Annotated in this window: 57 protein-coding genes (2 of these 57 only partly in view); 22 read left to right on the top strand and 35 right to left on the bottom strand. The window is 70.4% G+C overall.

Translation table 11 applies throughout. From position 1 onward, the window contains the following. Together JUB13_RS12455 and JUB13_RS12450 are read right to left on the bottom strand one after the other, a co-directional pair. Positions 1–967 carry the 5' portion of an aldo/keto reductase gene (locus JUB13_RS12455; RefSeq protein ID WP_207479259.1) on the bottom strand. The gene continues 20 nt to the left of window position 1, outside the view, so only the first 967 of its 987 coding nucleotides appear in the window; the start codon lies at positions 965–967; the stop codon falls past the left edge of the window. Positions 968–1,011: 44 nt separating this feature from the next. Continuing rightward, complete coding sequence (locus JUB13_RS12450; protein ID WP_207479256.1) at positions 1,012–2,535, bottom strand: aldehyde dehydrogenase family protein; 1,524 nt, start codon at positions 2,533–2,535, stop codon at positions 1,012–1,014. Between the two features lie 224 nt (positions 2,536–2,759). Between JUB13_RS12450 and JUB13_RS12445 the strand changes: the two genes are divergently transcribed. Continuing rightward, the gene (locus JUB13_RS12445) at positions 2,760–4,379 is read left to right on the top strand and encodes an acyl-CoA synthetase (protein WP_207479253.1); all 1,620 of its coding nucleotides are present in this window, start codon (positions 2,760–2,762) and stop codon (positions 4,377–4,379) included. Positions 4,380–4,386: 7 nt separating this feature from the next. Here JUB13_RS12445 and JUB13_RS12440 read toward each other — a convergent pair whose 3' ends face one another. After that, positions 4,387–5,022, bottom strand: coding sequence for an SGNH/GDSL hydrolase family protein (locus JUB13_RS12440; RefSeq protein ID WP_207479250.1), 636 nt, complete (start codon positions 5,020–5,022; stop codon positions 4,387–4,389). A 231-nt stretch (positions 5,023–5,253) separates the two neighbouring features. On the opposite strand from JUB13_RS12440, the gene JUB13_RS12435 reads away from it, so the two are divergent. Then, entirely contained in the window at positions 5,254–5,682 is a 429-nt protein-coding gene (locus JUB13_RS12435; RefSeq protein ID WP_407928125.1) for a c-type cytochrome, read from the top strand. On the opposite strand, the gene cobD is transcribed toward JUB13_RS12435, so the two are convergent. Further along, positions 5,663–6,742, bottom strand: coding sequence for a threonine-phosphate decarboxylase CobD (gene cobD / locus JUB13_RS12430; protein WP_236024915.1), 1,080 nt, complete (start codon positions 6,740–6,742; stop codon positions 5,663–5,665). The two genes, JUB13_RS12435 and cobD, sit on opposite strands and share 20 nt — an antisense overlap. 58 nt (positions 6,743–6,800) lie before the next feature. Between cobD and cbiB the strand changes: the two genes are divergently transcribed. From cbiB to JUB13_RS12415, 3 genes are all read left to right on the top strand, one after another. After that, positions 6,801–7,775: an adenosylcobinamide-phosphate synthase CbiB gene (cbiB, locus tag JUB13_RS12425; RefSeq protein WP_207479248.1), complete on the top strand. Its 975-nt coding sequence runs from the start codon at positions 6,801–6,803 to the stop codon at positions 7,773–7,775. 95 nt (positions 7,776–7,870) lie between these two features. Then, positions 7,871–8,065, top strand: a complete 195-nt coding sequence (locus tag JUB13_RS12420; RefSeq protein ID WP_207479245.1) for a hypothetical protein — start codon at positions 7,871–7,873, stop codon at positions 8,063–8,065. Between the two features lie 132 nt (positions 8,066–8,197). Beyond that, on the top strand, positions 8,198–8,374 hold the full coding sequence (locus JUB13_RS12415; protein ID WP_207479243.1) for a hypothetical protein: 177 nt from the start codon (positions 8,198–8,200) through the stop codon (positions 8,372–8,374). A gap of 22 nt (positions 8,375–8,396) precedes the next feature. On the opposite strand, the gene arsC is transcribed toward JUB13_RS12415, so the two are convergent. The 5 genes from arsC to JUB13_RS12390 are packed head-to-tail and all read right to left on the bottom strand — an operon-like array spanning position 8,397 to position 13,503. Continuing rightward, positions 8,397–8,744: an arsenate reductase (glutaredoxin) gene (arsC, locus tag JUB13_RS12410; RefSeq protein WP_207479242.1), complete on the bottom strand. Its 348-nt coding sequence runs from the start codon at positions 8,742–8,744 to the stop codon at positions 8,397–8,399. A 52-nt stretch (positions 8,745–8,796) separates the two neighbouring features. Continuing rightward, on the bottom strand, positions 8,797–9,891 hold the full coding sequence (locus JUB13_RS12405; protein ID WP_207479241.1) for a BMP family ABC transporter substrate-binding protein: 1,095 nt from the start codon (positions 9,889–9,891) through the stop codon (positions 8,797–8,799). Between the two features lie 55 nt (positions 9,892–9,946). Next, entirely contained in the window at positions 9,947–10,870 is a 924-nt protein-coding gene (locus tag JUB13_RS12400; RefSeq protein ID WP_207479240.1) for an ABC transporter permease, read from the bottom strand. Continuing rightward, the gene (locus JUB13_RS12395) at positions 10,863–11,903 is read right to left on the bottom strand and encodes an ABC transporter permease (protein WP_207479239.1); all 1,041 of its coding nucleotides are present in this window, start codon (positions 11,901–11,903) and stop codon (positions 10,863–10,865) included. Before JUB13_RS12395 ends, JUB13_RS12400 begins: the two co-directional genes overlap by 8 nt. Positions 11,904–11,934: 31 nt before the next feature. Then, positions 11,935–13,503, bottom strand: coding sequence for an ABC transporter ATP-binding protein (locus JUB13_RS12390; RefSeq protein ID WP_207479238.1), 1,569 nt, complete (start codon positions 13,501–13,503; stop codon positions 11,935–11,937). A gap of 331 nt (positions 13,504–13,834) precedes the next feature. Between JUB13_RS12390 and dapB the strand changes: the two genes are divergently transcribed. After that, on the top strand, positions 13,835–14,620 hold the full coding sequence (gene dapB / locus JUB13_RS12385) for a 4-hydroxy-tetrahydrodipicolinate reductase (RefSeq protein ID WP_207479237.1): 786 nt from the start codon (positions 13,835–13,837) through the stop codon (positions 14,618–14,620). A gap of 57 nt (positions 14,621–14,677) precedes the next feature. Here dapB and JUB13_RS12380 read toward each other — a convergent pair whose 3' ends face one another. Together JUB13_RS12380 and JUB13_RS12375 are read right to left on the bottom strand one after the other, a co-directional pair. Beyond that, entirely contained in the window at positions 14,678–15,355 is a 678-nt protein-coding gene (locus JUB13_RS12380; RefSeq protein ID WP_207479236.1) for a hypothetical protein, read from the bottom strand. Between the two features lie 53 nt (positions 15,356–15,408). After that, positions 15,409–16,269 carry an SDR family oxidoreductase gene (locus JUB13_RS12375; RefSeq protein WP_207479234.1) on the bottom strand — a complete coding sequence of 287 codons (861 nt, stop codon included), beginning with the start codon at positions 16,267–16,269 and terminating at the stop codon, positions 15,409–15,411. A gap of 128 nt (positions 16,270–16,397) precedes the next feature. On the opposite strand from JUB13_RS12375, the gene JUB13_RS12370 reads away from it, so the two are divergent. From JUB13_RS12370 to JUB13_RS31820, 6 genes are all read left to right on the top strand, one after another. After that, entirely contained in the window at positions 16,398–16,625 is a 228-nt protein-coding gene (locus tag JUB13_RS12370) for a hypothetical protein (protein ID WP_207479233.1), read from the top strand. A gap of 10 nt (positions 16,626–16,635) precedes the next feature. Beyond that, positions 16,636–17,550, top strand: coding sequence for an MBL fold metallo-hydrolase (locus JUB13_RS12365; RefSeq protein ID WP_207479232.1), 915 nt, complete (start codon positions 16,636–16,638; stop codon positions 17,548–17,550). Positions 17,551–17,603: 53 nt separating this feature from the next. Further along, positions 17,604–18,557, top strand: a complete 954-nt coding sequence (locus JUB13_RS12360; RefSeq protein ID WP_207479231.1) for an amidoligase family protein — start codon at positions 17,604–17,606, stop codon at positions 18,555–18,557. Continuing rightward, positions 18,542–19,294 (top strand): gamma-glutamyl-gamma-aminobutyrate hydrolase family protein, encoded by a 753-nt coding sequence (locus JUB13_RS12355; protein WP_236024914.1) that lies wholly within the window; start codon positions 18,542–18,544, stop codon positions 19,292–19,294. Before JUB13_RS12360 ends, JUB13_RS12355 begins: the two co-directional genes overlap by 16 nt. Positions 19,295–19,328: 34 nt before the next feature. After that, positions 19,329–20,192 (top strand): DMT family transporter, encoded by an 864-nt coding sequence (locus tag JUB13_RS12350; protein WP_207479229.1) that lies wholly within the window; start codon positions 19,329–19,331, stop codon positions 20,190–20,192. A 123-nt stretch (positions 20,193–20,315) separates the two neighbouring features. Next, positions 20,316–20,444 carry a hypothetical protein gene (locus JUB13_RS31820; protein WP_268914362.1) on the top strand — a complete coding sequence of 43 codons (129 nt, stop codon included), beginning with the start codon at positions 20,316–20,318 and terminating at the stop codon, positions 20,442–20,444. 6 nt (positions 20,445–20,450) lie between these two features. Here JUB13_RS31820 and JUB13_RS12345 read toward each other — a convergent pair whose 3' ends face one another. The 8 genes from JUB13_RS12345 to JUB13_RS12310 form a co-directional block, all read right to left on the bottom strand. Then, complete coding sequence (locus JUB13_RS12345) at positions 20,451–21,203, bottom strand: FkbM family methyltransferase (protein ID WP_207479227.1); 753 nt, start codon at positions 21,201–21,203, stop codon at positions 20,451–20,453. Positions 21,204–21,331: 128 nt separating this feature from the next. Continuing rightward, positions 21,332–22,573 (bottom strand): ATP-dependent Clp protease ATP-binding subunit ClpX, encoded by a 1,242-nt coding sequence (clpX, locus tag JUB13_RS12340; protein WP_207479225.1) that lies wholly within the window; start codon positions 22,571–22,573, stop codon positions 21,332–21,334. A 206-nt stretch (positions 22,574–22,779) separates the two neighbouring features. Then, positions 22,780–23,037, bottom strand: coding sequence for a hypothetical protein (locus JUB13_RS12335; RefSeq protein ID WP_207479222.1), 258 nt, complete (start codon positions 23,035–23,037; stop codon positions 22,780–22,782). A 129-nt stretch (positions 23,038–23,166) separates the two neighbouring features. After that, a complete protein-coding gene (locus tag JUB13_RS12330) occupies positions 23,167–24,300 on the bottom strand; it encodes an alpha/beta hydrolase (protein ID WP_207479220.1) in 1,134 nt (377 codons plus the stop codon). 100 nt (positions 24,301–24,400) lie between these two features. Then, positions 24,401–26,299, bottom strand: a complete 1,899-nt coding sequence (locus tag JUB13_RS12325; protein ID WP_236024913.1) for an AI-2E family transporter — start codon at positions 26,297–26,299, stop codon at positions 24,401–24,403. A 339-nt stretch (positions 26,300–26,638) separates the two neighbouring features. Further along, positions 26,639–27,595 carry a YsnF/AvaK domain-containing protein gene (locus JUB13_RS12320; RefSeq protein WP_207479217.1) on the bottom strand — a complete coding sequence of 319 codons (957 nt, stop codon included), beginning with the start codon at positions 27,593–27,595 and terminating at the stop codon, positions 26,639–26,641. Continuing rightward, positions 27,592–28,032, bottom strand: a complete 441-nt coding sequence (locus tag JUB13_RS12315; RefSeq protein ID WP_328702928.1) for a YsnF/AvaK domain-containing protein — start codon at positions 28,030–28,032, stop codon at positions 27,592–27,594. Before JUB13_RS12315 ends, JUB13_RS12320 begins: the two co-directional genes overlap by 4 nt. Then, complete coding sequence (locus JUB13_RS12310) at positions 28,029–28,310, bottom strand: hypothetical protein (RefSeq protein WP_207479212.1); 282 nt, start codon at positions 28,308–28,310, stop codon at positions 28,029–28,031. Before JUB13_RS12310 ends, JUB13_RS12315 begins: the two co-directional genes overlap by 4 nt. Positions 28,311–28,518: 208 nt before the next feature. Here JUB13_RS12310 and JUB13_RS12305 point away from each other — a divergent pair, with 208 nt between their 5' ends. After that, on the top strand, positions 28,519–29,403 hold the full coding sequence (locus JUB13_RS12305; RefSeq protein WP_207479210.1) for a hypothetical protein: 885 nt from the start codon (positions 28,519–28,521) through the stop codon (positions 29,401–29,403). Positions 29,404–29,540: 137 nt separating this feature from the next. After that, entirely contained in the window at positions 29,541–29,720 is a 180-nt protein-coding gene (locus tag JUB13_RS12300; protein ID WP_207479209.1) for a hypothetical protein, read from the top strand. A gap of 40 nt (positions 29,721–29,760) precedes the next feature. On the opposite strand, the gene JUB13_RS12295 is transcribed toward JUB13_RS12300, so the two are convergent. Beyond that, complete coding sequence (locus tag JUB13_RS12295; RefSeq protein WP_207479207.1) at positions 29,761–30,765, bottom strand: sensor histidine kinase; 1,005 nt, start codon at positions 30,763–30,765, stop codon at positions 29,761–29,763. A gap of 219 nt (positions 30,766–30,984) precedes the next feature. Beyond that, positions 30,985–31,830, bottom strand: a complete 846-nt coding sequence (locus JUB13_RS12290; RefSeq protein ID WP_207479205.1) for a hypothetical protein — start codon at positions 31,828–31,830, stop codon at positions 30,985–30,987. A 242-nt stretch (positions 31,831–32,072) separates the two neighbouring features. Between JUB13_RS12290 and JUB13_RS12285 the strand changes: the two genes are divergently transcribed. Continuing rightward, on the top strand, positions 32,073–32,396 hold the full coding sequence (locus tag JUB13_RS12285; RefSeq protein WP_207479201.1) for a hypothetical protein: 324 nt from the start codon (positions 32,073–32,075) through the stop codon (positions 32,394–32,396). A 244-nt stretch (positions 32,397–32,640) separates the two neighbouring features. On the opposite strand, the gene JUB13_RS12280 is transcribed toward JUB13_RS12285, so the two are convergent. From JUB13_RS12280 to JUB13_RS12240, 9 genes are all read right to left on the bottom strand, one after another. Then, positions 32,641–33,291: a hypothetical protein gene (locus tag JUB13_RS12280; RefSeq protein WP_207479200.1), complete on the bottom strand. Its 651-nt coding sequence runs from the start codon at positions 33,289–33,291 to the stop codon at positions 32,641–32,643. Between the two features lie 85 nt (positions 33,292–33,376). Further along, positions 33,377–34,375, bottom strand: a complete 999-nt coding sequence (locus tag JUB13_RS12275) for an ABC transporter ATP-binding protein (RefSeq protein WP_207479198.1) — start codon at positions 34,373–34,375, stop codon at positions 33,377–33,379. Between the two features lie 3 nt (positions 34,376–34,378). Beyond that, complete coding sequence (locus JUB13_RS12270; RefSeq protein WP_207479195.1) at positions 34,379–35,467, bottom strand: ABC transporter ATP-binding protein; 1,089 nt, start codon at positions 35,465–35,467, stop codon at positions 34,379–34,381. After that, positions 35,464–36,354 carry an ABC transporter permease gene (locus tag JUB13_RS12265; RefSeq protein ID WP_207479193.1) on the bottom strand — a complete coding sequence of 297 codons (891 nt, stop codon included), beginning with the start codon at positions 36,352–36,354 and terminating at the stop codon, positions 35,464–35,466. Before JUB13_RS12265 ends, JUB13_RS12270 begins: the two co-directional genes overlap by 4 nt. 3 nt (positions 36,355–36,357) lie before the next feature. After that, positions 36,358–37,311, bottom strand: coding sequence for an ABC transporter permease (locus tag JUB13_RS12260; RefSeq protein WP_207479192.1), 954 nt, complete (start codon positions 37,309–37,311; stop codon positions 36,358–36,360). Between the two features lie 72 nt (positions 37,312–37,383). Then, positions 37,384–39,048: an ABC transporter substrate-binding protein gene (locus tag JUB13_RS12255; protein WP_207479189.1), complete on the bottom strand. Its 1,665-nt coding sequence runs from the start codon at positions 39,046–39,048 to the stop codon at positions 37,384–37,386. A 174-nt stretch (positions 39,049–39,222) separates the two neighbouring features. After that, positions 39,223–39,735 carry an ureidoglycolate lyase gene (locus tag JUB13_RS12250; protein ID WP_207479187.1) on the bottom strand — a complete coding sequence of 171 codons (513 nt, stop codon included), beginning with the start codon at positions 39,733–39,735 and terminating at the stop codon, positions 39,223–39,225. Between the two features lie 16 nt (positions 39,736–39,751). Next, positions 39,752–41,161 (bottom strand): amidase, encoded by a 1,410-nt coding sequence (locus JUB13_RS12245; protein ID WP_207479185.1) that lies wholly within the window; start codon positions 41,159–41,161, stop codon positions 39,752–39,754. Then, on the bottom strand, positions 41,158–41,349 hold the full coding sequence (locus tag JUB13_RS12240; RefSeq protein WP_207479183.1) for a hypothetical protein: 192 nt from the start codon (positions 41,347–41,349) through the stop codon (positions 41,158–41,160). Before JUB13_RS12240 ends, JUB13_RS12245 begins: the two co-directional genes overlap by 4 nt. Positions 41,350–41,516: 167 nt before the next feature. Between JUB13_RS12240 and JUB13_RS12235 the strand changes: the two genes are divergently transcribed. Then, positions 41,517–41,741, top strand: coding sequence for a hypothetical protein (locus JUB13_RS12235; protein WP_207479181.1), 225 nt, complete (start codon positions 41,517–41,519; stop codon positions 41,739–41,741). Between the two features lie 189 nt (positions 41,742–41,930). Continuing rightward, entirely contained in the window at positions 41,931–42,152 is a 222-nt protein-coding gene (locus JUB13_RS12230) for a helix-turn-helix domain-containing protein (RefSeq protein WP_207479179.1), read from the top strand. 179 nt (positions 42,153–42,331) lie between these two features. Here the strand turns inward: JUB13_RS12230 and JUB13_RS12225 are convergent, their stop codons facing one another. Beyond that, positions 42,332–43,432: an aminotransferase gene (locus JUB13_RS12225; RefSeq protein ID WP_207479811.1), complete on the bottom strand. Its 1,101-nt coding sequence runs from the start codon at positions 43,430–43,432 to the stop codon at positions 42,332–42,334. 313 nt (positions 43,433–43,745) lie between these two features. Here JUB13_RS12225 and JUB13_RS12220 point away from each other — a divergent pair, with 313 nt between their 5' ends. The 5 genes from JUB13_RS12220 (at position 43,746) to JUB13_RS12200 (ending at position 47,829) form a co-directional block, all read left to right on the top strand. Then, the gene (locus tag JUB13_RS12220) at positions 43,746–44,969 is read left to right on the top strand and encodes a trans-sulfuration enzyme family protein (RefSeq protein WP_207479177.1); all 1,224 of its coding nucleotides are present in this window, start codon (positions 43,746–43,748) and stop codon (positions 44,967–44,969) included. A 49-nt stretch (positions 44,970–45,018) separates the two neighbouring features. Next, entirely contained in the window at positions 45,019–45,834 is an 816-nt protein-coding gene (locus JUB13_RS12215; protein ID WP_207479175.1) for a MetQ/NlpA family lipoprotein, read from the top strand. A gap of 19 nt (positions 45,835–45,853) precedes the next feature. Continuing rightward, positions 45,854–46,933: a methionine ABC transporter ATP-binding protein gene (locus JUB13_RS12210; protein WP_207479173.1), complete on the top strand. Its 1,080-nt coding sequence runs from the start codon at positions 45,854–45,856 to the stop codon at positions 46,931–46,933. Continuing rightward, positions 46,914–47,570 (top strand): methionine ABC transporter permease, encoded by a 657-nt coding sequence (locus JUB13_RS12205; RefSeq protein WP_207479171.1) that lies wholly within the window; start codon positions 46,914–46,916, stop codon positions 47,568–47,570. Before JUB13_RS12210 ends, JUB13_RS12205 begins: the two co-directional genes overlap by 20 nt. 85 nt (positions 47,571–47,655) lie before the next feature. Further along, complete coding sequence (locus tag JUB13_RS12200) at positions 47,656–47,829, top strand: hypothetical protein (protein WP_207479169.1); 174 nt, start codon at positions 47,656–47,658, stop codon at positions 47,827–47,829. Positions 47,830–47,845: 16 nt separating this feature from the next. Here JUB13_RS12200 and JUB13_RS12195 read toward each other — a convergent pair whose 3' ends face one another. The 4 genes in view from JUB13_RS12195 to JUB13_RS12180 are tightly spaced (at most 38 nt apart) and all read right to left on the bottom strand, a layout consistent with a single transcriptional unit that may run on beyond the window. After that, positions 47,846–48,736, bottom strand: coding sequence for an alpha/beta fold hydrolase (locus JUB13_RS12195; RefSeq protein WP_207479167.1), 891 nt, complete (start codon positions 48,734–48,736; stop codon positions 47,846–47,848). Between the two features lie 34 nt (positions 48,737–48,770). After that, positions 48,771–49,652 (bottom strand): transglutaminase family protein, encoded by an 882-nt coding sequence (locus JUB13_RS12190; protein WP_207479165.1) that lies wholly within the window; start codon positions 49,650–49,652, stop codon positions 48,771–48,773. Beyond that, positions 49,649–52,171: a circularly permuted type 2 ATP-grasp protein gene (locus JUB13_RS12185; RefSeq protein WP_207479163.1), complete on the bottom strand. Its 2,523-nt coding sequence runs from the start codon at positions 52,169–52,171 to the stop codon at positions 49,649–49,651. Before JUB13_RS12185 ends, JUB13_RS12190 begins: the two co-directional genes overlap by 4 nt. Positions 52,172–52,209: 38 nt before the next feature. Next, on the bottom strand, positions 52,210–55,127 hold the 3' portion of the coding sequence (locus tag JUB13_RS12180; protein ID WP_207479161.1) for a transglutaminase family protein. 409 nt of this gene lie beyond the right edge of the window; the window shows 2,918 of its 3,327 coding nt (coding positions 410–3,327); the start codon falls outside the window, past its right edge; the stop codon is at positions 52,210–52,212.

The following is a 55,127-nucleotide window of genomic DNA, read 5'->3' as shown; positions in this document are numbered from 1 at the left end:
TGCTCTGCGCGGCGTAGCGGGTCCCGGCCGCGGCGCCGGGGGGCAGCACCTCGTCGATCCGCTTCAGCTCGTCGGATGTCAGCGTGACGTCCAGCGCGCCCAGGTTCTGCTCGAGGTACTTGCGCCGCTTTGTGCCAGGGATCGGCACGATGTCCTCGCCCCGGGCCAGCACCCAGGCCAAGGCGAGCTGGGCCGGCACGCAGCCCTTGTCCCGGGCCATGGCCTCGATCTGGGCGACGAGGTCGAGGTTGCGCTGGAAGTTCTCCCCCTGGAAGCGCGGGTTGCTGCGCCGGAAATCATCGGCGGGCAGGTCCTCGGGCCGCTTGTACTGGCCCGTCAGGAAGCCGCGGCCCAGCGGGCTGTAGGGCACGAAGCCGATGCCGAGCTCGCGCACCGTGGGTAGGATCTCGGCCTCGGGGTCGCGGGACCATAGCGAATACTCGGTCTGAAGCGCCGTGATCGGATGCGTCGCATGCGCCCGCCGGATCGTCTGCGGCGCCGCCTCGCTGAGGCCGAGATGGCGGACCTTGCCCTCGCGCACCAGCTCGGCCATGGCGCCGACCGTCTCCTCGATCGGAACGGTGGGGTCCACGCGGTGCTGGTAGTAGAGGTCGATCACCTCCACTCCCAGGCGCCTCAGGCTCGCCTCGCAGGCCGAGCGGACGTAGTCAGGCCGTCCGCTGATGCCCTGGAAGCTGCCGTCGGCCCCCCGCACGTTCCCGAACTTCGTCGCCAGGAACACCCGGTCGCGCCGGTCACGGATCGCCCGGCCCACGAGCTCCTCGTTGCGGCCCACGCCGTACATGTCGGCCGTGTCCAGCAGCGTCACGCCGAGCTCCAGCGCCCGATGGATGGTGGCGATGGATTCGGCCTCGTCCCCGGGGCCGTAGAACTCGGACATGCCCATGCAGCCGAGCCCGAGCGCCGAGACCTCCGGCCCGTTCCTTCCCAGTCGTCGCGTCTTCATCTGGTTCCCTCTTCCCGACGGTTGCGCGTTGCGTGCATGGCGGGTCAGCCACTCGCCCAGGGGCCGGTAATCTGGCCGGCATCGGTGGGATAGCGCCGCGGCTGGTGCTGGACCGTGATCCACTGGTCCGTGGTGAAGGCCTCAATGCCCCAGCCGCCGTTGAAGCGGCCGATGCCCGAGTTCTTCTCGCCCCCGAAGGGATTGTTCGGCAGATCGTTCACGGGCTGGTCGTTGACGTGGACCATACCCGCCTCGATGCGCTGGGCGAGGCGTACGCCGCGCTCGAGGTCGCGCGTGAAGACCGTGGCCGAGAGGCCATATTCGGTGTCGTTGGCAACGCGGATCGCCTCCTCCTCGTCCCGCACGCGGATGACCGGGGCGATCGGCCCGAAGATTTCGTTCCGCGCGATCGGCATGTCGTTGGTCACGCCGGTGAAGACATGGGGCGGCATTATCAGCCCCTGGGGTTCGCCGCCGACGATCTGACGCGCCCCCGTCTCGTGCGCCTTCGCGATCATCTCCTTCAGCCCATCGAACTGCGACTGGTTGATGATGGGCCCGACGAGCGTGTCCGGCAGGTCGGGATCGCCGGCTTTGAGCCTGCGCGCGCGGTCGGCGAAGCGCTCGACGAAGGCGTCGTGCAGACGGTCGACCACGATGAAGCGGTTCACGATCATGCAGATCTGGCCCTGGTGCAGGAACTTCCCGAACACGGCCGCCTCGACCGCCTGGTCGAGATCCGCATCCTCCAGCACCACGAAGGGACCGTTTCCACCGAGCTCCAGGTCCACGCGCTTCAGGACCTTGCTCTCGGCCGCGAGCCGGGCGATGCCGCGCCCCACGGGGGTCGAGCCCGTGAAGGAGATCACGCGCGGGATCTCGTGCGCGACAAAGGCATCGCCGATCTCGCTTCCGGCGCCGACCACGACGCTGAGCAGGCCCGCCGGCAGCCCGGCCTCCTCGAAGATCTTGGCGGTCAGCAGGCCGCCCGTCACGGGGGTGTCGCTCGCGGGCTTCACGACGACCGCATTGCCGAGGGCGAGGGCCGGCGCCAGAGAGCGCGCCGTGAGCTGGAGCGGCCAGTTCCACGGGCTGATCACGCCGACGACGCCCACCGGCTTGCGGTAGACGCGCCCCTCCTTGCCCGGCACGTCGGCCGGCAGGATCCGTCCTTCCAGCCCGTAGGCTAGCCCCGCGGCGTAGAGCATCACCGCATGGACCGAGGACCATTCCAGGCTGGCCTTGATCCGGGTGCCGCCGGATTCGCGGACGATCCAGGAGATGATCTCCTCCCGCCGCGCCTCCATCACCTCGGCGGCCCTGCGCAGCACCGCCGCGCGCTCGCCGGGGACGGCGGCGCCCCAGGCGGGCTGCGCCTTCCTTGCTGCGGCATAGGCCTCGTCCAGGTCGCTGCGGTCGGCCTGCTGGATCTCGGCCAGGAGCTCGCCGTCGAAGGGGTTGCGGTCCTGGTTGACCTTGGCCGACCGGCCCTTGCGCCATGTTCCGGCGATGGGCATCAGGTGGAAGTCGGAATAGGCCCGGGCGACGGGCTGTCCTTGATCGGGCATCGGTGGGTCTCCATCACGCGGTCGGCGCCACGGCGCACCGCCGGGCGCCTCGGAGGGCACCCGCCGCAGGTCGGTTTCGCGCGGGACGGGTCCCTACAGCCCTGCTGCGCGGTCACCCCTCAACCCGGCGCGCCGTGCGCCGTTCCCGCCGGACAGGCGCCGTGGCACGCATGGCAGGGCTGGGCTAGTCTGAAGGCAGACCCGTTGCGAGAGGGGGAGCGCTGATGCTCGAACGGCACGGCAGCTACGAGGAGACCGCGCGCCGCTTCGCCTGGCGCGTGCCGGCGCGCTACAACATCGGCGTCGATGTCTGCGACCGCCACGCCCACGATGCCGGGCGCATCGCGCTGCTGTGGGAGGAGGACGGGCGGCTGCGCACCTTCTCCTTCGCCGAGATCCGGGCGCTGTCGAACCGCCTCGCCAACCTGCTGGGGGCCCACGGGATCGCGCGGGGCGACCGGCTCGCCGTGCTGCTGCCCCAGTGCCCCGAGACGGCGCTGGCCCATGTCGCGGGGTTCAAGGCCGGGCTGATCACCGTGCCGCTCTTCGCGCTGTTCGGCGAGGAGGCGCTGGAATACCGGCTCGCCGACAGCGGGGCGCGGGTCCTGGTGACGGATACGGCCGGCTGGGCGAAGGTGGCGCCGCTGCGCGCCCGGCTGCCCAATCTCTGCCTGGTGCTGTGCACGGATGGCGGCCCCGCCGGCACGACCGACCTGCACCGCGCGCTGGAGCGGGCCTCGGACCGGTTCGATCCCGTGGACACCGCGGCTGACGATCCGGCGGTCATCATCTACACCTCGGGCACCACCGGGAACCCCAAGGGCGCGCTGCACGCCCACCGGGTGCTGCCGGGCCACCTGCCCGGGGTCGAGCTGCCGCACGAGTTCTTCCCGCAGCCCGGCGACCTGTTCTGGACGCCGGCGGACTGGGCTTGGATCGGTGGGCTCTTCGACGTGCTGATGCCGGCCTGGCATCACGGGATCCCGGTCCTGGCAAAGCGCTTCGCCAAGTTCGACCCGGAGCGGGCGGTCGATCTGATGGCGAGGCACGGCGTGCGCAACGTCTTCCTGCCGCCCACGGCGCTGAAGCTGATACGCCAGGCCGGTGTCGCCGGCACGGGGCTGCGCCTGCGCACGCTTGCCAGCGGTGGGGAGACGCTCGGCGGCGAGCTGCAGGACTGGGGCCGCTCGGTGCTCGGCCTTCCCATCAACGAGTTCTACGGCCAGACCGAATGCAACCTCGTCGTCGGCAACGCCGCCGGGCTGATGCCGATCCGTCCTGGATCCATGGGTCGGGCGATCCCCGGCCACCGGGTAGGGATCGTCGACGCCGAGGGGAACGAGCTTCCCGACGGCACCGTCGGGTCGATCGCCGTCCGGCGCCCGGACCCGGTGATGTTCCTGGGCTACTGGAACAAGCCCGAGGCGACGGCGGCCAAGTTCGCCGGCGACTGGCTCGTCACCGGCGACCTCGGGCGGCGCGATCCGGATGGGTATCTCTGGTATGTCGGCCGGGACGACGACGTGATCACTAGCGGCGGCTATCGCATCGGCCCTGGCGAGGTCGAGGAATGCCTGATGCGCCACCCGGCGGTGGCGCTGGCGGCGGTGGTGGGCGTGCCCGACCCTATCCGCACCGAGATCGTGAAGGCCTATGTGGTGCTGCGCAAGGGCCATGCGCCCTCGCCCGCCCTCGCATCCGAAATCCAGGACTTCGTGCGCACGCGGCTGGCGGCTCACGAGTACCCCCGGCAGGTCGCGTTCGTCGACGAGTTGCCCATGACCACCACTGGCAAGATCATGCGGCGCGTGCTTCGCCAGCAGGCCGCCGCGGGCGAAGCGTGAATCGCGCTCAGCGCGCGAAGACCGTGGGCCTGCCGCGCGCCACCGGCTGCTCGGTCGACAGCGCGGCGATGGCGGCCGCGATCTTCGCGCCGCCATGGGTCGAGGGCTCGATCGGATTCGCGTAGTCGGCGTCCTCGTCGCAGATCAGGCGCAGGTCGATCACCGACAGGCCGCGCGCGAAGGCCTCGCGCAAGATCACGTCGTTGAAGATGCCAAGCGCCGTCACCACCAGCCGCTGGTAGGCGGGATCGGGGAAGCGCGCATCGTAGATCGTGCACAGCGCGGTCGGAATGCCGTGGGCCAGCACGGCATCGAGCATGGCTCGGTAGTTGCGGGCGAAGCCGTCGCGGATCCGCGCAAGACGCTCGACCACCTCGGCAACGCTGCCCGCGCGGTCCTGGAGAACCGGCGCTTGGCCCAGCGCGTCGTTGCCGCCGGCACTGACGACCAGATGGCTCGTTCCGGCCGGCAGCCCCAGCGCCTGCCGCGCCACCCCCGAGACGACGGCGCCGTCCACGGCCCGCAGTTCCGCCGAGGAGCCCGGGGGCAGCACGGCGTTCAGCTGCGCCACCACGTCCGGTCCGCCAGCCACATAGGCCGCGTTGTCGAAGATGGAATCTCCAAGCAGGACGATGCGGGCCATGGCCGGTTCCCTCGTTGCGGTCGGGATTCAACCGCGCCACCGCGGATTCCGTCCTGGCGGCGGCTCCGGGCCGGCTGGCGGGACTTGGCGCCGGGCGGCCTGCCCCCTATCCTCGGTAGCACGACCAACCCTGCCGGGGCGCGCCCGTCCCCTCGGATACCGCGCCACCCTGGCACGTCCCCAGGCGCCGGAGCACCGGCAGGCCGGCATGATGGGATTTCCGAGGACTCTGTGAGACTTGGCGTGATTGCGGCGCTTGCCGCCCCCACCATCGTGGTCGCCGGCGGCTTCCTGTGGCTGTCCACGGCCGGCGGGCCGGGCTCGGCCGGTGCCGGGATCTATGCCGAGCACTGCTCGGCCTGCCATGGCGCTGCGCTCGAGGGCCAGCCCGACTGGCGCAGCCGCAAGCCCGACGGCAGGCTGCCGGCGCCGCCGCACGATGCCTCCGGCCACACCTGGCACCACAGCGACGACCAGCTCTTCCGCATCGTGAAGGAAGGGACCGCCGCGCTGGCACCGCCGGGCTATGTCAGCGACATGCCGGGCTTCAGCGGCGTCCTGACGGACCGGCAGATCCGCGACGTCCTCGCCTATATCAGGAGCACCTGGCCTTCCGACATCCAGGCCCGCCAGCAGCAGATCAGCCGCGCGGCGCGCTGAGGGCGCGTTCAAGGCGCGCGATGGCCGTCTCATCGCAAGGCAAGCCGAATCTCAGCCGGTCCGGCCAAGCCGCGAAGGCGCGCACCAGGATGCCCGACCGGCCCAGCGCCGCATGGATGGACCCGGCATCGGGATGCCGGACCAGGCGGAACAGCGCGGTTCCGCCGAGAACCTCGAGCCCATGCCGCGCCAGAATGCGATCGAGCCCCGCGGCTGCGCCCTCGAGGCGGGCGCGCGTGGCATCGTCCCAGCCCGTATCCGCGAGCGCGGCCGCCCCGATCTCCAAGGCCGGGCCCGGGACGGCCCAGGGTCCCAGCTCGTCCTCGATCGCCGCTGCCACCGCCGGCTCGGACAGGGCAAAGCCCAGCCGCAGACCCGCCAGACCGTGGAACTTCCCGAAAGAGCGCAGGACCACCAGCCCCGGCCTGCCGGCGGCGAACGCCACCGAGGCCCGGGGCGCGAGATCGGCGAAGGCCTCGTCCACGACCAGCCAGCCGCCGCGCCCGGCGAGCGCCTGCGCAAGGGAGAGCAGATCCTCTGGCCGCGCGACGCGCCCGTCAGGGTTGTTGGGGTTCACGACGACGACGACCTCGGCCCAGTCCGCAATGGCCCCGATGTCCGGGCGGGCGACGACGTCATGGCCAAGCCGCGCCCAGCACCGCGCGTGCTCGGCATAGGTCGGACTCACGACCGCGACACGACCCGGGCGGCGCAGGCGGGGCAGGACCTGGATCAGCGCCTGGGATCCCGGCGCCGCGGCGACGGCCGCGACCGGGCAGCCCCAGCGCCGCGCCGCGGCCGCCTTCAATCGGCTGGCCGATGTGTCGGGCAGACGCCGCCAGGCGGCCTCGGACACCATGGGAAGCGGCGCCGGCCAGGGCCAGGGCCACGGGTTGATACCCGTCGAAAGGTCCAGCCACGGCTCCGCCGGCGTGCCGAAGAGCGCCTCGGCCGCGGCCAGATCTCCGCCGTGATCGCGCACGGGATCGCGAAGACTATCGCGCTCGGGATCGCGAAGACTATCGCGCTCGGGATCGCCGAGGTCCATGTCCCTCCCCATCGGTGCGGATCCAGGCTTAGGCGTTGACCGCCGCGCGGGCAATGCCTAAGAGGGCCGCGTGGCCGATGCTTCCCACCTCCCCGTCCTGTTGCTGGCCCTGGCGCTCGACGCGCTCTTTGGAGAGCCGGCCTGGCTCTATGCCAGGATCCCGCATCCGGTGGTGCTTTTCGGCCGGCTGATTGGCTGGCTCGACCGCAAGCTGAACCGCGCGCAGCGGAGCTTCGAGGAGCGTCGCATGCGTGGCGTGCTCGCGGTCGCCTTCCTGGCTGCCGTGGCGGTGCTCCCCGCGCTCTGGCTCGACCGGCTGCTGCATGCGCTGCCGCTGGGCTGGGCCGCGGAGGCGTTGCTCGCCTCGACCCTGATCGCCCAGCGTAGCCTGCACGACCATGTGGCGGCCGTGGCCGCGGGGCTGGAGGATGCCGGCCTGCGTGGTGGCAGGCGCGCCGTCGCCATGATCGTCGGCCGCGATCCCGACAGCCTCGACGAGGCGGGAGTCGCGCGCGCCGCCATCGAATCCTGCGCCGAGAACTTCTCGGACGGCGTCGTCGCCCCGGTGCTGTGGTTCGCGCTTCTCGGCCTGCCGGGACTGGCGCTCTACAAGGCCGTCAACACCGCCGACAGCATGATCGGGCACCGCACGCCGCGCCACGAGGCCTTCGGCTGGGCGGCCGCCCGACTGGACGATCTCATGAATCTGGTGCCGGCGCGCCTGGCCGGCGCACTGCTGGCGCTTGCCGCCCTGGCGACGCGCGGGCGCGCCGCGGCCGAGACCGCGCTGGCAGCCATGCGCGCCGATGCCGGGCATCACCGGTCGCCCAATGCCGGCTGGCCGGAGGCCGCCATGGCTGGCGCCCTCGGCGTCGCGCTGGCCGGGCCGCGCCGCTATGCCGGCGTTCTGGTGGAGGACCGCTGGATGCACGCCGCCGGGAACCGCGACGCGGCTCCCGGCGACATCAGAGCGGCTCTCGCCCTGATGCGCGCGGCCTGCTGGACCCAGGCAGGACTGGCTTCAATCCTCTGGATCATGTCCTGAGGGAAGGCCTGGCCCTCTCCAGTCGGTCTATACCCGCCGACAGGTAACGCGCAGCCGTTTCTGCGTGGTTTACTCGTCGTGGAAGGATGCGCGCCATGATGAGCTCAGTTCAGAGACTTGCGATCCTCGAAGCGGCCATATCGAAGATGGACGAAGCCATCCTGTTGATCGGGCTGATCGCACGGGAAAAACCTCTCTCGCATTGCGAGAAGCTCGATTTCATCGATCGCGTGACGAACCTTCTCGAGGAGGTCGATCCCGGCTGGGCCGAGGAGCAGGAGGAGCGCTAGGTTTCGGCACGGGCGTCGGGCGCGAGGCGCCCCATCGCCCTACCCCGCGTGGATGTGCGCGGGCTCACAGTCCGGCATGCCTCTCGGATCCAGGATGGCTTCGGCCATTCATGGACCGGAAGGATTGACTCCATGCGCAGAATCACCATCGCCGCGGCCATCGCCGCCCTGCTGGGCCTCTCGGCCTGCTCGACCGGGCAGGTCGTCGGCGCGGGCGCCGGCGCCGCGGGCGGCTATGCCGTCGACGGCAAGCGTGGGGCGCTGATCGGCGGAGCCGGCGGCGCGCTGCTCGGCGGGCTGCTGGACTGACGCCGCCCGCGATCCGGTTTTCCTAGAGGATCGCGAGCACGGCCTCGGGCGGGCGGCCCAGCGCGGCCCTGGCGCCTTTCACGACGATGGGTCGCTCGATGGCGACGGGGTGGCGCGCCATCCCTTCGATGAGGGCATCGTCGCTCAGGGCGGGGTCGTCCAGCCCGGCCTCGGCCGCCTCCTTGCGGCGCAGGAGCTGTCGCGGCGGAATGCCGAGCTTGACCAGGATCGCGCGCAGCTCGGCCGAGCTCGGCGGCGTCTTCAGGTATTCGACGACCAGCGGTGCAACGCCTCGGGCCTCCAGCAGGGCCAGCGTCTCGCGCGACTTCGAGCAGCGTGGGTTGTGGTAGATGGTGACGGCCTCGGCCATGGCTCCCGTCCGGAAAGAACGGGGCCGCGCCGGCGGCGCGGCCCCGCGATGCTCACTTCGGCAGGCTGCCCTGCACGCCCTCGACGTAGAAGGCCATCTTCAGGATGTCCTCATCGCTGGCATGCTTGCCCTCGGCGTAGACGACCTTGCCCTGCTGGTCCTTGATGGGACCGGCGAAGGGATGCAGGCGTCCGGCGACGATGTCGTCCTTCACCTTCTGGCCGAGCGCGACGTTGTCGGCGCCGATCGAGGGGTTGAAGGGCGGGATCACGACCAGCCCCTGCTTGATGCCGTCCCAGGTATCGATGGCCTTCCAGGTTCCGTCCATGACCTCCTTCACCCGTCGCACGTAGTAGGGGCCCCAGTCGTCGACGATCGAGGTCACCAGCTTGTTCGGCGCGAAGCGCTGCATGTCCGAGGACTGGCCGAAGGACCAGGCGCCGCGCTGCTCGGCGATCTGGCAGGGCGCCGGGCTGTCGGTGTGCTGGGTGATGACGTCCGCGCCCTGGTCCAGCAGGGCCTTGGCGGCGTCGGCCTCCTTGCCGGGATCGTACCAGGAGTTCACCCAGACGACCCGGACCTGCGCCTGCGGGTTCACCCGGCGCAGGGCGACGGTGAAGGCGTTGATGCCGCTGACGACCTCGGGGATCGGGAATGACCCGATATAGCCGATGATGTTGGACTTGGTGAGCTTGCCGGCCAGGGCGCCGCAGATGGTGCGGCCCTCGTAGAAGCGCGCCGAGTAGGTCGCGACGTTGTCCGCGCGCTTGTAGCCCGTGCAATGCTCGAACTTCACCTTCGGATGGCGCTGGGCGACCCGGATCGTCGGGTTCATGAAGCCGAAGGAGGTCGTGAAGATCAGGCCGTTGCCCTGTGCGGCGAGTTGGTTGATCACGCGCTCGGCATCCGCGCCCTCGGGCACGTTCTCCACGAAGGTGGTCTGGACCTTGGCGCCGTAGGCCTTCTCGACCTCCTTGCGGCCGAGGTCGTGCTGATAGCTGAACCCGTGGTCGGAGACCGGGCCGACATAGACGAAGCCCACCTTGAGCGGCGCCTGGGCCAGCGCGGACCCCATGCCGAAGGGCAGCGCCGACGCACCGGCGAGGGCGGCCGAGCCGATGGCGAATTGGCGGCGGGAGATATCCATTCTTGCCTCTCTGTTCCTTGCTTGGAGGTTCTGGAGCTGTTTGGAACCCGGCTCTTCAGGCCGCCGGGTGGAAGGTCTTCCCGATGCAGGCCGGCGCGTTCAGCCGGATCCGCACGCGATCGCGCGAGATCGCGACCAGCACGAGCACGGTCGCGAGATAGGGCAGCATCGCCATGAACTGCGAGGGCACCGGGATGCCGAGCCCCTGGCCGTAGAGCTGGCCCAGCGTGACGCCGCCGAACAGCCAGGCGCCGACCAACACGCGGCCGGGCTTCCAGGTCGCGAAGACCACCAGCGCCAGCGCGATCCAGCCGCGCCCTGCGGTCATGTTCTCGGCCCATTGTGGGGTGTAGGCCAGCGACAGGTAGGCGCCGCCGAGCCCGCTCATGGCGCCGCCGAACAGCGTGGCCATCAGGCGGATGCGCAGCACGGGATATCCGATGGCATGGGCGGCGTCGTGGTTCTCGCCGACGGCGCGGAGCACGAGACCGCGCCGCGTGTGATAGAGGAACCAGTGAACCGCCGCCACGAGCGCGAGGGCAAGGTAGACCAGCGCATCATGGCCGAAGAGAAGCGGCCCGATCACGGGCAGGTCCGAGAGGCCCGGGACCGCGAGCTGGGGAAGCCGGTCGTGGGGCGTGCCCACGAAGTCCTTGCCCATGAGGGCCGACAGACCGATGCCGAAGAGCGTCAGCGCCAGCCCCGTCGCCACCTGGTTCGCCTTGAGCCCCAGGGTCAGGAAGGCGAAGACCAGGGCCATCAGGGCGCCGGCCAGCGCCGCAGCGACGATCCCGAGCGTGCCGCTGCCGGTCACCTGCACGCCGATGAAGCCGGACACGGCGCCCACCAGCATCATGCCTTCGACGCCGAGGTTCAGGACGCCCGATTTCTCGGCGACCAGTTCGCCCGTGGCGGCGAGGAGCAGCGGCGTCGCGGCGATGATGGTCGCGATCAGGAGGGCCGTGACGGTCTCAAGCACGGCCGGCCTCCCCGGCGGGTGCGCCCCAGCGGACGCGGTAGCGGATCAGCACGTCCGTCGCCAGCAGGAAGAACAGCAGCATGCCCTGGAAGACCCCCGTGACCGCGATCGGAAGCTGCAGCGTGATCTGCGCGGATTCGCCGCCGATATAGGTCAGCGCGATCAGCAGCGCCGCCAGCAGGATCCCCAACGGGTGCAGGCGGCCCAGGAAGGCCACGATGATCGCGGTGAAGCCGTAGCCCTGCGGGATCGCCGGCGTGAGCTGGCCGACCGGCCCCGCCGCCTCGATCACTCCCGCGAGACCAGCCAGTCCGCCCGAGAGCAGCAGGCAGAACCAGATCAGCCGGCGCTGGTCGAACCCGGCATAGCTCGCCGCCGCCGGCGTCAGCCCCAGGACCTTGATCTGGAAGCCAACGAAGGTGCGGGCCAGCAGGAACCAGCCCCCCAGAACCACCGCGAACGCGATCGGCGTGCCCAGATGCAGGCGCGTCCCTTCGAACAGCACCGGCATCAGCGCATCGTTCCCGAACATGCGGCTCTGCGGGAAGTTGAAGCCCTCGGGATCTCGCCAGGGACCGTGGACGAGCCAGTTCAGGAACAGCGTCGCGACATAGACCATCATCAGCGAGACAAGGATCTCGCTGGCGTTGAAGCGGGTGCGCAGGAAGGCCGGGATGGCAGCCCAGAGCGCGCCGCCGAGGATGCCGGCCAGAAGCATGGCGGGCATCAGCCACGGCCCCTCCTCGCCCCAGAAGGCCAGCGCAAGGCCGCCGCCCAGGACGGCCCCCATCACGAGCTGCCCTTCTGCCCCGATGTTCCAGACATTGGCCCGGAAGCCGATCGCGAGACCGACCGCGGTCAGGGTCAGCGGCGTCGCCTTCACGGCCAGCTCTCCGAGCCCGTAGAAGGTCGAGACCGGCTCGACGAAATACGCATGCAGCGCCCGGCCGGGCGGGTAGCCCAGCGCCGCGAACAGCGCCGTGCCGGCCAGCAGCGTGAGCGCGACCGCCAGCACCGGCGTCATCCAGACCATGACGGGCGAGGCTTCGCCCCGGGGGACCAGCCTAGGCCACATCGCGGTCGCCCTTCCCGGCTTCGGACCGGTCGAAAAGCCCGCCCATCAGCAGCCCGATCTGCTCGACCGAGGTCTGACCGACGGGCTGGGGATGGGACAAGCGTCCGTGGAACATCACCGCGATGCGGTCGCACAGCGCGAACAGCTCGTCCAGGTCCTGGGACACGACCAGCACGGCGGCGCCGTCGGCCGCGAGGTCGATCAGCGCTTGGTGGATGGCGGCGGCGGCACCCGCATCCACACCCCAGGTCGGTGCCGCAGCGACCAGCAGCCGCGGCTTGTTCAGGATCTCGCGTCCGATGATGAATTTCTGCAGGTTGCCGCCCGAGAGCGAGCGCGCCTCGGCGCCATGGCCGCGCGTCGCGACCTTGAAGAGGTCAATGATGCGATCGGCGAAGGCCCGCGCCCCCTGCCCGTCGATCACCCCCGAGCGCACGAGCCCGCGGGACGCCGCCCCGCCGAGAATCGCGTTCTCCGCCAGCGTCATCTCGGGCACCGCGCCGCGGCCGAGCCGCTCCTCGGGGACGAAGGCCAGGCCGAGGGCACGCCGTGCCCTGGGGCCCAGGTGCCCGGCGGCTTGGCCTTCGATCTCGACATGGTCGGCAGCCGTGGTGCTCTCGCCGGAGAGGGCGGCCAGCAGCTCGGCTTGGCCGTTCCCGGCAACTCCGGCGATCCCCAGGATCTCGCCCGCGCGCACCTCGAAGGACACGTCCCTCAGCTCGGTCGCGAAGGGATCGTCGGAGGTCGAGGACAGGTTGCGCACCACCAGCCGCGGCGCGTGGGCGCTTTCGACGGGCTCGTGAGCCGGGACCACCAGGTCGCCGCCGATCATCATCTCGGCCAGGGTCCGCGCCGAGACGGTGCGGGGGTCGACGGCACCAACGATGCGGCCGCCGCGCAGCACCGTCGCCTGGGTGCACAGCGAGCGGATCTCCTCGAGCTTGTGGCTGATATAGAGGATCGTCACCCCCTCATCGGCGAGCTGGCGCAGGGTCTCGAAAAGGCGCGAGACCTCCTGCGGGGTCAGGACGGAGGTAGGCTCGTCCATGATCAGCAGCTTGGGCTCCTGCAGCAGGCAGCGAAGGATCTCGACCCGCTGCCGCTCCCCCACGGAGAGGGAGAAGACATGGCGGTCGGGGTCGACATCGAGCCCGTATCGCTTTGAGACCTCGCGAATGCGCGCCGCAAGATCCCTCGGACGCGGTGCCGAATCGAGGCCTAGCGCGATGTTCTCCGCCGCCGTCAGGCTCTCGAAGAGTGAGAAGTGCTGGAAGACCATGCCGATGCCGAGGCGCCGGGCGTCGGCGGGGCTTGCGATGGTGACCGGCCGGCCCTCCCAGAGCAACGTGCCGGAGTCCGCCTTCAGGACGCCGTAGATGATCTTGACCAGCGTGCTCTTGCCCGCGCCGTTCTCCCCCAGGAGGGCATGGATCTCCCCGGGATCCAGCACGAGGTCAACATGGTCGTTGGCGAGGGTGCCCGGAAATCCCTTGGTGATGCCGCGCGCTTCGAGCCTTGGAACGGGCCGCTCCTGGGAGCCGGCATTGGGAAAGGTCAATCTGCACTCCTGACAGAGGGCGCCAGCGGCCCGCGTACCATAGCGTCACGCCGTTGCGATGCAAACCAAGAGCCGCAGCCCCGCGCCTCGTCACGCCGCGCGGGCGCCGGTCGCTCCCAGCCCCGCTGCCGCTTTGAAGGGCGATTGCCGCCCGGGATGCGTCTGCCGCCGCGCGCCCGACCCGTTGCACCTGGAACTTTGACGCACCGGCGGGGACGGCGCACAGTGCTGCCTGTCCTGGCGTTCCAGGAGGGAATTCGGGAGCGGCGCCGCGACCCGACACCGGAATCAGGGGCGAGCACACCGAGGCGAGCACATCGGGAGCGAGCAGATGGGCATCCGCGTTTGCATCGCTGGCGCCACCGGCTGGGTCGGACGCGAGCTGGTGAGCGCCGTCATGGCGGCGCCGGATCTGAGCCTGTCGGGCGCAGTGGCCCGCGGAGCCGCTGGAGCCGCGCTCGGCGGCGTGATCGTGGCGCCGACGCTGGGCGAGGCGCTCGGCGCGCCGAGCGACGTGGTGGTCGACTACACCAAGCCGGACGCCGTGAAGGCGCATGTGCTGACGGCGCTCGCGCACGGGTGCCACGTCGTGATCGGCACTTCCGGGCTGACCGCGGAGGACTATGCCGAGATCGACGAGGCGGCGCGCAGGGCCGGGCGCGGCGTCGTCGCCGCCGGGAACTTCTCGGTCACGGCGGCTCTGATGCAGCGCTTCACGCTGATCGCGGCGGCCTTCGTTCCAGATGTCGAGGTGATCGACTACGCCGGAGCATCCAGGCCGGACGTGCCCAGCGGCACGGCGCGAGAGCTGGCGGAGCGGCTCGAGAGCGCCCGCTGCGGCCTCGGCACCGCCCGGCCGATCGACGGGCTGCACGGCCCGGCGAACGTGCGGGGCGCATCCGTCCGGGGCACGCGCGTTCATTCGCTGCGCCTGCCGGGCTACGTGCTGTCCTGCGAGGCGGTGCTGGGGCTGTCCGGCGAAAGGCTCACCATCCGGCACGACGCCGGGTCCGGCGCGGAGCCCTACGTCGCGGGGACGCTCCTGGCGATCCGCCGGGCGCCCGACGTGACCGGGCTCGTGCGCGGTATGGACCGGCTGATGTTCGGCGATTTCTGATCGGGAAGTACGGACGGGGCAGCGGGTTCCGCTGCCCCGTCCGGCATACCTGCCCGCTCAGGACTTGCCGCGCTTTCCGCCCTCGCCCGCCGTTGCGGTCTCGCGCCGCTCGGTCCTGCTCCCCTCGGCATCCCTCAGGGTCTCGGCGCTCTCGCGGGCGGACTTGCCCGACGGCTCGTGGCCGACGACCTCGTCCGCGTCCGGCGGCGTCCCGGCCTCGGCGTCGGGATCGTTGATCGAGACGTGGCGGTGGTAGTTGTCCAGGGTCGGGGCCCGGCGCAGGTCGGAGCGCGGCATACCCGAGATCCGCTCCTGGGAATCGGCGTGCCAGCGGCTTCCGACCAGGAACCCGATGCCGAAGGCGGCGACCGCCAGGATCGCGGCGCCGGTGCCGATCCCCGCGGTCGTTCCCACCCACTCCCGCGCGTCGTCGGCATAGTGTCGCATGCCCTGGTCCTCGCGCCGGTAGCTCTGCTGCCCGACATAGCGCTGCTCGCCGTAGCCTTGCTCGCCATAGCCCTGGCCACCATAGTTCTGGCCGCCGTAGTTCTGGCTGCCGTAGTTCTGACTGCCCTGGCCATAGTCACGCCCATAATCGCGGTCGTAGTAGCCGCCACGCGGGTAGTCGCGGTCCCGCACGTCATCGGAAGCGCCGTAGTAACCCTCGTCGGGGTAGCGGCGGTGTTCGTCCTGATGGCCGTATTGGCGGCCGTAATCGGAACCGTACTGGGACATGGTGCTTCCTTTCCTTCGCTCTCTTGCTTGCTCTGGTTTGGTCTACGCGTAAATCAGCCGTTCACGACGGTGCCGCCGTTGGGATGGAGGGTCTGGCCGGTGACGTAGCTCGCGTCCTCGCTCGCCAGGAAGACGATGCAGGTCGCGACCTCGGCCGGCTGGCCGGCGCGCTTCAGAGGCACGTCCGTTCCAAACTCGGCGACCTTGTCCGCCGGGAAGGTCGAGGGGATCAGCGGCGTCCAGATCGGGCCCGGGGCTACCGCGTTCACGCGGATGCCCTTCTCGGCGAGCGATTGCGAGAGGGCACGCGTGAAGGACACGATCGCGCCCTTGGTCGAGGAATAGTCGAGAAGCTGCGGGTTGCCCTTGTACGCGGTGACAGAGGCCACGTTCACGATGGCCGCGCCCTCGCCCAGGCGCGGCAGCGCCGCCTTGGTCATGAAGAACATCCCGAAGATGTTCGTGCGGAAGGTCCGCTCGAGCTGCTCGGCGCTGATCTTCTCCAGCGATTCCTGGGGATGCTGCTCGGCTGCGTTGTTCACGAGCACATCCAGCCGGCCGAGCTCTCTGACCGCCTGCTCGACGGCGCCGCGGCAGAAGTTCTCGTCGCCGATATCGCCCCTGACGGTGATGCAGCGGCGCCCCTCGGCCTCGACCTCCCGGCGCGCGTCGGCGGCATCCCTGTCCTCGCTGAGATAGACGATCGCGATATCCGCCCCCTCGCGCGCGAGATGGACGGCTGCCGCGCGGCCGATGCCGCTGTCCCCACCGGTGATCAGGGCGACCTTTCCCTCGAACTTGCCTGAGCCGCGATAGCCCGCGCGGATGGTGACGGGCTCGGGCGTCATCTGGCGCTCGCTTCCGGGCCTGCGGTCCTGATGCTGCGGCGGGTTCTTCTGCGGTTCGGCTGCCATAGACAATCCGTCGAAAAGGCGTTGGGTTCCTGCGCTCAACAGCCCGGCCCCAGAGGCGTCACGGTTGGCCGCGCGATCTTTCGGGCGACCGCGCGTTGGTTCCTGACTGACATCCGGATGGAGGAACCATGTCCAATCCGCGCGACCAGATGCCGCCGGCGGGCCCGACGGACGCCTATCCCGACATCCGCGGCGCCGGCCCCGAGGAGACGACCCAGGACGCGATCGTGCGGATCGCGGCTGCGCTCGAGGGCCTGCTCCTGGAGGTGCGGGGCATCCGCGCCCATCTCGGCGTGCCCGAGCCCAAGCCGCCGAAGGCCCCGACCCCCGAATGGCCGCCAAAGGTGGAGACCTGACGGCCCGGGGATGTTCGAGCTGACCTTCCTGGGCACAGGGGCGAGCGTGCCCTCTGCTGCGCGGAACGTCTCGGCCCTGCTGGTGGAGCAGGGTGGACGCCGCTTCCTCGTCGATTGCGGCGAGGGCACCCAGCGCCAGATCATGGCCGCGGGGGTCGGCTTCCGCCGGCTCGATACCGTGCTGCTGACGCATGGCCATCTCGACCACATCCTGGGCCTTGGCGGGCTCGCCGGCACGCTGAACCTGTGGCAGGCGGTCGAGCGCCTGCGCATCCTGGCCGGGCCGGCCCCGCTCGAGCTGGCGCGGCGCCTTCTGCTTGATGTCGTCTGGCCGGGCGGCAGGCCCGGCCGGCTGGCGCTGGAGTTCGTGCCGATCGCCCCCGGACCGCTGATCGAAGACGGGCGGTTCCGCCTGTCGGCCTTTCCGGTGCGGCATGCCGCCCCCGATTGCCTGGGCTTCCGCTTCGATCTGCTGCCGCACCGCCCGCTGCTGGCCGACCGCCTGGCCGAGCTCGGCGTGCCGCCGGGACCCGAGCGCTCGCGCCTGGCGCGCGGCGAGGCGGTTCGCCTGCCCGATGGCCGCCGCGTGGACCCGGAAGCCGTCACCGGCCCGCCGCAGGGCGGCGTCTCGGTGGCGGTGGTGGGCGACGCGGAAACCGTCGACGATCTCGTCGAGCACGTCCGCGGCGCGGATCTCCTGGTCATCGAGGCCAGCTTCATGGCGGCCGATGCCGAGCAGGCGCGTGCCCACAGCCATCTGACCGTTGCCGACGCGGTGAATCTCGCCCGTGCGGCCGGCATCGGGCGGCTGTGCCTGAACCACCAGTCCTCGCGCTATCGCGAGGGCGCGGTGGCGGCGGAGGCGGCCGCCCTCTTCCAGGGAGCGCGGGTCGTATCCGACTTCGAGCGCGTGCGCGTGCCGTGACGCGGCCCTGAGGTGTTGTACCAGCGATACCGCCCGATGCCCGCCGGACCCCGATGCCGCTCAAGCCAGCGAAGCCGCCCGTCACCGAGACCGCCGATGGCGCACGGCGCCGCGTCGGGGTCGAACTGGAATTCACGGGGCTGGACGCCCGGACGGTCGCGGCGCTGCTGGCGGAACTCGTCGGCGGCGAGGCCGTCGAGAAGGACCCGCACGCCTTCAAGGTCGTAGGCTCGAGCCTCGGCGACATCAGCGTCGAGCTCGACATGATGGCCGCCCATCCCAAGGAGGGCGAGCCCAAGTGGAACGGGGTGCTGCGCGGACTGCTCGGACATGCCGGCAGCGTGGTGATGCCCTACGAGATGAGCTTCGCGCCGCTGCACTGGGACCGCCTCGCCGAGCTGGACGGGATCTTCGACGCGATGCGCCGCCGCGGCGCCCGCGGGACCGAAGCCAGCCTCGTCAATGCCTTCGGTCTGCACCTGAACCCCGAGATCGCCGATTGCAGCGCCGAATACCTGACGGATCACCTGAAGGCGTTCGTCGTGCTGGAGCCCTGGCTGCGCCATGCCATCCGCATCGACATCGCCCGGGAGATAGCGCCCTACATCGAGCGCTTCCCCCCGGCCTACGCCGCGCGCGTGGCCGATCCCGGCTACCGCCCGGACCTGACGGGGCTGATCGAGGACTATCTTGCCGCGAACCCGTCGCGGAACCGAAGCCTCGACATGCTGCCGGTCTTCGCATGGCTCGACCGGGACAGGATCGCATCCCGGGTTCCCGACGCCCATGTGCGGCCGCGCCCGACCTTCCATTACCGGCTGCCGAACTCGTATCTCGGAGATCCCGGCTGGAGCATCGTGCCCGACTGGAACCGCTGGATTGCAGTGGAGTGGCTGGCGGCCGATCGCGACCGGCTCGAGCGCATGGGCGCGGCTTTCGTCGAAGGCGGCTTCGCGGCTCGCGCAGCGGAATGGGTCGAGGAGACGCACGCATGGCTGCAGGCATGACCCGCGGAGCCGCGGAGGCGGCCGACGCCCGGGCCGGAACCGCCTCGACCGCGCGCCCGCTGGTCGGCGTGACGGGGTCGGACCGCGGCGGGCGCATCATGTGGGCCTGCAACCGCCTGGCCCTGTGGCGGGCAGGCGCCAGGGCGGTCCGCATCACGCCCGGTCGGCCCTTCCCGGCCGAGCGCCTGGATGCCGTGGTGGTGGGCGGAGGGGACGACATCGAGCCTTCGCTCTACGGGCTCGAGGTGACCCCCGCCGTGCGCATCGACCCCGAGCGCGACCGCATGGAGCTGCGGATGCTGGACTGCACCCGCGCCCGCGGCATACCGGTGCTGGGCATCTGCCGGGGCAGCCAGATCATCAACGTGCATCAGGGCGGCACGCTGCACCGGGACATCTACGAGGCCTACGGCAATGCGCCGAAGCTACGGACCGTGCTGCCGCGCAAGCGCGTCCGCATCGAGGCGCAAAGCCGTCTGAGGGAGCTGCTGTGCGGCCAGGAGACCTGCATGGTCAATGCGCTGCACCATCAGTCGGTGGACCGGCTGGGCTCCGGCTTGGTCGTCGCGGCCCTCGACCAGGTCGGCATCGTGCAGGCGGTCGAGGGGACCGGTCCCGGCTTCCTGATCGGCGTGCAGTGGCATCCGGAATTCCTCGTGGCGGATTCCTGTCAGCAGAACCTGTTCCGCTCGCTCGTTGCCGCCGCTGTCGGCGAACGCCTCGCCGTGAGCGCGTGACGCCGGCGCCCGGACGTGCTGAAACGGAGCGGCCATGGCCGCTCTCCTCGCGATCCTCGCATCGCTCCTCTGGGGCTCTGCCGACTTCCTCGGCGGCCTCGCGAGCCGGAAGATCTCCGCCGTCCCGGTCGTCCTGCTGGTGCAGTCCGCCGGCGTCGCGCTGCTGCTCCCCGCCGCCCTCGCGCTGCCGCCGGCCATGGCGCCCGGTGCGCCCCTGCTCGGGTGGGAGGCGCTCGGCTGGGGCGTCGGAGCCGGTCTCGCGAACCTCGCCGGGCTGACGCTTCTCTATGCTGCCCTGTCCATCGGCAGGATGAGCGTTGTGGCACCGATCACCGCAACCTGCGCCATCGTACTGCCGACCCTGGTCGGACTCTCCCTGGGCGAGCGACCCGGCGGCACCGCACTGGCCGGGGTCACGCTCGCGCTGGTCGCCGTGGTCCTGATCGGCCAGGAAGGCAGTCCGGACGACGGGGACAGGGCCGGCCGACGCCCGATCCTTATGGCGCTCGGCTCCGGCATCGGCTTCGCGGCCTTCTATCTGTGCCTGCGCAACGCGGGCAATGGGTCCGGTCTCTGGCCGCTCGTCGTGGCCCGGGGAACGGCGGTGTTGCTGCTCGCCGGAGCTGCCCCGCCCCTGCTCCGCGCGGCACGGCATGGCGCGCATCTCCGACCCGCTCTGGCCTGGGGCACGGCCGCCGGTGTGGTCGACGCCGGAGCAAACATCCTGGCCTTCTTCGCCCTCCAGCAGGGGCCGCTCAGCCTGGTGGCGGCGCTCACCTCGCTGTATCCCGCCAGCACCCTCGCGCTGGCTCGCCTGATCCTGCGCGAGCGGCTGCGCGGCATCCAGGCAACGGGCCTGGCGCTCGCGGCAACTGCCGCAGTTCTGATCGCAGGCTAACTAACAGAAATCGAACAATTGAATTGTTGACGATACGCCGAGCGCGTGTATTCTGTCCCGGAGAGAGGCAAGAAATTACTCATTGCAGTAATTTAATTGCACATGCCTGCCGGACAAGCGCAGATGTCAAAGCATACCGAAGGGCACCGGTATCGTTTTCTCCACCCTCAGGACTATGTGATCCTGGGGCTTGGCGCTGCGGTTGGCGCCGTCTTCGTGCTCGGAACCTATATCTGGATCCACGCCTTCTGAGCGACCTCAGTCCTGCCTCAGCCGGGCATAGACGTCGCCGGAGCCGTCACCGGCCTTCAGACGCGAAAGCCAGGTCGCCAAATCGTCCGCCCTGACCCAATCCTGAAGCTCGAGCCGCTTCGTTTCGCCCCGGGAGACGTTGAACCTGTAGTCGCCCAGGGCGCCGAGCCGCTCTATGCAGGCCAGCGCCATGTCGCGCGTGACCGCGATGTACTCGAAGGACAGGCAGCGAAGCGGGCGCGAAAGCCCGGCCAGGACCTGCTCCTCGAAGCCCTCGACATCGATCTTGCAGAAGGCCGGCTCGCCATGCGCCGCGATCAGCGCATCGAGGGTGGTCACCGGAACCTCGACCGTCTCGTCCCAGCCTTCGCGCGGGAATGACGCATCGTGCCAGACCGCGGCAATCCAGTCGTCCGACAGGGTCGAGAGCGTGGGATAGCGGCGGTTGATGCGGAGCATCGCAAGCCCCGGCGCCGCCCCCGCCGCCCCTTCCACGACGGAGACACGGGCATTGTCCCCATAGAGGCGGCGCAGCACCGTGGCGAAGTCCGGCTGGGGCTCCACCGCGACAACCCGCGCCCCAAGGGCCAGGAAGGCTGCGATGCGATCGCCCATATGGGCACCGACGTCGAAGCAGAGGTCGCCGGACTTCACGAACTGCGCGTAGAAGGCCCGGGAGCGCCGCAGGAACCGCGGGTCCACCCTGTAGATCCAGGCCGAACGTGCCAGCCCGACGGCCCGACTGACGATCCCCGCCATGCGCCCTCCCGGTCCCTTTCCATTTTACCAGCAAAGGGCCGCCGGCGAGAGCGCGGAGCTTGTATCCCAAAGACAAAAGCCCCGGCACGAGGCCGGGGCTTTCCTTTAGGCTACCTGCAACCGCGCGATCAGGCGGACTTACGCTGGGCCCGGCGCTCGGGCTCCTTGCGGCCTTCGACGACGTCGCGGTCGACGATCACTGCCTCGACGCCGTCCATGGCAGGCAGCTCGAACATGGGATCGAGCAGCACGGTCTCGAGGATCGAGCGCAGCCCGCGCGCGCCGGTCTTGCGCTCGATCGCCTTCCCGGCGACCGCCGAGAGCGCGTCGTCCGTGAACTCGAGGTCGATATTCTCGAGCTCGAATAGGCGCTGGTACTGCTTGACCAGAGCGTTCTTGGGCTTGGTCAGGATCTCGATCAGCGCCGCCTCGTCCAGGTCCTCCAGGGTCGCGACCACCGGCAGGCGGCCGACGAATTCCGGGATCAGGCCGAACTTCAGCAGGTCCTCGGGCTCGACCTCGCGGAGCACGTCGCCCGTGCGCCGCTCGTCGGGGCCTCGGACCTCGGCGCCGAAGCCGATCGAGGTGCCCTTGCCGCGCTGGGCGACGATCTTGTCGAGGCCAGCGAAGGCGCCGCCGCAGATGAACAGGATGTTCGAGGTGTCGACCTGGATGTAGTTCTCGCCGGGATGCTTGCGGCCGCCCTGGCGCGGCACCGAGCAGACCGTCCCCTCGATGATCTTGAGCAGGGCCTGCTGCACGCCCTCGCCCGAGACGTCGCGGGTGATCGAGGGGTTGTCGGACTTGCGCGAGATCTTGTCGATCTCGTCGATGTAGACGATTCCGCGCTGGGCCTTGTCGACGTCGAAATCGGCGGCCTGGAGCAGCTTCAGGACGATGTTCTCGACGTCCTCGCCGACATAGCCGGCCTCGGTCAGCGTCGTCGCGTCGGCGACCGCAAAGGGCACGTCGATGATCCGCGCCAGCGTCGAGGCCAGCAGCGTCTTGCCCGAGCCCGTCGGGCCCAGGATCAGGACGTTGGACTTCGCGATCTCGACGTCGTTGCGCCCGGCCGAGGCGTTCTGGGCGAGCCGCTTGTAGTGGTTGTGCACCGCTACGGCCAGAACCTTCTTGGCATGCGCCTGGCCAACCACGTACTCGTCGAGGGTCGCCGCGATCTCGCGTGGCGTCGGAACGCCAGCAACGGACGCGGACGAGGCACCCTTGTCCTCCTGGACGATGTCCATGCAGACGTCGACGCACTCGTTGCAAATGAACACCGTCGGTCCGGCGATCAGCTTTGCGACTTCGCGCTGGCTCTTACCGCAGAAGGAGCAGTAGAGGGTCTGGTTGGATTGGTTCTGAGTCATATCCGAGCTGTTGCGTCGTCCTGGTGCGAGGTCGCCGCCCGAAGGCGACGGAGAGGCGGATCGCCACGCTGGATCAGCGTATACCCACAATGTAGGTTGCCCGCCCAGGAGTTAACAGCTCTTTAGGGCTACGACACGATACGCGGCCCCAATTCAACTCCGGACGGCCCCCTGCCTGGGGCTGCGACATGCTGTGACATATGGTGTCACCAGATCGTCCGGGCCAGATGCTCTCCGCGACCGACCATCGCTGCGAAGCAGCGGCGCGCCGTCGCCTCGTCCGTCCAGCCCGGATCGGCTGCCCGGGCCAGCCCGTCCGGCGTGTCCGGGGCGCCGTCCTCCGCCACCCGGTCGGGATCGAGCGGATAGAGCCGCCCGGCGCGCCGTTCGACCACGGCCCAGCGCCCCTCTCCCTCGACCAGAAGGAAGCTTCCGCCCTCTTCGACGATCCTGATTGCCGCCATGACGCCCCTCGACCTGCTGCCGCGTCAACCGGCGGGCAGGCGGAAGGTCACGGAGAATTGACCATCCGGCGGTGAGGCCCCGCCCCCGCGGACCCGACCCTGGACCGCATGGGGAGCCCGCCGCGCCGGCTACTCGATCGGACGCAGCACGACCTGGAGGCGGCCGCCGTCGCGCGCGTCGGTCCAGGTCCCGGCAAGGCGGCCGTCGTGCCGCGGGCGGAAGCGCAGCACGTTCCGGCCGGGCTCGTCGAAGACCAGCTCCTCGCCGTCGAGCCGGCCGATGCGCTGGTTCGTCTCCGGCTTCTGGTCGGGATCCACGCCGGCCCCGAGCGTGTAGGTTGCCCGTACGCGCTCGCCGTCGACCGCGTCGATGCTCAGCATCACCTCGCGGCCGTTGAGGTAATAGCCGTACCAGCGCCGCTCCAGGGGGCTGCGGGTGCGAACCGCCGCCAGCGAGATGCCCGGGGTGGACGCCGCTGGCGACAGCATCTCGGCCGCGGGCTTGGCGCCCCAGGGCTGCTCGCAGTCCGCGGGGGACGGCGTGCGTCCCTCCTCCGCGAAACGCAGGATGCAGGACCCATACCGCCTCGCGAAAAGCCCCGTCGCGCCGGCATTGTGGCCCGGCAGCTCGGCGGGCTGGTCGATGATCAGGGCCTCGACCCCCTCGGCCGCCAGAATCTCGCCCGAGCGGTCGGCCCGCCCGCCGGGGTCGAAGTCGTCGCCTTGGAAGAAGAACAGTGCGACCTTGGCCCGGCGGACCTCGCGCAGCACGTTGTAGAGCTGCGTCGCGTTCATACGCCAGGTCGAGAAGGCCTCCGAGTGGTTACCGAACGCCGCCGGGGCCGTCGCTACCACCGCGTCAACGGCTTCGCTTCGGCCCGCCGCCATCAGCGACAGGAAGGCGCCGAAGGACTGGCCCGCCAGCACGACCCGCCGGTACCCCTGCGACTTCAGCGCCTCGGCCCGTGCGGCGAGCGCCTGGGAACTGGCCGGCAGCGTGTCGCCGACCCGGCGCCGCTCGAAGCGCACCACATCCCAGCCCGCATCGCGCAGCGCCCGCAGGTAGAGCGGCGAGCGCGACATCATGTCCTCGGAATCCAGCGAGCGGCCATGGCTCCACACCACGACGCCCCGCGCCTGGGCGGGCCCACGCGCAGGCGTGTCGTCGAAGGCCGGGGTGATGTTGGCGTCAAGCGCCCTGGGGGCGGAAGCCGGCAGGACCGCGAGAGCGGCGGCGAACAGGACGGGAAGAAGACGAACCACGGAAGCTCCTCGGGCGTGCCTGCGCTTCCGAGATCATGGGTCCGCGATCCTTAATCATTCCTTTCGCAATCGCAACAATTCCGATGCCGAATACGTCGTCTCAGCTCGCTTCCCGGTGGGGCTCAGCGGGCTCGTCGCCGACCACGCGCGGAACCAGCCACTCGACCGCCTCGGCGAGGGTGGAGACCCAGCCGTCGGCGGCCAGGACGCGGCGCGCGTCGTCGGCCAGGGCCGGGTCGCTCTGGGCCCCCCAGAACCCTACCAGGATCGGCACCGAGGCGCCGTAATGCCCGCGCAGGCGCCGGGCGAGCCGCCGGGCGTGGACGCTCGCCTGGGGGTCCAGGTACGAGAGGCAGATCGCCGAGACGCCGGACCGAGGGAGCGCGGAGATGGCGCGCGGCGCCACGGACTCGCAGGGCAGGACCTCGCCGAGGAGGCCACGCTCGGCCAGCGCCTGGGCCAGCATCGCGGCGGCGGCGCGGTCGAGCTCGTTGCGCGCCGCAATGCACAGGACCGACGGCCCGCGCAGGTCCGCCGCGGGCTCCTCCGCCAGCTCGTCGATCACCTGCAGGGCCCCTTCGGCCACGGCGTGCTGGACCTGCCGGCTCAGCGCGCCGCGGCGTCGGTCCTGCTCGGCGAGCTTAAGCCCCGCCAGGAGGATCTCGTCATAGACCTGGATTGTCGGGCAGTCCTCGCAGGCGGTCTCTATCACCTCGCGCGCCTCGATCACGTCCGCCGCCAGGAGCCGCTGGTAGACCCGCGCCTCGGCCGGCAGGGGCGGCGCGTCGCCCAGCATCACGTCGATGAACCTGAGCTGCGGGACGTGCCGGCCGAGAACCACGAGGCAGACGGTCAGGGGCGTCGCCAGGAGCAGCCCGACCGGCCCCCACAGCGTCGTCCAGAAGATTGCGGCCACGATGATCGCCAGTGGCGACAGGCCGGTGCTGCTGCCATAGAGCCAGGGCTCGACGACGTTGTTGCTGATGAGCTCCACCACCAGGAACAGGGCGACCGTCAGCAGCGGCAGCGTCCAGCCGGGCTCCACCGCGAAGGACAGGACGATCGGGAAGATCGCCGCGATCACCGGCCCCAGGAAGGGGATGAAGCGCAGCACCGTCGACAGCATTCCCCAGAGAAGCGGGTTGGGAATGCCGATCAGCCACAGGCCGATTCCGATCGGCAGGCCATAGGTGACGTTCACGATCAGCTGCATCAGCAGGTAGCGGCTGACCCGCTTGGCCGCGTCGTTCAGCGCCTCGGTGGTCCGGCGTAGGTCGCCCGTCCCCGCCAGGCGGATCACCCGGTCCCGCAGGTCCTCGCGCTGCAGCATGATGAAGATGAGAAAGACGACGGTGATGCCCGCCTGCGCCAGCACCGCGGCGACGGGCCCACCGAGATCGCGCAGCAGCTCGACCGGCGAGGCCTGGGGCTGCTGAATGACGACCGGGACGGGCTCGGGGCCGTTGGCGGGCAGCTGCGCCGCCGGGGCGGCCGGCGCGCCGCGGCCCGCCCCGGCCTGCTGCCTGGGCGGCGGGGGAACCGCCGGCTGCGCCGACGGGTCCTCGGACTTCAGCTCCTCGGTGATGTCGCGCACGATGGAGGTTGCGCGGTCCATGATCCCTTCGCCCGATGAAGCCTGCTTCAGGGAGCGGATCTTCATCAGGATGTTGAATTCATAGTGCTGCAGGTTGTTGGCGAGGTCGACCACCTGGTCCGCCACGACCTTGCCGATGCCCAGCAGGATCGAGAAGGCGAGCATCACAGACAGGACCGTCGAGGGCACCCGCCCGAGCCTGAGGCGTCGCAGCCGCAGCGCCAGGGGCGCGAGCACGAAGCTGAGCAGGATCGCCAGCGCCAGCGGCAGCAGGATGTCGCGCCCGAAGTAGAGCGCCAGCATCGCCACCACGAGAATCCCGAGGATCAGACCCGGCGCGGTCTTCTGGACGGGCTCGATCGTGACCGGGGTCTCAGGCACAGGCGTGCGGAAAAGTCCGGTCAAGCGGCACCCCCTGGGACGAGTTCATGGCAAACGCTGGCGTGGCTCCCGGCGCGGAAAGGACACGGCGCGGCCGGCGGGACCGCGCTGTGCACGCGACCCTTGATCCGTGATGAGGCGATCCGGGATGAGGTGATGCGGTCGGATACCTGCCGCAATCTGATCGGGAACGACGCAGCGCGCCGCGTGGCGACACCGTCCTGTCCAACACGGTCGTGCAACGCCCGTCCTTCCCGAAGAGCTTCCGGGTACTAAACAAGCGTCGCGCCGTCCTGTGCCAGGACGGCGGCCTCGGCAGTACGGAAATGGCGGGGACCCTCGGCCCCCGCCCTCCCTGAGCGCTCAGACGTCCGTACGGTCGATGTCGCTGCGGCGGGTGCGATCCGCGGTGGTCCGGCTGTCCTCGATCTCGACCTCGGTGTGCCGGACGGTATCGCGGATCTCCTGCGTCTCGGTCGCGACGTCCTTGCGGACCACGACCTCCTCGCGGACACGGGCCTCCTTGGCCACGACGGCCTCCTCGTCGGTCTCGGTCACCTCGATCGTCCGCTCCCGGAAGGCGTCGGCGGGAATCTCCGCCGCCGGGCGGTCGACGGCCCGGCGCTCCACGGTGACGGTCTCGTCGCGCAGCGTCACGCGGTCTTCCACGGGCGTCTCGACCACATGCGCGCGGACCCGCACAGAGCCGCGCTCGATCTGCCGCTTCCCGACGTGAAGCTCTTCCTCGACAACGGGGATGACTTCCTCGTCCCCGACTCCCGCCGTGGTCCCGGCCGTGGTGCCAGTGCGCCCCGCATCGACGTCCCGCATCCCGGCCGCGGCGTCGCTCAGGGTCGAGGCGTAGCGGGCGCGTTCCCCGGCCGCCTCGTCAACGCCGTAGTCGGCGCTCCCGGCCTCGTAGCCGGTCCATCCGGCCTCGCGGTAGGACGCGGCGCGCGAGCCGAGATCCACCGGCCCGTGGCGCTCGATCACGTCGAGGGCACGGTCCACATCGGCCGAGGCGACCCGGGCGATCAGCAGGGATCCGCCGCGCCGAACGCCTTCGGCGTAGATCTCGGCATCCTGCTGAGGCACGCCGAGCCGCGTCAGCGACGCGACGCGGGCGCCGCCCGAGAAGTCGCCCGCCCATCCGGAGCCGGCATTGAAGCCCGCGCCGGTGCCGCCACTTGCCGCGGTCGCAAGCGCACCGCCCTGGATGTCGATGTCGGTCTGCGAGAACCCTGCCGCGACGAGATCGTCAGAGGCGCGCCGGGCATCCTCGTGGTCGTCGTACAGCGCTACGATGGTCCTGTCGGTCATGGTCCCTTGTCCTCTTCGTCCTGGTGGGAGCGCGGCGGCGGACCGTCGCGCATGACTTCCGCCTGCTCGGCACGCAGCGTGACCGAACGCCGTTCCGTCCGTTCATGCCGCCGCCGCGTCAGGTGGATTTCTTCGCGCAGCACGAGGCGCCGGGTCACGACGACCTCCTCCTCGACCACCGGCACGATCAGCGTGTCGCCCTCCTGCCGGGTCTCGGGAACGACGTCGACCTGTCTTCCGACGGGCACCCGCCGGACCTCCACGTCCTCGCGCCACAGGTCGATCTCGACTGGCTGCTCGCGCTCCTCGACATGGACCTGGACGCGCACGCGCCCGGTCTCCACCTGCCGCTTCCTCACGGACAGGCTCTCCTCAATGAGCGCAATGCGGCCCTCGGCGCCATCGTCCGAAGGACGCTGGGCCTCGTCGCCGGTCACAGCAGCCAGATCAGCGCGAGGACGATCACGATCACCGCGAGCACTGGGACTGCCCAGCGCATGGGCGAGGCCTGCGCCGCGTAGTAGGAGCCGTCGGTCCTGCCGGTGTCGACCGTGCGCATGGTTTCCGTCTGGGTCGCAGGTCCCGTCGAGGTGGTGCTTGCCGCCATTCCGGAGACCGATGCCCCGGATCCGGGGGGCGCCGCCGGTTGCGCGGGATAGACGCCCACCTTCTCGGGGCCCGGGTTCGCTTCCCGTGGAGGATCGCTTCTGGCCATGTCGTCTCGTCCTGCTGGCTTACGGGTTCCGGGCCAACAGGGGTGCCGCCTGCGAGTTCCCTCACTCTCCAAGGGGTTGCATCGGAACGGAACCTTTCCCCGTCAATCGGGTTGGATCGCGAACAGCGCGCCGGGCCCACGCCCGCCGGTCGATCCGGCACGACCTCCTGGTGTCCCGGCCGCCTATCTCGGACGGAAGGCACGGATCATGACCGAAAGAACCTACGAGACGCGGACGGCGGGTCTCGCGGATGCGCGCGGCATCGCGGTCCGGGCCGGCACGCACCGGCGGATCTCATGGGGCGCCCTGTTCGCCGGGGTTGTCCTGGCCCTGGCGATCCAGCTCCTGCTCAGCATGCTGGGTGTCGGGGTCGGCATGACCACGATCGACCCTGCCCAGGGCGGAGCACCCGCCGCCTCGACCCTCGGGATTGGCGCGGGGATCTGGTGGACGGTCAGCTACATGATCTCGCTCGCCGTCGGCGGCTACGTCGCCGCGCGGCTAGCCGGCGTGGTCGTGCGCGGCGACGGCATGATCCACGGCGTGCTGACCTGGGCGCTTGCCCTGCTGGTCAGCGCGTTCCTGGTAAGCAGCGCGCTGAGCGCCGTGATGAGCCGGACCTTCGGGCTGCTCGGCAACATTGCCGGCAGCGCCGGCCAGGCGGTCCAGCAGGCTGCGCCCGATGCCGCCTCCGCACTGCCGACTCCAGACCGCCTGCGCAGCATGGCCGGCGACCTCCTTCGCCCGGGCGACCAGCCGCAGGGCGGCGATGCGCAGTCCCGCCTGACGGACGCGCTGGGCCGCATGGCGAGCGGCCAAGGCGGCGCGGATCAGGCCCGCGAGGAGGCAATCACCGTGATCTCGGAGCAGGCGCAGGTCAGCCGCGACGTGGCGACCCAGCGCGTGCAGCAGATCGAGGGACAGTTCCAGCAGCTTCGCGGCCAGGCGACCCAGGCCGCCGAGACAACCACCGACGCCCTCTCCTCGGCCGGGATCGGCGGCTTCATCGCGCTCCTCCTCGGCGCCCTCTCCGCGCTCTTTGGCGGACGCGCGGGCACCCGCGACCCCGAGGACGTCGTGGTCCACGGCTGACCCGAGGCGTCGAATCAGGAACGACGCCGGGCTTTGCGGCGTCGTTCCGCCTTCGTGACATCTCAGGAAATCAGTTCAAATAACCGGACGTTAAGCATTCCAATGGCTGATTGGCGCCCTCACCCGCGAGGAGCGCCATGTCCGTCCTGTGGTTCGCCGTCAGCCTCTATCTCGTATTCGCCGCCGTCGCAGTCTACGAGGCGGAGGTCGACCCCATGCCGGGCGCAGGCGTGGCCGAGATCTGCCTGGCGGCCCTGCTCTTCGCCCTTGCCGAGCCCCTGCGCTCGCTGCTGCGCCGGGTCCGGACCATCATCTGAGACCGGCAGCATATCCGCCGTCAGGCTCGATCGAGGCTGCCTATTCGGCCGCCGCGGCGCGCGCGGGATCGGCGAAGGCCAGGCGTGTCGCCGCCTGCCCACGCTCGAGCTGCCCCTCGAGCTGGCGCATCAGGGTCGCGAGGATTCGCTCCCGCGCGGCGCCGGGCACGCGCAGGCGCGCCAGCCCCCCGTGGTCCAGTACCAGCTCCAGCCCCGTCTCGTTCCGTGTCAGGGCGACGCGCAGATGCGCGCTGCCATCCTGTGGAAGGCCTTCGAGCACCTCGGCCAGCAGCTCGTCGAAGGCGAGCGCGAACGGGGTCGCGGTGTCGAGGTCCATACGCCCGACCTCGAACTCCACCGTCGTGGCGACGCTGCGCGGGGCAGCCTGGTTCGCGCACATGGCCTCGGCGAAGGCGCGCACGTCGACCTCCGCCATGTCGCCTTCGCGATAGAGCGTCCGCATCACCGCGCCCACGGCGCTGATGTGGCGGACCTGGCGCAGGAGCGGGCGCCGCGCGTCGCCCTCGGGCAGGGTCCGGGCCTGCAGGTTGCAGAGCGAAGACAGGATCTGCAGCGTGTTCCTGATCCGGTGGTGCAACTCGCGGATCAGGACCTCCTTGTCGCGGAGCAGGTTCCGCAACCGGTCCTCCGAGCGCAGACGCACGGCGACCTCGTGACCGAGGCGCTCGACCTTGTCGTTCAGCGCCATGAAGGAGGTCGAGGCCTTGATGCGGGGCCTCAGATGCAGGCAGATGCCGCCGTCCTGCCGCCAGCCCTCGACCCGGAAGTCCCGAGGCACCCCCTCGGCGTCGCGCAGCACCAGGACGCCCGGCAGCGGGCCGTCGGAGGTGGCGCAGCGCAGCAGGTAGTCGTGCAGCGAACTCTTCTCGGGATCCGCAAGGAAGTCGCCGAGCTCCTCGCCCGCGTCCTGGATGATGCCGAGCTCTCGGCGGGCCGTGCTGTTGGCGGTCAGAATCCGCCCCTGGGACGTGACCAGGAGCAGTGGCTCCGACAAGGCCTCGGCCGGGACGTACAGGTCATGCATTCGTCAGGCGCCCCCGCGGGGTCCCCGCCCGGGACCCGGTCTGCGCAGCTGGCATTGAAGCCCGCCGCCCCCGGTCCGAAACTGCTGGCCGGGTTACCAGGGAACGCGCAGAGCCCGCCTCGGTTCACCGCCCTGCCACTTCCGCGAACGATTGGGAAGAGGTTGAGCGAAGAACCGATTCCGGGTTAGGCCAAAGGTGCGAAGCGCACCTCGCGCCGCTCAATCCGGATTGCGTGCGAGCTGGGCCGGAATCGCGCGGGTTGCCGGCCGGCGCGCCGCGCCGGACGGCGCGGCGGCGCGCAGGGACGGCTTCGGGCGCGGCACTGGCGGCGTGCCGGCCTCGGATGCGGCGCCAGCGGCGCTCGCAGGAGCGACCGCCGCCGCGGGAACGATGACGGCCGGCGAGACGTCTGCCGGGGCCGGCGCAGCGGCCGAGGCGAGCGCGGTCGGCGGCACGGCCTCCGGCGCAACGGCCGTGACGGCCGGGGACGGCGCAGCAGGTGCCGGAACGGCGGCAATGGCGGGCGGCTCCGCGAAACCGGCGGGGCGTGCAGCCGCAGCCCAGGGGAGCCGCTTGAGCTGGGCGCGGTCCACGGGCCCTACCCCGATGCGGGCAAGCTCGTCGTCGCCGAACGCGTTGGCGAGCAGAACCCGAGCGCGCAGCCGATGCATGGGCTTCAGCGCCTTCCAGAGCGTTCCCGCCTCCTGGGCAGCCGGGACGCTGCCGGCCAGCGCCGCCGCGACGTACCAGCGGAGCGCCGACGGAGGATCCCAGATGAAGCCATGCCCGCGGGCATAGTTCCGCGCGACGGCCTCGGCGGCAGAGGCCTCGCCCGCCTCGGCGCGGCGAAGGAGGTCCTCCATCTCGGCGCGCAGTGGATCGAAGGCCGGTGTGGCCGCCGGCGGCGCGACGGGCGCCGCGGCAGCCGCCGTAGCTGCAGCCGGAGCCGCCTTCGCCGCGGTTGTCTTGGCCGGCCCGGCGTGGCCCTGCGGCGCTGCCGCGGTGAGGACGAGGAGAAGCAGCCCGGCGAGCGGCCGGGCAAGGGGGGCGCGGAGAGATGGCATGGGGGCGAGCATCGGGCCTGAGCGGCTTGGTTCGACCCTGGAACGGTATTGGTGCCCTGCTCAAAAGATGATTAACGGCATTGTCGCCTAGCATGTGGCCGTACGAAATCCCGGGAGTGTTGCGCCGCTGCATCGCCAGACGGTCGCACCCGGTTCGCCACCCCTTCCCGGACCCGCTATCTGGGCCGAAGACGGAATCCTGTCCTGCGCTGTTGGATGATGCGGTGAGCGGGATGTGATCGATGCCGAGCGATGGAGCCGTTAGACTGTCGGACGTTCTCGAGCCGCTTCTGAACGCGGCCGAGGGCAGCGACGAAGACGTGGAGCAGGCCGTCGGCCTAGTGGCCGAGGCTCTGGCCGCGCTCGGCGTACTGGTGGTCGAGGCGAGCGGCCAGCCGGTGCCTGGGGCCAGCGACGAGAAGGCCGTGCTCGCCGCCCTGAACACCTACGCACGCATGCTGGTGCGGCTTGGCCGCATGGACGACGCAATCGAGGTGACGCAGCTGATGACCCGCATCGGGCGGCTTGAGTCGCGCCCCCGCGATCCCCGCCCGCCCGCGCTCTGACGCCGCGCCCTGGCCACCCGCGTCGACGCCGCGGCGCCCGATCCCTCTCACCCTGCCCCCGCTGACCTCACCTTGCTGCCCTCATCTTGCCGACCCCATCTTGCCGAGAAGGAGGCCCGACCGTGACCGGACCCACGCCGATCCCGCCCGAACTGCCGGAGCCCGGCCAGCAGCCGCCAACCGAGCCTCCGCCGCTGGAACCGGGCGAGCGGGACCCGATTCCGCCGCCTCCGGCCTGACCGGCTCAGCGGAGTTCCGAGAGAAAGCGCTGGCGCCGCTGGACAAGGTAGATCGCGGGCCGGTCCACCATGTCGGTGATGACGAGGTCGAGCACGACGCGGCCGCCGGGCAGCACGTCGCCCTTGTCGAAGACGGCGAGATCGATGGGCTCGCTAGTGACGGTGGCGGTCTCGTAGGCGTCGGCGCGGATCCGCCGCTGCTCCATGCTGCCTTGGCCGAAGCTGAGGCCGTCGTCCTGGGGGCTCGGGCGGCCCGGTATCGACTGGAGCTCCAGGTCGTAGCCCGGCCAGATCTCTTCGGTCCGGTTGATCACGACCTTCCGAAGGGCGAACCCGATGTCATGTCCGCTCAGGATCCGGTTCCGCCGGGGGTTCCTGGGCGTGCGCTCCGGCGCACCGCGGATCACCAGCACCGCCTCGCCGGCGTCCGTGATCTCCTCGACCACGACGAAGGGGTCCTGGGGTGTCCCGCTGCCAGAGCCGGACAGGATGCGGAACCCGCCGAACTCGTCGCTGAAGGTGACGCCCTCGAGCGTCACGGGCTCGGCACGCGCGGACGCACCCGCGACGGTCGCGAGAATCGCCGCGAGGAGCAGGGCAAGGCTGGAGGCACGGGTCTCGGCCGCGGCGGCAAGAGTCCCGAAGCGCCGCGCCATGCATCCCCCCTGCCCCACCGACGAGGCCGGCATTAGAGCCCATGCCCGCCGGGCGCGGCAAGCCGCGGCTCCCAACCGCTGGCCGCTAGCCCTCGGCCACGGCGGGAAGCAGAGCCGCCGTTGCGTCGACGCGCAGGCACCGCGCCTGGTGCCCGGCGCCGACCGGCTCGGGTCCCGGGGCCGTCGTGGCGCAGGTTGCCGTCGCCAGGAAGCAGCGCGGCGCGAACGGGCAGCCTGGCGGCAGGTCCGCAAGATCCGGAGGCGCGCCGGGGATCGTCTCCAGCCGGGCGCCCTTGGCGAGCGCGCCGTGCGCGCGCGAGCGCAGGAGGCCGATGGTGTAGGGATGGCGGGGCCGGCGGATCACCTCGCGCATGGGGCCCGATTCCACGACGCGTCCGGCATACATGACCGCGATGCGGTCAGCGACCTCCACCGCGACGCCGATGTCGTGTGTCACGAAGATCACGGCCAGGCCGAACTCCCGCTGCAACTCGCGGACCAGCACCAGGATCTGGATCTGCACCGTCGCGTCGAGCGCCGTCGTCGGCTCGTCCGCCAGCAGGAGCTGCGGCCGGCACGAAAGCGCCAGCGCGATCATGGCGCGCTGGCGCATGCCGCCGGACATCTCGTGCGGATAGGCCTGCAGCCGCCGCTCCGGCGAAGGGATCCGCACCCTCTCGAAGAGCGCGAGGGCCCGCGCCATGGCCTCGTTGCGCGAGCAGCCGTCATGCACCATCACGGCCTCGGCTATCTGCTGCCCGAGCGTGTAGACGGGGTCGAGGGCGAGCGAGGGCTCCTGGAAGATCATGGCCGCCGTGCGGCCCCGGAAGGCGCGCAGCTCGCGCCGGCCCAGTGCGGCGACGTCCTGCCCGGCGACGCGGACCGTGCCCTCCATGCGCGATTTGCCTTCGGGGTTCAGCCGCATCAGGGCGCGCAGGGTGACGGATTTCCCGGACCCCGACTCCCCCAGAATCGCCAGCGTCTCCCCGCGCTCGACCTCGAGGTCGACGCCGCTGACGGCGGGGACCGGTTTGCCGCCGCCGGTGAAGGTGACACGCAGGTCCTTGATCTCGACGATCGGCATCGCTCACTCCGCGGCGGCGGGCGCAGCGGGCGCCCGGGGATGGCCGGACCCCGGCTCAAGCATGAGGCAGGCGGCCCGATGATCCGGACGCGCCGACGGGAGAACCGCCGCGGGAGCCGGCGTGAGGACCGGCGTGCGCCGGGCGCATGCATCGGCGACGAAGGCGCAGCGGGTGTGGAACCGGCAGCCCGGCGGCGGGTCGATGGGGTTCGGAGGATCGCCGGCGATGGGCGGGGCCTCGGTCCGGGCGTCGGGATCCATGGACGGCATGGACCGGGTCAGCGCCGCGGTGTACGGGTGCAGAGCCGCGGAGAAGAGCGCCTCTGACGGACCGATCTCGGCGACGCGGCCGAGATACATCACCATGACCCTGTCCGACACGAAGCGGACCACGTTCAGGTCATGGCTAATGAAGAGATAGGTGAGCCCGAACTCCTGCTTGAGGTCGGCCAGCAGATTCAGGACCTGCGCCTCCACCGACTTGTCGAGCGCAGAGACCGCCTCGTCGAGGATCAGGAGCCGGGGCCTGAGCGCGAGCGCCCGCGCGATGTTCACGCGCTGGCGCTGCCCGCCCGAAAGCTCGTGCGGATAGCGCCCGGCGAAGCGCGCGGGATCCAGCCCCACGCGCGCCAGCAGGTCCCGCGCTCGCTCGACCGCCTGGCGCCGGGGCACGCCATGCACGCTGGGACCGAAGGCGATGGACGCCTCGATGGTCAGGCGCGGATTCAGCGAGGCATAGCTGTCCTGGAAGACCATCTGGACCTGCCGGCGGTACTCGCGCAGCGGCAGCTCCCGCGAACCCACCTTCTCGCCGTCGAAGATCAGCTCGCCTGCGCTGGGATTGATCAAATGCATCAGGAGCCGTGCGGTGGTCGACTTCCCGCACCCGGATTCCCCCACGATCCCGAGCGTCTCGCCCTTCAGCACGTCGAAGTCCACCCCGTCCACCGCGTGCACGGCCGCCTTGGACCGGCCCAGCAATTTGCCCGGCAGGGCAAAGTGCCTGACCAGCCCGCGCACCGTGAGAAGCGGCTGTGCCGGCCCGCCCCGGCCGGACCCGGGGTCCGTGGCAGCCTGCGATCCGCCGTTCATCGCTTCACGTCCATGGCCGAGCGAAGGCCGTCCGAGAACAGGTTGAAGGCGATGGAGGTGACGAAGATCATCACCCCTGGCAGGGCCGCGACCCAGGGGTTCACGTAGATCGCCGTGCGCAGCGTGTTCAGCATCAAGCCCCACTCCGGTTCCGGGGGCCGCACGCCGAGCCCCAGGAACGAGAGGCCCGAGGCCAGGATCATGGAGACCGAGACCAGCCCAGTCGCATAGACGAAGATCGGCCCAAGCACATTCCCGAGGACATGGACGCGCACGATCGTGAAGGCGCCGGCACCCGAGGCGCGCGCGGCCTCGACGTAGTCGCGCCCGCGAACCTGGGTCGTCACCGCCTCGGCCACGCGCACGATCGGCGGCACGAACACGATGGTCAGTGACAGCAGCGCGTTGCCTAGGCCCGCGCCCAGCGCGCCCGACAGGGCGACGGCCAGCAGCACGGAGGGGAAGGCGTAGAGCACGTCGACGCTCCGCATGATCACGGTGTTGATCCGGCCACCCGCGAAACCCGCGAGGATCCCCGCCGCCGAGCCCAGGACAAAGGCGACTAGAACCGGCGTCACGCCCATCAGCAGGGACCAGCGGGCGCCGTGGATCAGGCGCGACAGCATGTCCCGGCCGAGCTCGTCCGTGCCGAGCGGGAAGCCCGCGGTGCCGATCGGCCGCAGGCGACGGAGCGTGGCGCCGCGGTACGGGTCCGCCGGGGCGACATAGTCCGCCAGCAGCGCCACCGCGACGATCGCAAGGATGACGGCCAGCGCGGCCACCGCCACCCTGTCCCGGCGCAGGCGCCGGAACACCGAGGACCAGTAGCCTTCCGAACGTTCGAAGACGGGCGCCGCCGGCCGTGTCAGCGGCAGTTGCATGACCATGGCTCAGCCCCTCTGGATCCGCGGGTCGAGCCCCGTCTGGAGGACGTCGACGGCGAGGTTCAGGAAGACGAAGAAGAGCGCGAGCACCAGGATCGTGCCCTGGAGCAGCGGCAAGTCGCGCTGGAAGATCGCCGCGTTGAGCAGGAAGCCGGTCCCCGGCCAGGAGAAGACGGTCTCGATCAGGATCGAACCGCCGAGCAGGTAGCCGAGCTGGAGGCCCATCACCGCCAGAGCCGTGGGCGCGGCGTTCTTGACGACGTGGCGGAACACGCCGCGGTCGCCCAGCCCCTTGGCCCGGAGGGCGCCGACGAACTCTTGTCCAAGGATGTCCGCGACCAGCGCGCGCACCGTCCGTGCGATGATTCCCATGGGGATCACCGACATGGTCACGGCGGGCAGGATCAGGTGCCGCATATGGGCCCAGTTCCAGGCCCAGTCGCCGGATCCGTCGGGACCGGCCCCGGTCGGCGGCAGCAGGTTGAGCTCTACCGAGAAGACGATCACGAGCACCATGCCAAGCCAGTAATGCGGCACGGAGACGCCCACGACCGCCAGGGCGGAGGCCGCCTTGTCGATCCAGCTGTCGTGGAAGTAGCCTGCGACGAAGCCGAACAGGCATCCGAAGGCGAAGCCGATCGCAGTGGCGACCGCCGCCAGCAGCAAGGTGTTGGAGACCGCCCTCAGCACCTCGGAGGCGACCGGCCGCGAAGTGGCGATCGACGTGCCGAGGTCTCCCTGGAGCGCGCGCCCCACCCAGAGCCCGAACTGATGCCAGTAGGGCCGATCGAATCCGTAGGTCGCCATCATCTGTGCCTTCAGCGCCTCCGAGGCGTCGGGCGGCAGCACCGATACCAGCGGATCACCAGGCGCCAGATGCACGAGGACGAAGCAAACCAGGGAGACGCCGACGACGATCGGAATCATGTAGATCAGGCGCCTGAGGACATAGCTGAGCACGGTTCCATCCGTTCGCGCGTGCAGGGGGGGTGCGCCGCCGGCGCGGGGGCCGGCGGCACGGGGCGCGGCTTCTCAGTCCATGGACATCGGTGCGATGTCGATGAACCAGGACTTGGGCTGAACCACGCCCTTGACCTTGGCGGAGAGCGCGCGGGGACCCACGTCGTGGGCAACCCAGAGGAACGGCGCCTCCTCGACGATGCGGGCATGGAGCCGGGCGAGCGCGGCGTCGCGCTCGGCGGCGTCGAAGGACGTCCGCGCATCGGCGACCAGCTTGTCGATCTCGTCGTTCCCGAAGTAACCCCAGTTGTTCGAGGTTGGCGGGAAAGCCTGGGTCGACACGAAGCGCACCATGGCGAAGAAGGGGTCCATGGCGGCGAAGGTCACGTTGGTGGCGTTTGCCCCGCGCGCGTTCGCGTGCTTGGCGCCCTCACGCCAGTTGGTGAAGAGGGCGTTCCACTCGATGACCTCGAGCTCGACGTCGAAGAAGCACTCCTTCAGCGCCTGCTGCAGATATTCGTTCATGGGAATCGGCTGCATCTGGCCGGAGCCCGAGGCCGAGGTGATGGTCTTCACCTTCAGCGGCTTCTGCGCCGAGTAGCCGGCCTCGGTCATCAGCTTCTTCGCCTCGGCGAGATCGTAGCGGATGTCGAACTTCGGGTTTCCCCACCACGGGTGGCCCGGCGGCACCGTTCCCTTCGGGGCGGCCATCAACCCACCCAGCAGCTCCTTCAGCTCGTCGCGGTTCACGCAGAGATTGGCGGCGTGCCGGACGCGCTTGTCCAGCCAGGGCGAGCCCTCGACGAAGGAGAACTGCCAGGGCCAGACATGCGGCTGCTCGTTCATGTAGAGCGAGAAGCCGCGGCTCTTGATCTGGGCGACGGCGTCGGGGGCCGGCGCCTCGATCCAGTCGACCTGGCCCGAAAGCAGCGCCGCGGTACGGGCGTTCGCCTCGGGAAGCGGCAGCAGGACGACGCGGTCGATCTTGGGGCGGCGCTTCTCGTCCCAGTAGGCCTTGTTGGCAACCATCTCGAAGCGCTCGCGCGGGACGAGCCGGATGCCGTCGAAGGGGCCGGTGCCCGAGGGATCCTCGGCGAAGGCGGCCCAGGCGCGCTTCGCGCGCTCCTTCGGGTCGGCGACGTCGGCCGGCACCGCCGCGAGCTTGGCCGCCCAATGGGCCGGCGAGGCCATGAAGAGGTTCGTCAGGTTGATCGGCAGGAACGAATCCGGCTGCGAGGTCGTCAGCTCGACCGTCATGTCGTCGATCTTCCGCGCGGCCTTCAGCGTGGGCATGCGCGAGACCGTCACGCCGACCTGGCTCTGGTCGAAATGCGGCGCGCTCTGGTCCAGCACCTTCTGGACGTTCCAGACCACGGCATCCGCATTGAAGGGCGAGCCGTCGTGGAATTTCACGCCCGGCCGCAGCTTGAAGACCCACTTGGTCCTGTCCGCCGCATCGGCAGCCCATTCCGTCGCCAATCCTGGGATCAGGACCGAGGGACCGTCCGGCTTGGAAAGATCCCAGTGGGTCAGGGCGTCGTACATCGGGATACCGGTGAACCGGTTGCCCTCGAACCCCTGGTCGGGCTGGCCGAGAGTGCGCGGAATATCGGCGGAGGTCATGCCGATGCGCAGCACCTTCTCCTGCGCCTTGGCGGCCATCGGGACGAGCGCCGAGGAAAGACACACGGCCGAGGCCATGAGGAACCTGCGCCAGCTCGCGGCGGGTCGGGTCATCTGGTTGCTCCCTGTTCGTCGGTTGGTTTGCCCAGACCGCCGATCAGCAAGAGGCGTGCCGCCCGGGCGGGACACCGGCCACGCGCCCCGACCGCCCCGTCCGGCCCAAGGGAAAGGCTGCATATTGTGCACAATGCTGTATCCGAGGCAGTCCACGCCCCCTCACGGCGCCCCTCATAGCGTTGCGTCATGCACCAGGATCGGTTCGTCCAGGGACAGAACCTCACAGTCCCGGTCGGGCTCCACCGCCTGGCCCATCACCATGACCAGCTCGCCCGGCGCCCCGATGGCGAAGATGGGGGCGTGCCAGACCCCCGGGGCGTAGTTGAAGGCCTGTCCCCGGGTGGCGACGAAGGCACGGGCGCGGGCGGGATCGGGGCCGCCTGCGACATCGGACTCCGTCACGACCACGAGACACCGACCGGCCGTCGTCGGCACGAAGAGCTGGGACGAGAGGGGATGCCGCTCGAAGCTGCGGACGAGGACGGGAACCCGGCTCGCGGCCATCGCATAGACCGCCACGACCGGCATCGTCCCTGGCCCGTCGAGGATCAGGCCCGCCGGCGCATCGTAGCGCAGCCCCCTGCCCTCGTTCACGGACCGGCCCGTCGCGCCGGCGCTGCCGACGACATGGCCGAAGGGTGCGAAGGCTGCCGCCGAAATCGGCACCGCCGCCAGCTCCCTCATCGGGTCATGCCCCTGTTCACGTCCTGCCCTCGAAACCCGGCGGAATCCTCTCGTGCCAGCGCGCCTGCCGCTCGTAGGCGCGGCCCAGGCGCAGCAGCGTGCCCTCGGCGAAGGGCCGCCCGACGAGCTGCACGCCCAGCGGCAGCCCCTCCGTGGTGAAGCCGGCGGGCACCGAGAGCGCGGGCAGGCCGAGATAGCTGAAGGGCCTCGTGTAGCGCGTCATGAGCCCCAGCACCTCGGCCATGCGCGGCGAGCCCGCGACGTCGGTCTCGGAGATGCCGGGGGCCGGAACGGCGACAGCCGGGCAGATCAGCGCATCCACCTGTGACAACGGCCCCGCGAGGAAGGCATCGAGCGCCGGCCGGCGGGCGCGCAGCGCGTCGATATAGGCGGTGGCCGGGATCGCGAGGCCGACGGACAGCCGCGTGCGGACCTGCGCCGTATACTCGTCGGGCCGCTCGCGCAGCCAGGCTGCGTGGTGGGCCGCCGCCTCGGCGCCGATCACGGTGTTCGCCAGCATGCCGATGCTTTCCAGGTCAGGCATGCGCACGGTGCGCACCGACGCTGCGAGCCGGGCCAGCGCGTCCGCGACCGCCGCCACGGCGTCGGCGATCTCGGGATTCGTCGCCTCGAAGCCGTTCTCCGGCATCCCCAGCCGCAGCCCGGCGACGTCACCGGCATCCTCGGGCGGGGGACGGTCCGCGGCGGTGGGATCGGCCGCGTCGGGCCCACAGATCGCGCGGAGCACGATGCCAACATCCTCGACCGTGCGCGCGAGCGGCCCGATCGTATCCATGGAGGGCGACAGCGGCATGGCGCCGGCGCGGCTGACCCGGCCCCAGGTCGGCTTCATCCCGGCAAGGCCGCAGAAATGGGCAGGCGTGCGGATCGATCCGCCCGTGTCCGAGCCCAGCGCGGCGAAGGCGAGACGGCCCGCCACCGCGGCGGCCGATCCGCTGGAGGACCCGCCGGTGACGCGGTCCCTGTCCCAGGGGTTGCGCGCCGCTCCGAGATAGGCGTTGTGGCCCGTCGGCCCGAAGGCGAACTCGGCCATGTTGAGCGTGCCGAGCTGGATCGCGCCCAGAGCCGAGAGCCGGGAGATCACCGTCGCCGTCACGGGCGCCCGCCAGTCCCGCCGCAGGGCCGAGCCGCAGGTGCAGACCCGACCCTCGCGGTAGAACATGTCCTTGTGCGCCAGCGGCACGCCGTCCAGCGGCGACAGGGCGCGGCCGGCCGCGCGGCGCGCATCAGCCGCCGCCGCCGCCGCGCGCGCCTCCTCCGCCTCCACCGCGATGAAGGCGTTGATCGAAGGGTTCAGCGCCTCGATCCGTGCGAGCGTCGCATCGACCAGCGCGGCCGCCGTCAGGGAGCCGGCCTCGAGCGCGGCCGAGGCCTCGGCCAGGGTCAGCAGCGCGGGATCGCTCATCGCCCGGCCCCGCCGAGCAGCGCCATGCCGAAATCCGCGGTCTCGGCCTCGAAGGGAAGCGCTCGCGTCAGGCGCTGCGCGGGCGCCAGGCTGTGCAGCGCGGCCGAGACGCTCTCGGCCTGCCGCGCCTCCAGCGCGATCCCCTGGGCTTCAATGATGGCTCTGGCAAGCGGCGCCGGAATGTCCATGTCTCTCGCTTTCCCGTCGGTACTTCGCCGCCGGAATTTGCAAGTTCCATGCCTTTCCTGGACCGCCCGGCGCGGGTGCAATGAGCCCGCTCGGGGGGCGCGGATCTCTGCTATCCCTTGGGCACAAGTCAGCGCCCAGCCGCGCGCCGACGACCCGTGAGGACACGATGATCGATGCGAACGGACGACCCATCACGAAGGCGGCCCTCAAGGGCCACCTCGCCACTTACAACGCGGGTGTCCGCGGCTCCAGGGAGTTCATGGCGCTGCCGCGGGCCCTGGTGATCGTCCTCGACAACCTCGCGGTCGGCAAGACGACCTACCTGAAGTGCCAGGACGGGCAGGTCCAGGTCAGCCGCGGGAAGGACCGCCTGATCGCCTCCAGCCTCTGAGAGCGCACGGTCCCGGCCCGACAGGCACGGTCAGAGCGCCAGGCACCGACGGAGGTTCCCGCGCATTCAGTTCGAAGCCTATCGACCGGCTGGGTGCCGCTATGGGGATAGGACCGATGACAGCCGTGCGCCGCGCGCCCGCTGCGGTATTGGTTTGGCCCCGCTGCCGAGTTCCCGAGCTGATCCGAAATGACCCCAAGCGCGTTCGAGGCTGCGCGCCTGCTCCTGCGCCTGTCCCGTTCCGAGTTCGCCGACATGCTGGGCATCAGCGAGGGCGCCGTCGAAGCCTACGAAGGCGCGGGAGCGTCGAGCCTGTCCGAGCGTCCCGAAATCCCTGCCCCACTTGCCCTCGCCGTCGCCGATCTCCTGATCCAGACGGGCCTCGCCGAGCAGAACCGCCGGAAGTTCTAAGCGGAGCGTGGCCCAAAGGGCTCGCCCCCGGTCCCGGGGCCGTCTTCGTCGCCCATTCCCGCGTCCGGCTTCGTTGCGGGGCGGCTTCGTTGCGGGGGTCGGAACGATCGCTACGCGGCGAGCCCTGCACGGACACGCCATGCGCCCAGCCGCTCGACCGCTTCGCGCAGCAGCGGCAGTTACTTGGCGAAGCACAGGCGGATCAGCCTGCGCATGTCGCGTTCGCCGTAGAACGTGCTGACCGGCACTGCCGCCACGCCGGATTCGGCGACCAGGCGCCGGCAGAAGGCGAAATCGTCGCTGCCGGGGTCGAGATCGCCGATGTCCAGGCACAGGAAATACGTGCCGCCGCACTCCAGCGTACTGAAGCCGTGTTCGCGCAGGCCGGTTTCCAGGAAGTCGCGATGCTCCTGCAGGATCGACTGGAGGCCGGCGAAGTAGTGATCCCCCAGGCCGAGCCCGAAAGCCACGGCCGCCTGCAGGTGCGGCGGGGTGGCGAAGGTGAGATACTGGTGGGCGCGTGCGACGGGCGCCAGCCGCTCCGCGCTGGCGGTGACATAGCCGACCTTCCAGCCCGTCACCGAGAACGTCTTCCCCGCTGACCCGATACGAAGGCAACGTCCGCGGGCCTCCGGCAGCGCCATCAGCGGCAAGTGATTACGCCCGTCGAAGGTCAGATGCTCGTAGACCTCATCGCAGACGGCGATCAGGTCGTGGCGTTCCAGCAGGCCCGCAAGGAACTCCAGCTCCTCGCGTGTGAACACCTTGCCGTTCGGGTTCATCGGCGTGTTCAGCAGGATGGCGCGGGTTCGCGGCGTGATCGCGTCGAGGATCCGCTGCCTCGGCAGTTCCCATTGCGGTGGCTCCAGGCGCACCGGTACCGGCACCGCGCCGGCACGGCGCAGGATCACCCCGTAGCTGTCGTAAGCCGGCTGAAAGACGAGCACCTCGTCGCCCGGCTCCAGAAGCCCGAAGAAGCAGTCGGCCAGTGCCTCGGTCGCACCGGAAGTGACCAGCACCTCGGACTGCCAGTCGACCTCGATACCCCAGAATCGGCGGTTGGTCTCGGCGACGGCCTGCCGCAACGCCGGCAGACCGAGCGTCGGCGGGTACTGGTGCGGGCCCGTGCGCAGGGCCTCCTCGGCCGCGGCAATCACCTCGGCCGCCTCGATCCCTTCCGGAAAGCCCTGCCCCAGATTGATCGCCCGATGCTCGGCGGCGAGGCGCGACATTGTTTCGAACACCGACGTACCGGTGTTGCCGAACACCGAATTTACCATAGCCAAGACCTCAATTTGCGCACAAATCACAGATCAAAACCGTCTTGCATCAGGGTTGCGCGGATTTATCTACCATGCAAGGATGTTTTCATCGGTGATTTCACATGGCGATAGTGCATATGCCCGGCGCAATGAGCAGCAGCACCCTGGTGATTGGCAGTGCGCCACGCGATTGTCCGATTGTCGTGAGTCGCGCCATCCGGTTTCGCGGAGCAGCGACGCCACATGGCGCTGGCGACGCGGGCTCTCGCCCCCGCGAACGAACCCAAACCCGACAAGGTGCTGGCCTCCGTGCCGCCCTGGAGCTGCTTCCATGAGCAAATCGCCTTCGAACCGGCCGCGCTGGACCGGACTCTCGACCCGCGCCATTCATCTCGGCTACGACCCGGCCAGCGAGCACGGCGCGCTGACCGCGCCGGTATTCATGACCTCCACCTATGCCTTCGAGACCGTGGAGGACGGCGCAGCTCTGTTCCGCGGCGAGAGGGAGGGCTACATCTACGGCCGCACCAGGAATCCGACGCAGGCGCTGCTCGAAGCGCGTGTGGCCGACCTGGAGGGGGCTGAAGCCGGGCTGGCGGTCGCTTCCGGCATGGCGGCGATCTCCGCGACCCTATGGACCCTCCTCCAGGCGGGCGACGTCGTGGTGATTGACAGCACGCTGTACGGCAACAGCTTCGCGCTGTTCATGCGCGGGGTGACACGCTTCGGCGTGCGCGTGGAGGTAGCGGATTTCACGGACCTGGACGATGTCGCCCGTGCGATGGCGCTGCGGCCGAAGCTCGTGCATTTCGAGACGCCGGCGAACCCCAATCTGCGCGTCGTCGACATCGCCGCAGTAAGCGCTCTGGCGCATGACGTCGGCGCCCTCGTAATGGTCGACAACACCTTCGCCACGCCGATCCTTCAGCGCCCCATCGAACATGGTGCGGATCTGGTCGTGCATTCCGCCACCAAATTCCTGGGAGGCCACGGCGACCTGATCGCAGGCGTGGTGGTCGGCCCTAGGGCTATCCTCGACCGCGTGCGCATGGAGGGGCTGCGCTACCTGACGGGTGCGACCATCGCGCCGCTGACCGCCTTCCTGCTGCTGCGCGGCCTGAAGACACTGGAGCTACGCATCGAGCGCCACAGTGCCTCGGCAGCGGCCGTCGCGGGGCTGCTGGCGGCGCACCCGGCGGTGCGCTGGGTCGGCTACCCGGGCCTGCCCGACGCCCCCGGACATGCCATTGCCAAGCGGCAGATGAGTGGCTTCGGGGGCCTCGTCTCATGCGAGCTGGAAGGCGGGATCGAGGCGGGAGCGCGCTTCATGAACCGGCTGATGCTGGCCACGCGCGCCGTCAGCCTCGGCGATGCCGAGACACTGGTCCAGCACCCCGCCAGCATGACCCATGCCGCCTACACGGCCGAGGAACGCGCCCGCCACGGCATCAGCGACGGGCTCGTCCGCCTCTCCATTGGTCTCGAGAACCTGCCCGACATCCAGGAGGACATCCTGCAGGCCCTCGACGCAGCGGCGCCGCCACGCCGCGGCTGACCTATCACAGGGCCGTCACGAGGCCCCCAGCCACAAGAAGGGAGTTGCTATGATCCATCGTCTTCTAGGGCGCGCCGTGGGCGCTGCCCTGTTCCTCGGCATGATGACGGCCGCAGGGGCCCACGCGGCCGAGCCGGTCCACCTGAAGGTGGGCATCCGCGGGGGCATCAGCGAGCCGATCTGGGAAATCGTCGCGAAGGTGGGCAAGTCCCGCGGCCTCGACATCGAGCCAGTGGTGCTCGCCGGCACGCTGAGCCCGAACGAGGCGCTGAACAGCGGCGAGTTGCAGGCCAACGCGTTCCAGCACATCCCCTTCTACCGCGACCAGGTCAAGCAGCGGGGCTACAAGCTGGCGATCGTCGGCAATACGTATCTTTCGCCGATCGCCTACTATTCCAAGAAGTACAAGTCCCTGAAGGACCTTCCGACAGGGGCCCGGGTTGGCGTGCCTGACGATCCCAGCAATGAAAGCCGCGCGCTCATCGTGCTGCGCGACGAGGGCTTGATCACGCTGCGCGACGGCTTCGACGCCTACAACGAGACCGCCACCCTCGCCGACATCAAGGAGAACCCGCGCAGGCTCGAATTCGTCGAAGCGAAGTCGGTGGTGCTGGCGCGTTCCTACGAGGACGTGGATGCGGCGGCGGTGATCTCCAGCTTCGGCTCGCAGGTCGGCCTCAACGCGGCGCGTGACGGCATTGCCCAGGAGCGGCGTGAGAACAATCCAAACGTCAATATCATCGTCGTTCGCGAACAGGACAAGGATGCCCCCTGGGTGAAGCCGCTGGTGGAATCGTTCCAGTCGCCTGAGGTCCGCGCCTATATCGAGAGGGAACTCGCCGGCGTCCTCATTCCGGCCTTCTGAGCGCGTGGAGGACGATCCGATGCTGCCGCATGGCACCGCCCTGAAGTGCGGCGAGGCCGCACCGCCGGTCCCGCATATCACCTTCGATGCGATCCACAAGGTCTATCCGGGCGGTGTGCAGGCGCTGCACGAACTCTCCTTCACCATTCCGCGCGGCAGCGTCTTCGGCATCATCGGACGGTCGGGCGCGGGCAAATCGACGCTGCTGCGCTCGATCAACATGCTGGAGCGCCCGTCCGGCGGGCGTGTGCTGGTCGACGGCATCGATGTCGGCACGCTGGGCGAGGAGGCGCTGATGCAGCTGCGCCGCCGCATCGGCATGATCTTCCAGCATTTCAACCTGCTGTCGGCAAAGACGGTGCGGGAGAATGTGGGGCTGCCGCTGAGGGTGTCGGGCGTCGGGGCCCCCGAGACCAGCCGCCGGGTGGAGGAGCTTCTGGAACTCGTAGGCATCGCGGACAAGGCCGATGTCTATCCTTCCAAGCTTTCGGGCGGACAGAAGCAGCGCGTCGGCATCGCCCGTGCCCTGGTGCACCGGCCCGACATCCTGCTTTGCGACGAGGCGACTTCGGCGCTCGACCCGGAGACCACGCATGCCATCCTCGACCTGTTGCGCGACATCAACGCCAAGCTCGGGCTGACGATCGTGCTGATCACCCATGACATGGCCGTGATCCGCGCGATCTGCGACGAGGTGCTGGTCCTCGACCAAGGCGGCCGCGTCGAGCAGGGACCGGTCTGGAAGGTCTTTGGCGACCCGCAAGGCGAGGCGACGAGAGCGTTGCTGCGGCCATTGCAGCACGGTGTGCCTGACGACCTCGGCCGACGCCTGCGGCCGGAACCGCCGGCGCGCGGCGGGCACGCCATCCTGGCACTGCGCTTCACTGGCGAAAGCCATCCCGAGGGGCTGTCGCTTGCGAGCCTCATGGCCCTTGCGCCCGAGGCAAGGCTGCTGCACGGCGGAATCGACCGCATTCAGGGCCACGCACAGGGCGACCTGCTGGTCGCCGTGCCCGCCGATTCGATCCGGCCGGTCGCGAGCCTGACCTTTTCTCCCGATTCCATGAGGGTGCTAGGCTATGTCGCCGACGATGTTTGACCGCTACCTGCGTGCCTTCGGGGAAACCCTGACGATGGTCAGCGTGTCGGTCGCGATCGCGATTTCCTGTGGCCTGGTGCTCGCCCTCCTGCTGGTCACTACCGCACCGGGGGGCCTTTACCCGAAGCCGCGCCTGAACAAGGGCCTGTCGGTGGTGGTCAATGTTTTCCGGGCGATCCCCTTCATCATCCTGCTGGTTGCCCTGCTCCCCTTCACCCGCCTCCTCGTCGGCACCACGCTCGGCATCTGGGCGGCAGTCGTGCCGCTCAGCATCCACCTGATCGCGTTCTATACCCGCATTGCCCAGGTCAGCCTGAACGAGGTGGACCACGGCCTGATCGAAGCCGCCCAGGCGATGGGCTTTCGCCGCTGGCACATCGTGCGCCACGTCATCCTGCCCGAGGCACTGCCCGGCATCGTGGGCGGCATGACGGTCTGCGTCATCGCCATGATCAATGCATCGGCGATGGCAGGGGCGGTCGGAGCCGGCGGCCTCGGCGACCTCGCGATTCGCTACGGTTACGAGCGCTATGAGACGCGGGTGCTGTTCGAGATCATCCTCATCCTGATCATCCTGGTAACCACGGTGCAGTTCGGCGGCGAATGGCTTTCGCGCCGCGTCAATCACCGCCGCTGACAGAGGGCGCCGCGCAATGCAAGGGGCTCCCCGCTGTTGACCCTGCTAGCGGTCGCGCTGGGTCGTCGACCGCCGCGAGGCTCCGATGAAACCTGCGAAGCAGGGGCGTGACTGGCCGGTGGCCTGGGTGCTGCTAGCCGGTGTCTGCGTCCTTCTGGGCGCCATTTTGCTGTCCGTCAGGCAGGAGACGGCAACCCCGCCGCTGAACGATTCCGACAACAGCTACTCCATGGTCTTTCCGATGGTGCCGCGGCACTGAGCCGGCCGACCCGTTCTCACTGGGGCTGCGGCGCCCGCTCCTCCCGCTCGGCCCCGTCGCGCAGGAACCCCGCAAGCTGCGTACTCACGACCGACGGCTCCTCGTGATGCAGCCAGTGCGTCGCCCTGGGAAGCCGGACCAGCCGCCCGTCATCGCACAAGGAGATCGCGGTCTCGGCCAGGCCGGGCTCGAGGAAGGCGTCGCGCTCGCCCCAGATCAGCAGCGTCGGCAGGCGCACCCGGCCTGAAGGAAGAGGGCCCCTGCGGCGCAACGCCCGATACCAGTTCAGCATCGCCGTCAGCGCGCCGGGCTGCGACCAGTCGGCCCGGCAGCGTGCGATATCCTCGGCGGAGAAGGTGCCGCGCCGGGCCGTACCCACCATGCTCCGCACGAGCAGCGCGCAGCCCCGGGCACGCAGCGCCGCCTCCGGCAGGAAGGGGAGCTGAAAGAACAGGACGTACCAGCTCCGCAGCGCCTGGCGCGGGTTGCGGCGGGCGAAGGACGCCAGCGTCGCCGGGTGGGGCGCGTTGAGCACCGCGATGCGCGAGACCTCCGCGGGATCGCGCATCGCCAGCCACCAGGCGACGATCCCTCCCCAGTCGTGGCCGACCACCGCGAAACGGCCGATCCCCTCCGACGCGGCCAGTTCGAGCACGTCCTCGGCGAGCCGGTCGAGCGAATAGGCCTCGATCCCCCGTGGCCTGTCGCTGCGTCCGAAGCCACGCTGGTCCGGCGCCAGCACGCGGAACCCCTGCGCCGCCAGCGTGGTCGCGACGGGGTCCCAGGCCGAGCCCGTCTCGGGAAAGCCGTGCAGCAGGATCACCGGCGGCCCGTCCAGCGGCCCGTGCGCGGCCAGGCGAAGGCGGACTCCCGCACGAGGCAGGCGGACCATCCTGTCCTCCGGCATGCCGGCCCTCCTCTTCGCAACATCAGCCGCGCGCTCAGTCGCGGACGGGGCTCACATCCACCGTCACGGCCAGTGAGTGGTCGCCGCCGCCGATCACCACGCCCTTGAGCGGGCTGACATCGTCGTAGTCGCGCCCCCAGGCGAGGGTGACGTGCTCGTCGCGCGCCAGCGTGTTGTTGGTGGGGTCCACGTCGATCCAGCCGGAGCCGGGCACGAAGGCCGAGACCCAGGCATGCGAGGCATCGCCGCCGACCAGCTTCTCCCCGCCCGGAGGCGGGTGGGTCAGGATGTAGCCGCTGACATAGCGCGCCGGCAGGCCGAGGGCGCGCAGGCAGGCGATCTCGAGATGGGCGAAGTCCTGGCACACTCCGCGCTTCAGCCGGATCACCTCGGCCGGCGCGGTGTCGACGTCGGTGGCGGTGGGATCGTATGTGAAGTCGGCATGGATGCGCCGCGTCAGATCGAGCACCCCGGCCAGGATCGGGCGGCCCGGCGGGAAGCTCTCGCGGGCATAGGCCGTCACCGTGTGGTGCTGCGCGAGGCGCTGCGAGTCGAACAGGAACTCGACGGCTTCGCGCTCCTCCGTGCCGCGCGGGCGGCGCAGGCGGGCGCGCACGGTCTCCCAGGGTGGCGTCGCCCGCGGGTCGACGGGCAGCGGCGGCATCACCTCGACCAGCGTCTCGGCCTCGACCGTCATTGCGCTGTGCGACTGCTGGATCGTGAAGAACAGCACGGGATTGCCGAAATAGTCCTGCTGCCAGGTTCCCAGCGCCGTGGGTTCGGGCCTCAGGGACAGCACGGGCGATGCCGCGCTCTGCCACGGGGTCGCGCGCGGGCACAGGCGGACCGCATGATGGGAGACCTGGACGGAGGAGGAGTAGGTATAGGTCGTGACGTGGCGGACGCGGTATCTCACGGCAAGCTCGCATGCCTCCAGGGCGTCGCCCGCCGTCCTGCCAGCGTGAAGTATTCCCGGGTGATCACCTCGGACAGCTCCCAGATCCTTGAGCGGAAGACCTCCAGCAGCTCGGACAGCTGGTAGCGCCCGCCGTCCTCGGCCGCGCGCGCCAGCACCTCCACGTCGGCGGTGCGCACCGTGCCGGCGAGGAAGATCATCAGCCGCTGCTCCGGCCGCGGCCTCGCCGTGTCGCGGAAGGCGACCATGTTCTCCACATGCTCGGCCAGCACCATGAACTGGTAGGCCAGCGAGCGGGGATTGGTCTCGTCGCACAGCAGCAGGTCGAGCACCGGCAGGTACTGGGGCGCCGAGAGATAGCGCGCCCGATAGGTCATGACGCTGTCGAGGACCGAGAGCAGCAGGTCCAGGACCGGCCCCATCTCGGCCTCGTCGCCGTCCGTGGCGCCGGCCAGCAGATCGATCACGTGCTGCGCGCGCTCGATGCGGCGGCCTGTATCGAAGAACCGCCAGCCGAGGCCGCGGGTCATGTTCTCCATGGCGAGGCCGCTCGCGGCATCCAGCGAAAGCAGCACCGCGTCGAGCCGCGCCTGGATGTCGCCGAAATCTCCGGCATGCGCCGGCGTCAGGGCCGAGACCTTGGCCCCGAGATGCTGGAGGATGCGCCAGGTGTCGATCGACAGGCGGTCGCGGACGGCGGCGGCGGCGCGCTGCACCCGGTCGACCGTGCCGCGCAGCCCTGCCGGCTTCGCGGGGTCGAAATGGTGGCGCGCCAGCTGGGCCAGCGTCTCGGCCGTCCCGGCGGTTCCGGCAGCCGGCGGCAGGCCGAGCGGGCGGCACAGGAGCGGGATTGCGGCCACGTCCACGGCGCCCGCCTGGATGCCGCTCTCGGCGCTGGCGAAGGCGACGCGCAGCATGCGCGTGATGTCCTCGCAGCGCTCGATGTAGCGCCCGAGCCAGTAGAGGTTGTCAGCGACGCGGCTCGGTAGGTCGCGGCCGCCGCGGGTCGGCGTGACCGGCGGCGCCGGCGTGCGGACCGGGGCAGCCGCCGCCGCCTGCCGCTCGGCCAGGACCCAGACGTCCTTGCTGCCGCCGGCGACACCCTGCATCTCGCTCACGGGTCCGGCAGGCGCCACCGCGTCGTCCCGGAACCGCGCCAGGCCGCCCGGCATCACCACGTAGCCGCCATCCTTGGCGACCAGGAAGGCGCGCAGCACCACCGGCCGCGAGACGAGGCTCCCGTCCTCGCGGGCGACGGGGACCAACGAGGGCATCGGCCGCCGCTGGGCGACGAAGGCATGGGGCCTATCCTCGATCTGCGCCGCCAGGGCCTTAAGCCGCTCGCCGTCGAGCGTGTCCCCGTCGACGCCGGGATCGAAGGGATCGTAGGACGAGCGGAAGATCAGTCCGCGGGGCTGCGCCAGCGCATGCCGGGCGGCCTGCTCGTCCCCGCACCACCAGCTGTCGGCCGAGGGCAGCAGCAGCTCTTCGCCGAGCAGGCGCCGTCCGAGCACGGGAAGGAACGGCGCCAGCGCAGGCGCCTGGAGCACGCCGCTGCCCAGCGCGTTCAGCAGGGCGACCGAGCCCGCGCGCGCCGCCTGGACGAGCCCGGCCACGCCGACGCGCGTGTCAGCGTTCAGCTCGATGGGATCGACGGCCGGACCAGGGATGTGGCGCAGGACGACGTCGACGGGCTTCAGCCCATCCAGCGTCTTCAGGAACAGACGCTCGTCCCGCATGGTCAGGTCCTCGCTCTCGACCAGTGTGCAGCCGAGATGGCGGGACAGGTAGGCGTGCTCGAAATAGGTCTCGTGCCAAGGGCCCGGTGTCAGCAGGACGACCCTGGGCGCCTCGTGCCGGACCGGAGACATCCGGCCGAGCAGGTCCCGCAGTGCCTGCAGGAAGGGCAGCAGCGGCTCGACCGGGCTGGCGCGGAACTCGTCGTGGAGTACGCGGGCCACGGCCTGCCGGTTCTCCAGCGCGTAGCCGAGGCCGGCCGGCGCCCCGGTCCGATCCGCGATGACCTGCCACCGCCCGTCCGGACCGCGCGCCAGGTCGGCCGCGTAGATACCGAGGAAGGGTCCGCCCGCGGGCCGGATGCCACGACAGGCCCTGAGATATCCGGGATGGCCGAGGACGACCGCCGGCGGCAGCAGCTCCTCCTCCAGCGTCGTGCGGGGGCCGTAGAGGTCGGCTAGCAGCGCGTTCAGCAGGCGCGCACGCTGCACCAGGCCGGCCGCGATGCCGGCCCATTCCGATGCGGCTATGGGCACGGGAACGGGATCGAGCTGCCACGGCCGGTCGATGCCCGCGGGATCGCCCAGCAGGTGGACGGTCACCCCGGTCTCACGCAGCAGGCCCTGCGCACGCTCGCGCCGCCGCGCGATGTCGGCCGCAGGCCCCGACAGCATGCCATCGAGCACGCGCCAATGGGGCCGTGTCGCATCCGGACCGACCTTCCACTCGTCGTAGGCGCCGTCCATCGAGCCGGACTTCGCGGCTGCCAGGTCCAGATCCACTGCCCTTCCGCCGCCCTGGGAACCCTAATCCCTTCAGGCTAGAACAGACGCAGGTCCAGGCACAGCGGAAAGTCGGGATTGCGCAGCACCTCGCCGGAACCGAGCGGCCCCGCGCTGTGGCCGTGGTCGAAGAAGCGCGCCCGGCGCCGCGCCTCGGCCTCGAAGCCATTGACGGGGAAGGTCTCGTAGTTCCGGCCGCCGGGATGTGCGACGTGATATGTGCACCCGCCGATGGAGCGCCGGGACCAGCCGTCCACCACGTCGAACACCAGCGGGTCGTGGGGCGCGATGGTCGGGTGCAGGGCGGAGGCCGGCTGCCAGGCGCGGTACCGGACGCCGGCCACGAATTCGCCCGGCGTGCCCGTCGGATGCAGCGGCACGCGCTGCCCGTTGCAGGCGATCCAGTGCCGCTCGCCCACCATGTTGGAGACCTTGACCTGAAGCCGCTCGACCGAGCTGTCGACGTAGCGGACCGTGCCTCCGGCGCCGGGCTCCTCGCCCATGACGTGCCAGGGCTCCAGCGCTTGGCGCAGCTCCAGCACCACCCCATCGCGCTCGATCCCGCCGATGCGGGGGAAGCGGAACTCCAGGTGCGGAGCGAACCACGATTCGTCGAAGGCGAAGCCCGCACGGCGCATGTCGGCCATCACGTCGGCCAGGTCCTGCGCCACGAAGTGGGGCAGCATGAAGCGGTCGCGCAGCATGTGCCCCCAGCGCACCAGCGGGTTGCGGTAGGGCTCGTCCCAGAAGCGCGCGATCAGCCCGCGCAGCAGGAGCTGCTGCGCTAGGCTCATGCGGTCGTGGGGCGGCATCTCGAAGGCCCGGAACTCGACGAGGCCCAGGCGTCCAGTGGGCCCGTCGGGCGAGTAGAGCTTGTCGATGCAGATCTCGGTGCGGTGCGTGTTGCCGGTCACGTCGATCAGCACGTTGCGCAGGACCCGGTCCACCAGCCACGGCGGCACGTCGCCGGCCCCGGGTGTGATCTGGCGCAGCGCGATGTCGAGCTCGTAAAGCGAATCGTCGCGCGCCGCGTCCACCCGGGGAGCCTGGCTGGTCGGCCCGATGAACAGGCCCGAGAAGGCGTAGGACAGCGACGGGTGGTTCTGCCAATAGCGGATCAGGCTCGCCAGCAGGTCGGGCCGGCGCAGGAAAGGGCTGTCCGGGGGCGTGGCGCCTCCCACCACGATGTGGTTGCCGCCGCCCGTGCCGGTGTGGCGCCCGTCCAGCATGAACTTCTCGGTCCCGAGCCGCGCCTGGTGCGCCTCGGAATAGAGTCCGCAGGTGATGTCCTGGAGCTCCTCCCACGAGCCGGCCGGATGGACGTTCACCTCGACCACGCCAGGGTCCGGCGTCACCTTGATGACGTTGATGCGCGGGTCGTAGGGCGGCGGGTAGCCCTCCACATGGATCGGCGTCCCGAGCGCGCGCGCCGTGTCCTCGACCGCTGCGACGAGCTCGAGATAGTCGTCGATCCGCTCGACCGGCGGCATGAAGACGCAGAGGCGGCCTTCGCGCGGCTCGACGCACAGCGCGGTGCGCACGCCGTCCGAGACGAGTCCGCGCCGCGTCTCCTCGGGCGCCAGGACCGCGCCGCCGCGCTGCTCCTGCGGAGCGCCCGAGACGGGTGCGGGCGCGCCGCGCCTGTAGGGCTGGCCCTGCGCGTCCGGGTCCGGCAGCGGCGGCAGCTCGCCGAACGGGTCGGCGGGGACCACGTGCGGGAACTCCGCCGCGGGAATCCAGGGCAGCGCCGGCAGCGGCAGGCGGAAGCCCATGGGGGAATCGCCCGGCAGCAGGTACATGCGCTCGCGCCGCAGGGGCCATGGCCCCGTCACCCAGCGCCGTTCATCGCGCGTGTTCCAACGCTGCAGCGGCAGCGCATAGCCGGTGACGGTGCTGAGCCCGCGGGAGAAGACGCGGGCCAGCCGCGCGCGCTCTTCCGGGTCGTCGAGCTTGGAATCGAGCGGGTCGACATTGAGCGGGAGCGCCTGCTCGCGCAGGATGTAGTGGACGGGATCCTCCCAGGCCGGCTTCGCGAAGTCGGGATCGATCTCCAGCCGCTGGGCCAGGGCCTGGGCGAAACGCCCGGCATCCTCGGCCGTCGGGCGGTGGTCGACGCCCTCCTCCGCGATTAGGGAGGGATCTCGCCAGACCGGCACGCCGTCGCGCCGCCAGTAGAGCGCGAAGGCCCAGCGCGGAAGCTGCTCGCCGGGATACCACTTGCCCTGGCCGAATGTCGCCAGCGCCCCGGGCGCGAAGCGGTCGCGCAGGCGGGACAGCAGGTCGGCCGCCCGGGCGCGCTTCGTCGGGCCCAGCGCGGCGGTGTTCCATTCTGCGCCGTCCATGTCGTCGACGGATACGAAGGTCGGCTCGCCGCCCATGGTCAGCCGCACGTCGCCGGCTCCCAGCCGCCGGTCGATCTCGTGGCCCAGCGCGTCGATGGCGCGCCACTGCTCCTCGGAATAAGGCTTGGTGACGCGCGGGCTCTCGTGGATCCGCGTGACGCGCATCTCGTGGTCGAAGAGCACCTCGCACTTCTCGACGGCGCCGGTGACGGGCGCCGCGCTGGACGGGTCCGGCGAGCAGGCCAGCGGGATGTGCCCCTCGCCGGTCAGGAGCCCCGAGGTCGGATCGAGGCCGATCCACCCCGCCCCCGGCAGGTACACCTCCGCCCAGGCGTGCAGGTCGGTGAAGTCGGCGGCCGGACCGGCCGGCCCCTCCAGCGGCTTCACGTCGGGGACGAGCTGGATCAGGTAGCCCGAGGCGAAGCGCGCCGCCAAGCCCAGGTGCCGCAGGAGCTGGACCAGCAGCCAGGCGCTGTCGCGGCAGGAGCCGCTGCGCCGGGTCAGCGTCTCCTCGCAGCTCTGCACGCCGGGCTCCAGCCGGATCGTGTAGCCGATCGCCTGCTGGAGGTCGCGGTTCAGCGCCACCAGGAAGTCGACGGTCTGGCGCGGCGTGC

The organism is Arenibaculum pallidiluteum, assembly GCF_017355985.1.
Lineage (GTDB): Bacteria > Pseudomonadota > Alphaproteobacteria > Azospirillales > Azospirillaceae > Arenibaculum > Arenibaculum pallidiluteum.
This window is presented reverse-complemented; position numbering and strand designations above follow the sequence as displayed.

Coding starts and splice junctions, on each gene's coding strand:
- JUB13_RS12420 (WP_207479245.1), top strand. CDS start 7,871: ATGATGAGCTCAGTTCAGAGACTTGCGATCCTCGAAGCGGCCATATCG.
- JUB13_RS12205 (WP_207479171.1), top strand. CDS start 46,914: ATGTCGCCGACGATGTTTGACCGCTACCTGCGTGCCTTCGGGGAAACC.
- JUB13_RS12310 (WP_207479212.1), bottom strand. CDS start 28,310: ATGGCCAGAAGCGATCCTCCACGGGAAGCGAACCCGGGCCCCGAGAAG.
- JUB13_RS12200 (WP_207479169.1), top strand. CDS start 47,656: ATGAAACCTGCGAAGCAGGGGCGTGACTGGCCGGTGGCCTGGGTGCTG.
- JUB13_RS12275 (WP_207479198.1), bottom strand. CDS start 34,375: ATGCCGATCGTCGAGATCAAGGACCTGCGTGTCACCTTCACCGGCGGC.
- JUB13_RS12230 (WP_207479179.1), top strand. CDS start 41,931: ATGACCCCAAGCGCGTTCGAGGCTGCGCGCCTGCTCCTGCGCCTGTCC.
- JUB13_RS12395 (WP_207479239.1), bottom strand. CDS start 11,903: ATGGTCTGGATGACGCCGGTGCTGGCGGTCGCGCTCACGCTGCTGGCC.
- JUB13_RS12255 (WP_207479189.1), bottom strand. CDS start 39,048: ATGACCCGACCCGCCGCGAGCTGGCGCAGGTTCCTCATGGCCTCGGCC.
- JUB13_RS12295 (WP_207479207.1), bottom strand. CDS start 30,765: ATGCATGACCTGTACGTCCCGGCCGAGGCCTTGTCGGAGCCACTGCTC.
- JUB13_RS12350 (WP_207479229.1), top strand. CDS start 19,329: ATGGCCGCTCTCCTCGCGATCCTCGCATCGCTCCTCTGGGGCTCTGCC.
- cobD (WP_236024915.1), bottom strand. CDS start 6,742: ATGGGGAGGGACATGGACCTCGGCGATCCCGAGCGCGATAGTCTTCGC.
- JUB13_RS12320 (WP_207479217.1), bottom strand. CDS start 27,595: ATGACCGACAGGACCATCGTAGCGCTGTACGACGACCACGAGGATGCC.
- JUB13_RS12445 (WP_207479253.1), top strand. CDS start 2,760: ATGCTCGAACGGCACGGCAGCTACGAGGAGACCGCGCGCCGCTTCGCC.
- JUB13_RS12265 (WP_207479193.1), bottom strand. CDS start 36,354: ATGGTCATGCAACTGCCGCTGACACGGCCGGCGGCGCCCGTCTTCGAA.
- JUB13_RS12225 (WP_207479811.1), bottom strand. CDS start 43,432: ATGGTAAATTCGGTGTTCGGCAACACCGGTACGTCGGTGTTCGAAACA.
- JUB13_RS12270 (WP_207479195.1), bottom strand. CDS start 35,467: ATGAACGGCGGATCGCAGGCTGCCACGGACCCCGGGTCCGGCCGGGGC.
- JUB13_RS12195 (WP_207479167.1), bottom strand. CDS start 48,736: ATGCCGGAGGACAGGATGGTCCGCCTGCCTCGTGCGGGAGTCCGCCTT.
- JUB13_RS12365 (WP_207479232.1), top strand. CDS start 16,636: ATGTTCGAGCTGACCTTCCTGGGCACAGGGGCGAGCGTGCCCTCTGCT.
- JUB13_RS12220 (WP_207479177.1), top strand. CDS start 43,746: ATGAGCAAATCGCCTTCGAACCGGCCGCGCTGGACCGGACTCTCGACC.
- JUB13_RS12375 (WP_207479234.1), bottom strand. CDS start 16,269: ATGGCAGCCGAACCGCAGAAGAACCCGCCGCAGCATCAGGACCGCAGG.
- clpX (WP_207479225.1), bottom strand. CDS start 22,573: ATGACTCAGAACCAATCCAACCAGACCCTCTACTGCTCCTTCTGCGGT.
- JUB13_RS12300 (WP_207479209.1), top strand. CDS start 29,541: ATGTCCGTCCTGTGGTTCGCCGTCAGCCTCTATCTCGTATTCGCCGCC.
- JUB13_RS12285 (WP_207479201.1), top strand. CDS start 32,073: ATGCCGAGCGATGGAGCCGTTAGACTGTCGGACGTTCTCGAGCCGCTT.
- arsC (WP_207479242.1), bottom strand. CDS start 8,744: ATGGCCGAGGCCGTCACCATCTACCACAACCCACGCTGCTCGAAGTCG.
- JUB13_RS12440 (WP_207479250.1), bottom strand. CDS start 5,022: ATGGCCCGCATCGTCCTGCTTGGAGATTCCATCTTCGACAACGCGGCC.
- JUB13_RS31820 (WP_268914362.1), top strand. CDS start 20,316: ATGTCAAAGCATACCGAAGGGCACCGGTATCGTTTTCTCCACCCTCAG.
- dapB (WP_207479237.1), top strand. CDS start 13,835: ATGGGCATCCGCGTTTGCATCGCTGGCGCCACCGGCTGGGTCGGACGC.
- JUB13_RS12235 (WP_207479181.1), top strand. CDS start 41,517: ATGATCGATGCGAACGGACGACCCATCACGAAGGCGGCCCTCAAGGGC.
- JUB13_RS12280 (WP_207479200.1), bottom strand. CDS start 33,291: ATGGCGCGGCGCTTCGGGACTCTTGCCGCCGCGGCCGAGACCCGTGCC.
- JUB13_RS12210 (WP_207479173.1), top strand. CDS start 45,854: ATGCTGCCGCATGGCACCGCCCTGAAGTGCGGCGAGGCCGCACCGCCG.
- JUB13_RS12355 (WP_236024914.1), top strand. CDS start 18,542: ATGGCTGCAGGCATGACCCGCGGAGCCGCGGAGGCGGCCGACGCCCGG.
- JUB13_RS12450 (WP_207479256.1), bottom strand. CDS start 2,535: ATGCCCGATCAAGGACAGCCCGTCGCCCGGGCCTATTCCGACTTCCAC.
- JUB13_RS12405 (WP_207479241.1), bottom strand. CDS start 9,891: ATGGATATCTCCCGCCGCCAATTCGCCATCGGCTCGGCCGCCCTCGCC.
- JUB13_RS12345 (WP_207479227.1), bottom strand. CDS start 21,203: ATGGCGGGGATCGTCAGTCGGGCCGTCGGGCTGGCACGTTCGGCCTGG.
- JUB13_RS12290 (WP_207479205.1), bottom strand. CDS start 31,830: ATGCCATCTCTCCGCGCCCCCCTTGCCCGGCCGCTCGCCGGGCTGCTT.
- JUB13_RS12370 (WP_207479233.1), top strand. CDS start 16,398: ATGTCCAATCCGCGCGACCAGATGCCGCCGGCGGGCCCGACGGACGCC.
- JUB13_RS12245 (WP_207479185.1), bottom strand. CDS start 41,161: ATGAGCGATCCCGCGCTGCTGACCCTGGCCGAGGCCTCGGCCGCGCTC.
- JUB13_RS12415 (WP_207479243.1), top strand. CDS start 8,198: ATGCGCAGAATCACCATCGCCGCGGCCATCGCCGCCCTGCTGGGCCTC.
- JUB13_RS12215 (WP_207479175.1), top strand. CDS start 45,019: ATGATCCATCGTCTTCTAGGGCGCGCCGTGGGCGCTGCCCTGTTCCTC.
- JUB13_RS12360 (WP_207479231.1), top strand. CDS start 17,604: ATGCCGCTCAAGCCAGCGAAGCCGCCCGTCACCGAGACCGCCGATGGC.
- JUB13_RS12250 (WP_207479187.1), bottom strand. CDS start 39,735: ATGAGGGAGCTGGCGGCGGTGCCGATTTCGGCGGCAGCCTTCGCACCC.
- JUB13_RS12240 (WP_207479183.1), bottom strand. CDS start 41,349: ATGGACATTCCGGCGCCGCTTGCCAGAGCCATCATTGAAGCCCAGGGG.
- JUB13_RS12335 (WP_207479222.1), bottom strand. CDS start 23,037: ATGGCGGCAATCAGGATCGTCGAAGAGGGCGGAAGCTTCCTTCTGGTC.
- JUB13_RS12380 (WP_207479236.1), bottom strand. CDS start 15,355: ATGTCCCAGTACGGTTCCGATTACGGCCGCCAATACGGCCATCAGGAC.
- JUB13_RS12305 (WP_207479210.1), top strand. CDS start 28,519: ATGACCGAAAGAACCTACGAGACGCGGACGGCGGGTCTCGCGGATGCG.